This is a genomic window from Erythrobacter sp. S259 (assembly GCF_057364965.1).
In genome coordinates, this window is the sequence record NZ_CP200286.1 from 1 (window position 1) to 54939 (window position 54939).

The 54939-nt window shown below is 56.2% G+C and carries 56 protein-coding genes, 2 tRNA genes and 2 pseudogenes; 22 read left to right on the forward strand and 38 right to left on the reverse strand.

Annotated features, from left to right (window positions below; translation table 11 throughout):
* The 4 genes from AC0V60_RS00005 to AC0V60_RS00020 all read right to left on the reverse strand — a co-directional run.
* The coding region (locus AC0V60_RS00005) for an NrsF family protein (protein ID WP_486176515.1) at positions 1-627 on the reverse strand (627 nt) is incomplete at its 3' end.
* 1 nt (position 628) lies between these two features.
* Complete coding sequence (locus AC0V60_RS00010; protein ID WP_486176516.1) at positions 629-1159, reverse strand: sigma-70 family RNA polymerase sigma factor; 531 nt, start codon at positions 1157-1159, stop codon at positions 629-631.
* A 2-nt stretch (positions 1160-1161) separates the two neighbouring features.
* Entirely contained in the window at positions 1162-1635 is a 474-nt protein-coding gene (locus tag AC0V60_RS00015; RefSeq protein WP_486176517.1) for a DoxX family protein, read from the reverse strand.
* A gap of 200 nt (positions 1636-1835) precedes the next feature.
* On the reverse strand, positions 1836-2117 hold the full coding sequence (locus AC0V60_RS00020) for a BufA1 family periplasmic bufferin-type metallophore (RefSeq protein WP_486176518.1): 282 nt from the start codon (positions 2115-2117) through the stop codon (positions 1836-1838).
* Between the two features lie 207 nt (positions 2118-2324).
* On the opposite strand from AC0V60_RS00020, the gene bufB reads away from it, so the two are divergent.
* From bufB to AC0V60_RS00035, 3 genes are read left to right on the forward strand one after another with little or no spacing between them, the layout of a single operon-like run.
* Positions 2325-3182 carry an MNIO family bufferin maturase gene (bufB, locus tag AC0V60_RS00025; protein ID WP_486176519.1) on the forward strand — a complete coding sequence of 286 codons (858 nt, stop codon included), beginning with the start codon at positions 2325-2327 and terminating at the stop codon, positions 3180-3182.
* Entirely contained in the window at positions 3179-3967 is a 789-nt protein-coding gene (locus tag AC0V60_RS00030) for an HvfC/BufC family peptide modification chaperone (protein WP_486176520.1), read from the forward strand. The genes bufB and AC0V60_RS00030 overlap by 4 nt, the downstream gene beginning before the upstream one ends.
* Before the next feature lie 46 nt (positions 3968-4013).
* Positions 4014-4964: an alpha/beta hydrolase gene (locus AC0V60_RS00035; protein ID WP_486176521.1), complete on the forward strand. Its 951-nt coding sequence runs from the start codon at positions 4014-4016 to the stop codon at positions 4962-4964.
* An 89-nt stretch (positions 4965-5053) separates the two neighbouring features.
* On the opposite strand, the gene AC0V60_RS00040 is transcribed toward AC0V60_RS00035, so the two are convergent.
* Positions 5054-6217: a mechanosensitive ion channel gene (locus tag AC0V60_RS00040; RefSeq protein ID WP_486176522.1), complete on the reverse strand. Its 1164-nt coding sequence runs from the start codon at positions 6215-6217 to the stop codon at positions 5054-5056.
* A 141-nt stretch (positions 6218-6358) separates the two neighbouring features.
* Positions 6359-7318, reverse strand: a complete 960-nt coding sequence (locus AC0V60_RS00045) for an SDR family NAD(P)-dependent oxidoreductase (protein WP_486176523.1) — start codon at positions 7316-7318, stop codon at positions 6359-6361.
* A gap of 56 nt (positions 7319-7374) precedes the next feature.
* On the opposite strand from AC0V60_RS00045, the gene AC0V60_RS00050 reads away from it, so the two are divergent.
* Positions 7375-8532 (forward strand): isoaspartyl peptidase/L-asparaginase family protein, encoded by a 1158-nt coding sequence (locus AC0V60_RS00050; RefSeq protein ID WP_486176524.1) that lies wholly within the window; start codon positions 7375-7377, stop codon positions 8530-8532.
* Positions 8533-8635: 103 nt separating this feature from the next.
* Here the strand turns inward: AC0V60_RS00050 and AC0V60_RS00055 are convergent, their stop codons facing one another.
* The 11 genes and pseudogenes from AC0V60_RS00055 to AC0V60_RS00105 all read right to left on the reverse strand — a co-directional run bounded on the left by AC0V60_RS00055 (position 8636) and on the right by AC0V60_RS00105 (position 18869).
* Positions 8636-9523 carry a fatty acid desaturase gene (locus AC0V60_RS00055; RefSeq protein ID WP_486176525.1) on the reverse strand — a complete coding sequence of 296 codons (888 nt, stop codon included), beginning with the start codon at positions 9521-9523 and terminating at the stop codon, positions 8636-8638.
* Complete coding sequence (locus AC0V60_RS00060; RefSeq protein ID WP_486176526.1) at positions 9520-9720, reverse strand: hypothetical protein; 201 nt, start codon at positions 9718-9720, stop codon at positions 9520-9522. The genes AC0V60_RS00055 and AC0V60_RS00060 overlap by 4 nt, the downstream gene beginning before the upstream one ends.
* Position 9721: 1 nt before the next feature.
* A complete protein-coding gene (locus AC0V60_RS00065) occupies positions 9722-10417 on the reverse strand; it encodes a TetR/AcrR family transcriptional regulator (protein ID WP_486176527.1) in 696 nt (231 codons plus the stop codon).
* Positions 10418-10484: 67 nt separating this feature from the next.
* Positions 10485-11426, reverse strand: coding sequence for a class A beta-lactamase (bla, locus tag AC0V60_RS00070; RefSeq protein WP_486176528.1), 942 nt, complete (start codon positions 11424-11426; stop codon positions 10485-10487).
* A 12-nt stretch (positions 11427-11438) separates the two neighbouring features.
* Positions 11439-12371 (reverse strand): RDD family protein, encoded by a 933-nt coding sequence (locus AC0V60_RS00075; protein WP_486176529.1) that lies wholly within the window; start codon positions 12369-12371, stop codon positions 11439-11441.
* Positions 12368-13432, reverse strand: a complete 1065-nt coding sequence (locus tag AC0V60_RS00080) for a stage II sporulation protein M (protein ID WP_486176530.1) — start codon at positions 13430-13432, stop codon at positions 12368-12370. The genes AC0V60_RS00075 and AC0V60_RS00080 overlap by 4 nt, the downstream gene beginning before the upstream one ends.
* Positions 13429-14769, reverse strand: a complete 1341-nt coding sequence (locus AC0V60_RS00085; RefSeq protein WP_486176531.1) for a DUF58 domain-containing protein — start codon at positions 14767-14769, stop codon at positions 13429-13431. Before AC0V60_RS00085 ends, AC0V60_RS00080 begins: the two co-directional genes overlap by 4 nt.
* Positions 14770-14777: 8 nt before the next feature.
* Positions 14778-15733: pseudogene (locus AC0V60_RS00090) on the reverse strand (AAA family ATPase).
* 19 nt (positions 15734-15752) lie between these two features.
* Positions 15753-17075, reverse strand: coding sequence for a DUF4350 domain-containing protein (locus AC0V60_RS00095; RefSeq protein ID WP_486176532.1), 1323 nt, complete (start codon positions 17073-17075; stop codon positions 15753-15755).
* Positions 17072-17824, reverse strand: coding sequence for a hypothetical protein (locus AC0V60_RS00100; protein ID WP_486176533.1), 753 nt, complete (start codon positions 17822-17824; stop codon positions 17072-17074). Before AC0V60_RS00100 ends, AC0V60_RS00095 begins: the two co-directional genes overlap by 4 nt.
* 106 nt (positions 17825-17930) lie before the next feature.
* Entirely contained in the window at positions 17931-18869 is a 939-nt protein-coding gene (locus AC0V60_RS00105; protein WP_486176534.1) for a prephenate dehydratase, read from the reverse strand.
* Positions 18870-19048: 179 nt separating this feature from the next.
* Here AC0V60_RS00105 and AC0V60_RS00110 point away from each other — a divergent pair, with 179 nt between their 5' ends.
* Positions 19049-19753: a c-type cytochrome gene (locus AC0V60_RS00110; protein WP_486176535.1), complete on the forward strand. Its 705-nt coding sequence runs from the start codon at positions 19049-19051 to the stop codon at positions 19751-19753.
* Between the two features lie 46 nt (positions 19754-19799).
* On the opposite strand, the gene AC0V60_RS00115 is transcribed toward AC0V60_RS00110, so the two are convergent.
* A complete protein-coding gene (locus AC0V60_RS00115) occupies positions 19800-20465 on the reverse strand; it encodes an RlmE family RNA methyltransferase (RefSeq protein ID WP_486176536.1) in 666 nt (221 codons plus the stop codon).
* 3 nt (positions 20466-20468) lie between these two features.
* On the reverse strand, positions 20469-21767 hold the full coding sequence (locus AC0V60_RS00120; protein WP_486176537.1) for a Ppx/GppA phosphatase family protein: 1299 nt from the start codon (positions 21765-21767) through the stop codon (positions 20469-20471).
* On the opposite strand from AC0V60_RS00120, the gene AC0V60_RS00125 reads away from it, so the two are divergent.
* The 4 genes from AC0V60_RS00125 to AC0V60_RS00140 all read left to right on the forward strand — a co-directional run bounded on the left by AC0V60_RS00125 (position 21663) and on the right by AC0V60_RS00140 (position 24525).
* Positions 21663-21932 carry a hypothetical protein gene (locus AC0V60_RS00125; RefSeq protein WP_486179523.1) on the forward strand — a complete coding sequence of 90 codons (270 nt, stop codon included), beginning with the start codon at positions 21663-21665 and terminating at the stop codon, positions 21930-21932. The two genes, AC0V60_RS00120 and AC0V60_RS00125, sit on opposite strands and share 105 nt — an antisense overlap.
* Before the next feature lie 37 nt (positions 21933-21969).
* Positions 21970-22173: a C1orf53 family protein gene (locus tag AC0V60_RS00130; protein WP_486176538.1), complete on the forward strand. Its 204-nt coding sequence runs from the start codon at positions 21970-21972 to the stop codon at positions 22171-22173.
* Between the two features lie 139 nt (positions 22174-22312).
* A complete protein-coding gene (locus AC0V60_RS00135) occupies positions 22313-23581 on the forward strand; it encodes a sensor histidine kinase (RefSeq protein ID WP_486176539.1) in 1269 nt (422 codons plus the stop codon).
* 44 nt (positions 23582-23625) lie between these two features.
* Complete coding sequence (locus tag AC0V60_RS00140; protein WP_486176540.1) at positions 23626-24525, forward strand: LOG family protein; 900 nt, start codon at positions 23626-23628, stop codon at positions 24523-24525.
* A 9-nt stretch (positions 24526-24534) separates the two neighbouring features.
* On the opposite strand, the gene thiD is transcribed toward AC0V60_RS00140, so the two are convergent.
* Both thiD and glmM read right to left on the reverse strand, forming a co-directional pair.
* Positions 24535-25341, reverse strand: coding sequence for a bifunctional hydroxymethylpyrimidine kinase/phosphomethylpyrimidine kinase (gene thiD / locus AC0V60_RS00145; protein ID WP_486176541.1), 807 nt, complete (start codon positions 25339-25341; stop codon positions 24535-24537).
* A 12-nt stretch (positions 25342-25353) separates the two neighbouring features.
* Positions 25354-26691, reverse strand: a complete 1338-nt coding sequence (gene glmM, locus AC0V60_RS00150; RefSeq protein WP_486176542.1) for a phosphoglucosamine mutase — start codon at positions 26689-26691, stop codon at positions 25354-25356.
* Positions 26692-26865: 174 nt separating this feature from the next.
* On the opposite strand from glmM, the gene AC0V60_RS00155 reads away from it, so the two are divergent.
* The gene (locus AC0V60_RS00155) at positions 26866-28146 is read left to right on the forward strand and encodes a dicarboxylate/amino acid:cation symporter (protein ID WP_486176543.1); all 1281 of its coding nucleotides are present in this window, start codon (positions 26866-26868) and stop codon (positions 28144-28146) included.
* Here AC0V60_RS00155 and AC0V60_RS00160 read toward each other — a convergent pair.
* The 5 genes from AC0V60_RS00160 to AC0V60_RS00180 form a co-directional block, all read right to left on the reverse strand.
* Complete coding sequence (locus tag AC0V60_RS00160) at positions 28143-29279, reverse strand: AI-2E family transporter (protein WP_486176544.1); 1137 nt, start codon at positions 29277-29279, stop codon at positions 28143-28145. The two genes, AC0V60_RS00155 and AC0V60_RS00160, sit on opposite strands and share 4 nt — an antisense overlap.
* Positions 29280-29434: 155 nt before the next feature.
* Positions 29435-30067: a sigma-70 family RNA polymerase sigma factor gene (locus AC0V60_RS00165; RefSeq protein WP_486176545.1), complete on the reverse strand. Its 633-nt coding sequence runs from the start codon at positions 30065-30067 to the stop codon at positions 29435-29437.
* Complete coding sequence (locus tag AC0V60_RS00170; protein WP_486176546.1) at positions 30067-30285, reverse strand: NepR family anti-sigma factor; 219 nt, start codon at positions 30283-30285, stop codon at positions 30067-30069. Before AC0V60_RS00170 ends, AC0V60_RS00165 begins: the two co-directional genes overlap by 1 nt.
* A 279-nt stretch (positions 30286-30564) precedes the next feature.
* Positions 30565-31344, reverse strand: coding sequence for a response regulator (locus tag AC0V60_RS00175; RefSeq protein ID WP_486176547.1), 780 nt, complete (start codon positions 31342-31344; stop codon positions 30565-30567).
* A gap of 310 nt (positions 31345-31654) precedes the next feature.
* Entirely contained in the window at positions 31655-32827 is a 1173-nt protein-coding gene (locus tag AC0V60_RS00180) for an N-acetyltransferase (protein WP_486176548.1), read from the reverse strand.
* A 203-nt stretch (positions 32828-33030) separates the two neighbouring features.
* On the opposite strand from AC0V60_RS00180, the gene AC0V60_RS00185 reads away from it, so the two are divergent.
* The gene (locus AC0V60_RS00185) at positions 33031-34125 is read left to right on the forward strand and encodes a fatty acid desaturase family protein (protein ID WP_486176549.1); all 1095 of its coding nucleotides are present in this window, start codon (positions 33031-33033) and stop codon (positions 34123-34125) included.
* A gap of 8 nt (positions 34126-34133) precedes the next feature.
* Here the strand turns inward: AC0V60_RS00185 and AC0V60_RS00190 are convergent, their stop codons facing one another.
* The 8 genes and pseudogenes from AC0V60_RS00190 to AC0V60_RS00225 form a co-directional block, all read right to left on the reverse strand.
* Positions 34134-34493: a hypothetical protein gene (locus tag AC0V60_RS00190; RefSeq protein WP_486176550.1), complete on the reverse strand. Its 360-nt coding sequence runs from the start codon at positions 34491-34493 to the stop codon at positions 34134-34136.
* Between the two features lie 46 nt (positions 34494-34539).
* Positions 34540-35064 carry a GNAT family N-acetyltransferase gene (locus AC0V60_RS00195; protein WP_486176551.1) on the reverse strand — a complete coding sequence of 175 codons (525 nt, stop codon included), beginning with the start codon at positions 35062-35064 and terminating at the stop codon, positions 34540-34542.
* Positions 35061-36158 carry an LPS export ABC transporter permease LptG gene (lptG, locus tag AC0V60_RS00200; protein WP_486176552.1) on the reverse strand — a complete coding sequence of 366 codons (1098 nt, stop codon included), beginning with the start codon at positions 36156-36158 and terminating at the stop codon, positions 35061-35063. The genes AC0V60_RS00195 and lptG overlap by 4 nt, the downstream gene beginning before the upstream one ends.
* A gap of 18 nt (positions 36159-36176) precedes the next feature.
* Positions 36177-37465 (reverse strand): annotated as a pseudogene (locus tag AC0V60_RS00205) (LptF/LptG family permease).
* A gap of 112 nt (positions 37466-37577) precedes the next feature.
* Positions 37578-38078: a DUF427 domain-containing protein gene (locus tag AC0V60_RS00210; protein ID WP_486176553.1), complete on the reverse strand. Its 501-nt coding sequence runs from the start codon at positions 38076-38078 to the stop codon at positions 37578-37580.
* Between the two features lie 17 nt (positions 38079-38095).
* A complete protein-coding gene (gene clpS, locus AC0V60_RS00215) occupies positions 38096-38458 on the reverse strand; it encodes an ATP-dependent Clp protease adapter ClpS (RefSeq protein WP_486179403.1) in 363 nt (120 codons plus the stop codon).
* Positions 38459-38726: 268 nt separating this feature from the next.
* A complete protein-coding gene (locus tag AC0V60_RS00220; protein ID WP_486176554.1) occupies positions 38727-39509 on the reverse strand; it encodes a phasin family protein in 783 nt (260 codons plus the stop codon).
* 138 nt (positions 39510-39647) lie between these two features.
* The gene (locus AC0V60_RS00225; RefSeq protein WP_486176555.1) at positions 39648-41648 is read right to left on the reverse strand and encodes a PHA/PHB synthase family protein; all 2001 of its coding nucleotides are present in this window, start codon (positions 41646-41648) and stop codon (positions 39648-39650) included.
* Between the two features lie 191 nt (positions 41649-41839).
* On the opposite strand from AC0V60_RS00225, the gene AC0V60_RS00230 reads away from it, so the two are divergent.
* The 7 genes from AC0V60_RS00230 (at position 41840) to AC0V60_RS00260 (ending at position 46559) form a co-directional block, all read left to right on the forward strand.
* Positions 41840-43039 carry an LL-diaminopimelate aminotransferase gene (locus AC0V60_RS00230; protein ID WP_486176556.1) on the forward strand — a complete coding sequence of 400 codons (1200 nt, stop codon included), beginning with the start codon at positions 41840-41842 and terminating at the stop codon, positions 43037-43039.
* Positions 43040-43199: 160 nt separating this feature from the next.
* Positions 43200-43799: a hypothetical protein gene (locus tag AC0V60_RS00235; RefSeq protein ID WP_486176557.1), complete on the forward strand. Its 600-nt coding sequence runs from the start codon at positions 43200-43202 to the stop codon at positions 43797-43799.
* Positions 43800-43827: 28 nt separating this feature from the next.
* Complete coding sequence (locus tag AC0V60_RS00240) at positions 43828-44181, forward strand: hypothetical protein (RefSeq protein WP_486176558.1); 354 nt, start codon at positions 43828-43830, stop codon at positions 44179-44181.
* Between the two features lie 5 nt (positions 44182-44186).
* Positions 44187-44756, forward strand: coding sequence for a hypothetical protein (locus tag AC0V60_RS00245; protein ID WP_486176559.1), 570 nt, complete (start codon positions 44187-44189; stop codon positions 44754-44756).
* Entirely contained in the window at positions 44753-45208 is a 456-nt protein-coding gene (locus tag AC0V60_RS00250) for a JAB domain-containing protein (protein WP_486176560.1), read from the forward strand. The genes AC0V60_RS00245 and AC0V60_RS00250 overlap by 4 nt, the downstream gene beginning before the upstream one ends.
* Entirely contained in the window at positions 45171-45560 is a 390-nt protein-coding gene (locus AC0V60_RS00255; RefSeq protein ID WP_486176561.1) for a winged helix-turn-helix domain-containing protein, read from the forward strand. Before AC0V60_RS00250 ends, AC0V60_RS00255 begins: the two co-directional genes overlap by 38 nt.
* Positions 45561-45731: 171 nt before the next feature.
* Positions 45732-46559 carry a crotonase/enoyl-CoA hydratase family protein gene (locus tag AC0V60_RS00260; protein ID WP_486176562.1) on the forward strand — a complete coding sequence of 276 codons (828 nt, stop codon included), beginning with the start codon at positions 45732-45734 and terminating at the stop codon, positions 46557-46559.
* Between the two features lie 26 nt (positions 46560-46585).
* Here the strand turns inward: AC0V60_RS00260 and AC0V60_RS00265 are convergent, their stop codons facing one another.
* Positions 46586-47365: a thioesterase family protein gene (locus AC0V60_RS00265; RefSeq protein ID WP_486176563.1), complete on the reverse strand. Its 780-nt coding sequence runs from the start codon at positions 47363-47365 to the stop codon at positions 46586-46588.
* A 165-nt stretch (positions 47366-47530) separates the two neighbouring features.
* On the opposite strand from AC0V60_RS00265, the gene AC0V60_RS00270 reads away from it, so the two are divergent.
* The 3 genes from AC0V60_RS00270 (at position 47531) to AC0V60_RS00280 (ending at position 48113) form a co-directional block, all read left to right on the forward strand.
* Positions 47531-47604 (forward strand) — tRNA-Cys (locus tag AC0V60_RS00270).
* Between the two features lie 22 nt (positions 47605-47626).
* Positions 47627-47702, forward strand: a tRNA-Thr gene (locus AC0V60_RS00275).
* Positions 47703-47816: 114 nt separating this feature from the next.
* Positions 47817-48113, forward strand: coding sequence for a TrbC/VirB2 family protein (locus AC0V60_RS00280; protein ID WP_486179404.1), 297 nt, complete (start codon positions 47817-47819; stop codon positions 48111-48113).
* Positions 48114-48169: 56 nt separating this feature from the next.
* Here AC0V60_RS00280 and AC0V60_RS00285 read toward each other — a convergent pair whose 3' ends face one another.
* The gene (locus AC0V60_RS00285; RefSeq protein WP_486176564.1) at positions 48170-48796 is read right to left on the reverse strand and encodes a hypothetical protein; all 627 of its coding nucleotides are present in this window, start codon (positions 48794-48796) and stop codon (positions 48170-48172) included.
* Positions 48796-49923, reverse strand: coding sequence for an RHS repeat-associated core domain-containing protein (locus AC0V60_RS00290; RefSeq protein WP_486176565.1), 1128 nt, complete (start codon positions 49921-49923; stop codon positions 48796-48798). The genes AC0V60_RS00285 and AC0V60_RS00290 overlap by 1 nt, the downstream gene beginning before the upstream one ends.
* 51 nt (positions 49924-49974) lie before the next feature.
* Between AC0V60_RS00290 and AC0V60_RS00295 the strand changes: the two genes are divergently transcribed.
* Positions 49975-53904 (forward strand): autotransporter domain-containing protein, encoded by a 3930-nt coding sequence (locus AC0V60_RS00295; RefSeq protein WP_486176566.1) that lies wholly within the window; start codon positions 49975-49977, stop codon positions 53902-53904.
* 525 nt (positions 53905-54429) lie between these two features.
* On the opposite strand, the gene AC0V60_RS00300 is transcribed toward AC0V60_RS00295, so the two are convergent.
* Positions 54430-54870 carry a hypothetical protein gene (locus AC0V60_RS00300; protein ID WP_486176567.1) on the reverse strand — a complete coding sequence of 147 codons (441 nt, stop codon included), beginning with the start codon at positions 54868-54870 and terminating at the stop codon, positions 54430-54432.
* Positions 54871-54939: the final 69 nt, after the last annotated feature.

The window sequence follows — 54939 nt, forward strand, 5'->3', positions numbered from 1 at the left end:
GAACACTGCGCCCAGGAACACCGGTGCGACATGCGCAAAACCAACGTGGGGCAGGGTGTCGAGCGGGCAGGTGAGGTTATAGGCAAGCGCTCCCAAGGAACCGCTGGTCAGGCCAATCAGCCAACCTGCACGGTTCAGCGAAACCGGAGCACCGCGCCGCAGGAAAAGGAGAGAGGCAAGAGCGACCAACGAGCTTGCGCAAACACCGTAAGCGGCACATTTCCAATAAAGGAGACCTGGATCATTCAGGCTCACCCCGTGATCGTGACCTGCTTCAACCGACATCAATCCGATCAACACCGCAGCCGGGAGGATCGCCAAAGCTGCCGTGCTCCATGCAGGCATGGAGTTCTGCGAACCCACACGCGGTGACACGGTCGAAACAAGCGCCGTAGCACTCGATGCACCCACAACCGCCAGCAAGAGATTGCTGATCCAGAAATAGGGCGAGGCGCTGCCGTTGATCGTCCCGCTCCAAAAGCCGAAGATTACGACACATACGAGCCCAGCTGCTATGGCCGAAAAGGCGATCAGACCGAGCCCGTCACGCGGGCGAATGGGTTTCACCGGGGTGATATCTTTTGTCAGAGCTGCGATGAGATCATCGCGATTTTCAAACTTTTCCATATTACTCGACTTTCTCAACCATCGTGGCGAGCTTCTTGAGGCCACGGTGGATATTAACTTTGACCAGGCTTTCACTTTGCCCGGTTTTCTCTGCGGCCTCCCGGATTGAGAGCCCTGAGATTTTGACCATCTCAATGACCTCGGCCTGACGTGTTGGCAACTGCCCGAATAGCCTATCAAGGCTTACTCTTGCCATTACGACTTCTTCGTCGCTTTCCTGTGTACCGTCATCGTCCATGAGCTCTTGCGCTTCATGCTTGTAAACCTTGCGCAGATGATCGACCCAGCGATAACGCGCAATGGCGGCAAGCCATGGCAAAAATGGACGGGACGGATCCCATGTTGCCCTCTTGGTGTAGAAGGCGATCAGCACATCCTGCACCAGATCGTCGATCGAATGCGGAGGAATGCGCCGCCTGAAATATCTCTCGAGCCAAAGCCCGACCTCGGACAGAAGCACATTGGTTGCAGCTCTATCGCCGTCCTGTGCTGCTGTCATGAGCCTAGCAAAGGTGGGCTCGTCAGCGACCATACTTATGCGGCCTTTTCACCGAAGAAGCGGTCTCCAAGGCGGTCTAGAGAGAACATACCGCCACCCCGGCTGATGAGGATGAGAGCCATTGAAATAATACCAAATGCCCAACCCCAGAAGTGTGCAGATGTGGGGTAGATGAAAATCTGAATAGTAACTGCCATCACTGCAAGAGCTGCCGCACCAAAGCGGGTAAAGAGCCCCAGGAAGAGCAGCACTGGGAAAAAGAACTCAGCGTAAATCGTCATCGGAATGGCGATGTCGGTTGAAAGCGGAAGGCCTGCATATTCATCCTGAAACAGGAAAGGTAAAAATTCGTTTGGGGTAAACCAAGTGCCTTCAGCGATCTTTGTTTTGTACGAGCGCCAAAACACACCAGCGAGCGCAATTCGAATGCCTAGCAGGCCAATGCTTTCTGCGACCGGGCTTGAGAGAAGACCGATTACTCGGGCATAAAGAGATGTAATTGCGTTCATGATATCCTCCTTGGTGGCCAAAAGAGTGGGCGCTAATCTTACGTGCCTGAAAGTGGCGCTTTACCCTTTGGCTTGTCCTTATGTGCAGCGGCGCAGTACCCCCCACTTCTCCTCATTTGACTGGATTATGTCATACTTTCTTCCAGATGGAAGAGCCAGTCTCAGAGGGAAGTGAGAGAGCTATAGAGCAGTCGTTGTGATCAACGGCGAACCGGGGTCAGCGAACCATTGCCTTTAGGGGTTTTGATGCTGGTGCAGGTGCCTTTGTTGACATATTTCCAAGCGTTACCCTGGTAGTCGCGGGTCGAGGTGCCAGCGCAGCTTGTGCCGGGGCCTGCTGCACAGTCATTCTTACCTGCAAGGCTGATGCCGTAGCATTTTTCTTTAGCGCCTTGTGCTGCAACCGGGGCGGTGGCCATGCCAGCTGCAATACCAGCGGTAAGAGCGAGGCCTGCGAGTGAAGCGATTGATTTCTTGTTCATGGCGTATTCTCCAAAATAAAGCTTGCGTCCCGTTTGTGCCGGAACTGACATGTGGTTCGCCTCAAGGTTCAAAAGGGTTACAACTTTTTTGCAAAGACGTCTTTTCGCCTCCGGGAAACTGGCTGTAACGGGCGTGTGATGTGATGCGAAAACCGGCATGAAAAAGCGCGCTTTGGGTGCGCTGAAAATCTGCTAGGTAACTGTTCTATGACTTCGCAAACTGATCCTATCGCACCTTACTCGGGCTTCGGCCTTGGTCTTCGGCGCACGCATTATGACGATTTTCTCGCGGGCCAAGTGCCGGTTGATTTCGTTGAAGTCATCAGCGAGAACTATATGATCGAAGGCGGCCGGCAGATGCGTATCCTCGAAGAGGTGCGCAGCCAACTGCCTGTCATCATCCACGGCGTCTCCATGTCCATTGGCTCGGCGCGCGGTCTTGATGAAGACTATCTGGCCAAGCTCAAATTGCTGGAGCAGCGGATCGACCCGCTTTGGGTGTCGGATCACCTGTGCTGGACCCGCACAAGCGCGCACAATAGCCACGATCTGTTGCCGATGCCTTTGACAGAAGAAGCGCTGACGGCGGTGTGCGACAATATCGACCATGCACAAAATACACTTGGCCGCGCGATGCTGTTTGAAAACCCGTCAAGCTATCTCACCTTTCCCGAAGATGAGATGACCGAGTGGGAATTTTTGAGCGAGATGGCGAGCCGCACCGGGTGCTATCTGCTGCTGGATGTGAACAATATCTATGTCTCGTCAAAGAACCACGGGTTTTCCGCTAAGGAATATCTGGCAGGGCTTCCGCTCGACCGCGTGCGGCAAATCCATCTGGCCGGTCATGACCCCGCAACGCCAGAGCGCGATATCATCATCGACACGCACGACCGCGAAGTGATTGAGCCTGTGTGGGAGCTGTATGCCAAAGCGCTGCAAATGCTGCCTCACTTGCCTGCGGTGATGATCGAACGCGATGACCACATTCCGCCGCTGCCTGAATTGCTGAGCGAGTTGGACCGTGCCCGCGAAATTTCTGGCCGCGTTTTGGAGCCGGTATGAGCACTTTGGCAGAACGGCAGGAGGCATTTCTCACATCCATCCTGGACGAAGGCGCGCCTGCGCCGGAGGGTTGGGGCAATTCTCAGGCGGCAGGAATGGCAGTCTACCGCGGGAATTATCGTTCAGCCTTGATGGGCGCGCTTGCAGAGACTTTTGAGAGAACCGCGCTTTTGCTCGGAGACCAAGCTTTTGCGCAAGCCTCAATCAACCATGCAATCGCCCATCCACCAAGCGGCTGGACAATAGATGAAGCTGGTGAGGGATTTGACGAGACTTGCGCCCAGCTCTTCCCTGAGCGCCCGCAAGTCGCTGAACTTGCGTGGCTGGAATGGAGCATGATGGAGCTTGCAACTGCTCCTGATATTGCTCCGCTCACCGCGCAAGACTTCGCCGCTGCTAGCGCTGAGTTTTGCGATGAGGATTGGGGCGAATTGCGCCTACAATTTCAGCCGCGCGCTAACGCCAAGATGGTCACTTGCGATCTTGAGGCGCTCTGGCGTGCGATTGATGCGGGTAAAGAAGCACCCGATGTGCATCTTGAGAGCCCGCGCGCCTGCATCGTATCGCGCCACGGCGAACGGCCAACTTTCACATTGCTTGATGCGGACCACGCCCACGCTTTCACGGCCATGCAGGAAGGCGCGAGCTATGGTGAGCTGATCGCGGTGCTGCTCGATGGCAATGAAGCCCCCACTCAAGAAGACGTCCAGTCCGCCGCCATGCGCGCGGGGGCAATGCTTGGGGCATGGCTGAACGAAGGCCTGATCGCCGCTATCAATTCTTGACTTGAGCGCGGCTTAGGTCACTCTCCGGTAAAAAGGAGAGGGATCCATGTTGACAGACGCTTCCACCGAACTTCGCACTGCAAAGCCGAGCCTGGCTTTGCGGGCTATCAAATGGATCATGTCGAAGCGCCAGAGCGTGTTTCCACTAGACCCCAAGGGACTAGACCCGTTTTTGAATGGCCGTGCGCTCCCGAAAGATGCGCCGATGCCCGAAAGTTTTCGCAGCAAGTTTGCCGTCGAAGAATGGGAAGCGGCTGGTCAGAAGGTCGTCACCCTCCACCCAAAATCTGGGCCCAAAAGCGAACCTGCCGAATGGCACATGCTCTATTTTCACGGCGGCGGGTTTGTCCTGCCGATGTTCAAAGAGCATTGGCCGCTTGCAGAAGCGATGGTGAATAGCCTGGGTGTCAGCGTTACTCTGCCGCTTTACGAAGTTGTGCCGGAAAGCCCGCATACGCGGCAGGATGAACTGGCTGATGCGGCCTTTGCCAAACTTGCACAGACCCATGACCCGTCCAAAATCATCCTCAATGGCGACAGCGCGGGCGGACATATGGCACTGTGTCTTGCGCTTCGCCTTGCAAAAGCAGGCGGGCCGCAGCCGGGGAGACTGGCTCTGTTCGCGCCCTGGCTGGATGTGACAATGGCCGATCCTGCTATGCAGGCGGTGGAGCCCCATGACATCATGCTCAAGATCGGAACCCTGCGCGGCTGCGGTAAAGTCTTCGCCGGGCAAGGCGATCCCGCACATCCCCAGTTTAGCCCCCTCTACACCGCAAAAGAAGACCTTGCGCTTCTCCCCCCAACGCGCATTTGGACCGGCCGCCATGACCTTTTCATCATCGACAGCCGCACTTTCACAGGCAAGCTGCGCGATGCGGGCGTCGATGCCAAGCTCTACGAATATGAAGGTGCACCGCACGTCTTTATGGCTGTGGTGCCCACCAAGGAATCCAAGGATTGCCTCAAACTGCTCGGCGAATTCATCGCGGAATAGCCCACTAAAAAAGGGCGCGCCGGTCTGTGCCAACGCGCCCTTGAAGTTTGCCGCGACCCGACGCCGCAGCTAGCGACCCGAGGTCTCGACTACTCTTTGTCGAGTTGCTCGAGCTTTTTCGCCGCCCATTCGCGTCCGCCAAGGCCAAAGGCGAGGGAACCCGCAACCGCAAGCCCAATGACCAGCGCGCTAAAGGCGGTCTGGACGATTTCTTCGCCCACACCCATGAACTGTAGGCCCATAAAGGCGAACAGCAGGATCGCGGCATAACGCACCACGTTTGCGGCCATGGATGAGCCGCCCGATGCACCGCCGACAAGCTTGGCGATGAGGTTTGCGATCATAAAGCCGATCGCGATAACCACCGCGCCAAACAGCACCTTGCCGCCAAGTCCAAGGACCTGATCAAGGATTAGGGTAAGTTCGGCAAAGCCCAGCATACGCGTCGCAGCGATAGCGAAGAACAAGATGATGCCGATTTGAGCGACACGGGCAACGATCTCCGATGCCTTGGTGCCCTCCGGCAGAAGACCTAGCGCGGTGATTGGGCCATCTACGCCGAGCCCGCCAAGCAGTTCAGTCAGAAGCCCCACAACGAAGCGGCTGATGAAATAGCCAAGGCCGAGCAGAATTCCTGCAGCGATAATGTTCGGAATGGCCGCAAGGATCATCTCAAGCATATTGGTCGCTGGCACAGAGATGGTCGCTATGTTGAGGATGCCCAAGGCGCCAATGGCAACCGGGATTGCAATCAGCGTGTATACCACAGTGCCCAGTGTTTTTGAGATGGTGGTGTTGCCTGTCACCTCATCAACACCGCCTTTATTAGCCCATTTGTCGACATCGACCGCCCGCATCGCGGTGATCGCGATATCGCGGACAATGCCTGCAATCATCAGGCCGATGAAGAGCAGCAAACCTGCACCCACAAGATTGGGAATGAAGCCCATAACCGTGTCGAGCAGCTCTGTGATTGGCCCTGCGACGCCGCCAAGGTCAAGCACGTCGAGGATCGCGAGAAGGCCAAACAGCCAGATCAGAAGCGAGACAATCTTGCCTAGGTTCATGCCGATGCTTTCACCGCTTCCCGTAGGACGGCCTAAGAAACCGATGCGATCAACCAGCTTGGCAAAAGCCCATTTTGCCGCTTTGGCGATAAGCCAAGTGACGACGAGAATACCAACGGCGAAGGCCGCCTTGGTTCCGATTTCGACCGCAAGTGCTGGGTCGAACTGATAGTTCGTGAGTTGCATACTGTCCCCTTGATTTGATGATTTCGCGCTTTTCTTGCGCCCCAATTCAAATGTTCTGCAAGGGTCATAGCGCAATTTGTAAAATCGCGGGGTAAAGGCCTGTAAATTGTAAAATCGAGAGGTCAAAAGCCAGCGGGAAGCCTAGGCGAACACCTCGCCTGTCATCTGCTCAGAAAGTGTCCACAAACGGTCTGCATTTGCCTTATCGAGCGCGTAGCTGCGCACGCCTGCGCTGGTGGAGATATCATCCACTGGGGCCACATGGCAGTCCTCGCAATAGACGCCGCCTGTGCCTTCCAGTTCTTCAGCTGTCGCTGCCCACACTTGGGTCGCAGCGCCTTGCGGGATAGATTTCATCACCACCGGGCTGCCTTTCTCGCCAGCATTCTTCTTCATTCGCTCCATCAGGAACTTAACGTCCTCCTTGCTCAAGTGGCGGCCAAGGTTGGTCTGAATGCCGCCGGGATGAACTGCATAGGCGTGGATGCCTTTGCCCGCGAACCGGTCTTCCAGTCCCTTGGTGAAGAGGACATTTGCCGATTTTGATCGGCCATAGCTGCCCCAAGGCGTGTATTCGCTGGTCGCGAAATTGGGGTCGCCCAAGTCGGCGGGCGTAATGTGGTGGCCGCGGCTGGAGAGGTTCACGATGCGCTTATCGTTGCCCGCTTCGATAAGCGGCATGAGGTGCTTGGTCAGAGCGAAGTGGCCCAGGTGATTGGTGCCAAATTGCATCTCAAACCCGTCAGCGGTCTCCATCTTGGGGCACGCCATAACGCCTGCGTTGTTGATAAGGATGTCGATTTTGTCGAACCGCGCATTCGCTTCTGCGCCCGCCGCCTTGATGCTTGCCAGCGAGGCAAGGTCGCAAGTTAGCGTTTCAAGGTTCGCACCCGGAACCTCGGCCTTAATCGCGGCAACAGCTTCGTCCATTTGCGCTGGATTGCGGGCGGTGATGACGACATGGGCCCCTTTGGCCGCCATGGCGCGCACGGTCTCTTGGCCAAGACCAGAAGAGCCGCCTGTGACGAGCACCGTCTTGCCCGACAGGTCTTTGCCTTCCAGCACGTCCTCACTGGTGGTGGTGTCGCCAAATGTCGTCATGCGCGGTGTCCTCTCGTGAATTGCTGTCTGGTGTGATGCGCTCAGAGGCGTTAGCAATGCAAGCCATGAAAAACGCTCTTCTCACGATTGTCGCCGCAGGGTTTGCCTTGCTTGCTCATTCCACTGCTTACGCCGATGACCACACCGAGGCGGAAAAGCCCAAATGGTCGCTGGCGATCCATGGCGGGGCGGGCACGATCCTGCCGGAGAATATCACGCCAGACCAGAGGATCGCCTACGAGGCGGCTTTGCAAGAGGCGCTCGATGCGGGCACTGAGGTTCTCAAGAGCGGCGGCAGCGCGATGGACGCGGTGAAGGCGGCTATCCTTCCGATGGAGGACAGCCCGCTGTTCAACGCCGGGCGCGGGGCGGTGTTCACTTGGGAGGGCGCAAATGAACTTGACGCCTCGATTATGGATGGCCGCGATCGGAGTGCTGGGGCAGTGACGGGCGTTAAGACGGTGAAGAACCCGATCCTTCTTGCAGACATAGTGCGCACGGAGAGCCCGCATGTGTTCCTGATGGGCGAAGGCGCGGAAGCATTTGCAGGCGAGCAGGGTTTTGACGTGACCCCGCCAGAGTGGTTTGCAACTGAGCGGCGTCGCCAGTCGCTCGAACGGATGAAGGCGCGCGAATTGTCTTCGCTCGATGTGGATTTGAAGTTCGGGACCGTGGGCGCGGTGGCCTTGGACCAAGACGGCAATTTGGCCGCTGGTACGTCGACGGGCGGGATGACCGGCAAGCGCTGGGGCCGGATTGGCGATGCGCCGGTGATTGGTGCGGGGACCTATGCGGATAATCGGTCTTGTGCAGTGTCAGCGACGGGTTGGGGTGAGTATTTTATCCGGGTCGGTGTGGCGCAGGAGATTTGTACTCGGTTGAGGTTCGAGGGTGTCGGTGTAACGGTCGCAGAGCCGATCAAGAATACGGATGCCGTCGAACTAGCCCACGACCTTACGTTAAGCGAGGTCCACCAAATTCTGATGAGCGCTTCATATGATCGGGCAAAATTGATCTCTGACGAGGTCATGGCAGAAGTCAAAGGCCTCGGCGGTGATGGCGGGATCATTCTCGTCACCCCCGAGGGCCACACAATCTACAGCTTCAACACTGCTGGCATGTACCGAGGCCGCTCCAATAGCGATGGACTCAATGAAGTTGCCATCTTTGGCGGGGAAGAGCTTACCGAGCCTTCAAACACGCCAGACCACTAAACCCCATCGTCATCCCGGCGAAAGCCGGGATCCAGCTTCTTCTTTCACCAATACAGCCGAAGTGAGCTGGACCCCGGCCTGCGCCGGGGTGACGGTGTCGCGGCTACAACTCCCCCAAATCACATCCTCGCGCTTTCAAAATCGGCTTCATCTCCCAAAAGGCCGCCGGGGTCCGGGTGAGCGGGATGTAGGGGTGCAAATGGTGGACGATATGAAACTGCATGAACATCGAGCCCCAATTGCCAACCTTCGATTTCCACGCGCGCGAATTGCGGTAGCGGCTCTGCTCATTGCTGGGATGATGCGGCGCCCATGAGAGAAAGAACACGATATAGCTGATCGCAAGCTGAAGAGGCAGCCACCACAGAAACAGCGCTTCAAGCGCATAACCATTCCATGCAAGCGCCCCCAAAACCGCGATAAAGCCCACCAGATACACAAGGCTCAGCAATAAGAGACCGGGCCGGCCAGCGCGCATAATGGACGCAGCGTAATCATCCTTGCGCTTGGCAGCAGGTTGGCGCTCCTGAATGGTGCGCCAAAGAGCGGACCATGGGCCGGGGGCTTTGCAAGTGATATCGACATCAAGTTCGGGGTCATTGGTGTGGCGGTGATGGTCAAGATGCGTAATGCGCAGCACCTCAAACGGATACACCAGCATCCAGCTTGTCCCGTGCCCGATAAGTTCATTAAGCCAGCGCCATTTCGTCCCTGGACGTCCGATAATGTCGTGCTGTGCCTCATGCGTTGGCAGATACACCAGCGCCATATTCACCGTCGCGATCGGGAAGGCGATCCAAAGCGGCAGGATATCCATGAATACAAGCGGCCAAAGCGACAGCCACACGGCCATATTGCCAAAGGCCCAGACAACGGCCTCCCATGGGAACATGCCGGAATGCTTGCGCGCGATTTTCAGCTCAAAGCGCTTAAGCTCCCCATCGGAAAGGCGGCTGAGGTCGTCAGGCAGGATTTCGGAGTGCGCGTTCATATCCACCTCCCGCTGACCTGTGCAAAGAGCCCCCAAGCCCCTGCAACAATCAGGCCGAGGGTCAAGGTGGAAAGCCCAAAGGGAGCCGCCAGCCCAAGGGCCTGCATGCCCTGATCAATCACGGGTGCCAGAAAAGCGAAGGCGAAAATCAGCGGCAAGCACCATACCACCGCCTTGAGGGTTTTTTCCAAGATCATATCACGCGTGCTCCTCTTGTGCCTTTGGCTGTTCGATTGGTGTTGTCAGTTGCGCGATCCGCTCAAGCAGCTCCGCGCGAAATTCATCTGACGCATCCGCTGCAAGTACGGTGTAAAACCCGGTGCGCTGACGCCGCAGCATTTCCTGCGGCTCTATCGTCCGGTGCACCCAATCATCGAGCGGGGCGCGGTATGCGGCGAACATCTGAACCGCGAGCTCGCGCGGATTCAAATTCCCTCGCAACTGGCCAGCGCGCTGCGCCGCTTCGCAAACATATTGCGCCATCTCAATCGAACGCCGGGCGCTGTGTGCGCCTGCATCCTCGCGCGATGGATGGTAGGAAAAGGCGATGCCCATCCGCTCAAGCGCGATAAATGTCGCGCAATTGGCGTCCGGATCAGCCAGAATTTGCGCAAAGGCCTCGTCTAGAATAGCGTCCGCCATCGCTAAGGGGTCGCCGCGCTCATCAAGGTGAAGGCGGCCCCACAATTCCTCAATCGAAGCGGTCGCCATGGCGCTGATGATGGCGGCCTTATCTCCCACCAAATTATAAAGCGTCGGCGCGGTTACACCTGCTGCCTGCGCAATCCCCCGCGTGGTCAGCGCGTCATAACCCTCTCGCGCAATGATGGCGCGCGCAGCATCGAGAATGCGCGCTTTGCGGTCTGCAATGGATTGTTCGCGTTTGCTGGACATGGCATCTGATTATGCCGTTTCCAAACTTTTATCAATGATAAAGTTTTATCAGTGATAAAATTATGACCTAGGCCGCCTTCGCCATATCCTTGGCAAAGCTTTCCAAAACGCTTCCGACCTTCGCAAGCGGAGCTTCGTGGGCGCGGTCGAACGCATTGTCAGAGCCTGGCGGGCGGTAATAGGCGGCAAAGGTAATGGGGCCGCGCCCTTCCGGTTCGACAAAACCGATATCGACGTAAATGCCCGCTGTACCCGCCATTAGCCCAGTCCCGGTTTTATCGCCCGCGAGCCAATCCTCTGGAAGCCCAGCACGCACCCGCCGAAGCCCGGTGGGTGTGTCAACCATCCACTGACGCAGAAGCGCCCGCTGCTCTTCTGGCAGCGCATCGCCAAAGGCAAGCTTGGCCACGGTGCGTGCCATCGCGCTTGGCGTCGTGGTGTCGCGGAGCTCGGACGGGGGCACAGCGTTGAGTGCGGGCTCGTACCGGTCAAGACGGCTGACATCGTCCCCCAAAGAGCGCCAGAACGCGGTAAGCGCCGACGGTCCGCCGATCTCTTTCAGAAGAATGTTCGCTGCCGCATTGTCTGAATATTTCTGGGTTGCCTCTGACAATTCGCGCAAAGTCGCGCCTTCTTCCAGATTGCGCTTGGTGAAGGGGGAGACGAACATCAGCTCGTCCTTGGTCCACATCACGCGCCGATCCGCGCTGTCTTCGCCGGTGGCATCGCGCTGAAGGATCTTGGCGGCCAATGACAGCTTGAACGAGGAGCAATGCCCAAAGCGCATATCGCGGTTGATCCCGGCTGATTGCCCGCTTGCCGCATCGAAAAATTCGGCGCCCAGAGTGCCGCCTGTCTCGCCCTCGATCTGGCGCAGCATTGCCTCAAACCTGTTGCCCGGACCCAGTTCAGGCGCCTCTAATTTCGGCAGGCTGAGCGAGCATGCGCCCAAGGTCAGGCCAGCGCCCGCCAGAGCGCCGCCAACAAACCCGCGTCTGTCTATAGTCATGAGAATTCCGCCTCAGGAGTGTTTATCGGCCTTGCGCTTGCCAAAACGCATGTCGCCTTCAAGCTTGGCGCGAAGCTGCGCATAGAAGGCTTCGAGAAATGCCCGTTCATCACCTGCCCCCGGATCCCAACCGATCTTGCGGCAGATTGCCTCATGAACGGGGCTAAGTGCATCATCTTTGTCTTCGCGCAGAACCCGTTCCAGCACTTGCAGCTCATGCTCGCCGTAAACCGACAGCTCTTCATCGCCAAAGTCATAGCGGGCCCCTGTGATATCGCTTTCCCCGCTCGCCGCGGCCGCGCCGCTGGTGGAGAGGGTTTCGGCAAGCTTTGTGCGCGGTGCTTCGACCACCCAAGTGCCCGCAATAATATCGCCCGCGCGCAGCTTGTCTTTGTTGAAGAAGGGGAAAAGCATGAAGATCGCAAACCAGACCATCCCTGCAATTCCAAAGCTGCCGGTTTGGCCGGTCGGCGCGATGAGCAGGAAGACGAGCGGCATAAACAGCTCAATATCACGCAGCAGATTGCGAGCGATCACCGCTTCCGGGGTGAGCCTTCCCCCGCCGCGCGCAGCCACGCGAATGCCAACAATGCGCTTTCCCCATGTTGCGCCGCGCGGCCCCAGCTCCATTGCGAGGAAATACCCATAGCGCAAAAAGAAGATGAACAGCGTGAGCGAAACAAAGAGGAACTCCATAGCGCCCGACGCACGCTCAATCGTTTCCGGGTCCACGGTGTCTTCAATCCCTCCGGCGAGAAGCCCAAGAACCAGCACGAATACAAATGTACCGACCGCGAACAGCATAAAATCAAGGATCAACGCTCCCAGACGGCTGCCTCGCGAGGCGAGCATGATCGGAATTTCGATCCCCTCAGGCGTCACCAATTGGCGCTCTTGTTTGGGCCGGTTCATCAGGCCGGACCGGGCTTTGGACGCAGCGCTCATGCGCCGCCTTCCGCCCTGCGCGGATTGTAGAGGAAGAAGTATGTCAGCCAGAAGGCGAGGAAACATCCGCCAATCGTAAAGCGGCCCTCGACACTGCCCACCAATTGGCGCGGGAATGCCTCAAGTAGGCCGGCAATGACCATCATGACAATGACGCCTGCCATAACAACGGCGCCGCGCCGGCCGCTTGTCGAGGCGGCTTCAAGAACCGAAAGCTGACCGGGAAACGCCATTGATCTCCCAATATGCAGCCCGGCTGCACCTGCCAGCAGGATTGCGAACAGCTCCGTGGTGCCATGCACGCTCAGCCATGCGGCAAATTCGACCGTGAGCCCAGAGCCTGCAAACAGCCAAAGCATCGCGCCAAGCAGCGCCATATTGTGCACAAGCAGCAGAAGCGAGGGGATGCCAAAGGCAAAGCCCAGCGCGAAGGCAAGGATGGCAACGCCTGCATTGTTGCTGAAAAGACTGGCGGCAAAGGCAGTGAGACCGTCTGCATCGGTCTTTGTACCAAGGGTCTCAAGCAAATCCTCGCGGCTTGCCCCTGGTACACGGCTATCGGCAAAATTGCTGGGTACGAGCCGGTAGAACCAGTCTGCATCTTGCGCGACCAGCACCCATCCCACAACCGTTCCAGCGATCATCACGAACAGCGCGATACAAACATCGAGCCATATCTCGCGCACGGCTCTGCTCCAGCCGCCAAGAATAAACTCGCGAAACCAGCCAAAAAACCCTTTGCGCGGGCCGTAAACCTGAAACCAGGCGCGCTGCACCAGAGCCTCAAGATAGCTGAGTGTCGCGGCATCCAGCGAGGTTTCGCGCGCGACTGAGAGGCTGGAGGCGGCGGTGCGATAGAGCGTGGGGAGAGCAAGCAGGTCTTCGTCATCAATCTTGCGAAGCCCGCCTTTCTCCATTCGTTTGACGATCTCTTCAAGCCTGCGCCAATCGTCCTCCCGCTCCAGCCGAAAACGGTCAGAGCGAAGCGCTGCGCTTTCAATATCGGGCGGTGCGGTGACAGCGGATTTGCCGAACCATGAAGAGAGAACCGGGGCTTTCATCCGATCGCCTCGCTGCTTTTGATCGTGTAGTACCGGTCGATCAGGTCATAACCGATACTGTCATACGGCGCCTCGATCACGTCGATCCCCATGCGGCGCAACCGTTGGAGCACGACGCGGCGCTGTTGCAGGAGCGTGTCCGCAGTTACGCTGCGCGCCAAAGTGGCGACGTCCTGCGGCCCCTCTTCGATGAACGTCTCAAGCTCGCTATCGGCGATTGTAACGAAGAGCAGCAGGTGCTTCTTCACAAGGCGGCCCATGCTTTCCACCATCATTTCAGCAGCGGTCGGGTCGGTGAAATCAGAGAAAAGCACAATCAGCGAGCGGCGCTGAAGCTTTGATGTAAGGGTTGCCAGGGCGAGCGTGAAATTGGGTTCAGCCGCCTCATATTCGAGCGCGGCAGCGGCGCTTTGCAGGCGGTGGAAGGCTCTGCTGTCGGAGACAAATGGGGTCATGACGCGCGGGGCCTGGGCAAAGCCGAACAGCGCCGCCTTATCGCCGCTTTTCAGCGCGACATAGGCGCAGGTAAGAGCGGCTGAGACCGCTCGGTCAATCCGGGGGAGGCCTTGGACAGGTTCGCACATTGCCTGACCGCAATCGAAGGCAAAGACGATCTGATTGTTGCGCTCGCTTTCATTTTCGCGCGCGTAAAGTTGAATGTGGCGCGCGCTTGCCCGCCAGTCGATCCGGCGCCGGTCCATCCCCGGCTCATATTCGGTGAGCGCCTCAAACTGCGTGCCCTCGCCCCGGATGCGCCGCGCGATCAGGCCGTTTTGCGCATCGCGAAGAAAGGTTTGCAGCTCCTTTGAGCGCACCGGTGAAAGGTCAGGCCAAATCCGCACATTTTGATCGTCCAAGACCTTCGCATCCTGCCTTGCGCCGAGCCCTAAGGGGCCTTGCCAGCGCAGCCATGCGCGCGTGATGGCAGCGGTCCCTCTGCGAACTGGTTCGACTGTCTGCGAACCGCTGTATTCGCCTCGCTCTTCGGCAGGAGATAAGGGAAAAGTGGCGCGACCCTCAGGGCCAAGCCGTGGGTCGAATTCAAGTGCTGCTTCGTGGCGGGTGCCGCCGCCTCGAGCAAAACGGGCATGCACATCAAGACCCGCCGATTGCCCCACCTCTGTGTCGGCAGGCGTGATGACATGCCATTCCTCGCAAGACCCTGCGATCAAACCATCGAGCACGATCAAGACCACAAGACCGATTGCAATCATTGGAGCTGCGAGCCAGAGCTGAGGCGAAAAGGCAGCGATTACCACCGCGATAGGCGCAAGGCCCGCTATCACCCAAGCAGCGCGTTCGGTTGGAACCAGTGGAAAGGAGGTAAGGCGGCGCACGCGGATATCTACCGGGGTGCCTCGGTCATCTCGATCAATTCAGCAACGAGCGCCTCGATATCGCGGCCCTCGATCTCGGCTGCCGGGCTCAATGTCAGGCGGTGGCGCAAAACCGGCACGGCAAGCGCCTTGACATCATCAGGAATGACATAATCGCGCCCATCAAGAGCGGCCTTGGCCTTGCTTGCTCCCGCCAGCATAACCGCAGCGCGCGGGGAGGCACCGACGGACAGATCGGCATGTTCGCGCGTCGCTCGCACAAGCCGCACAACGTAGCCGGCAATATCGTCCGCCAATGTCACTTGCGATAGCGCAGCGGTTGCCGCCTCTAGTGTTTGTGCATTGGCGACAGCTTTTACGCCTAGATCCGCTGGATGCTGAGGCCCTTGGCGCGAGCCGAAATTGGCGACAATCTTGGTCTCATCACTCTCGCTTGGATAGGGCACAAGCAGCTTGAACAAAAAGCGGTCCAATTGCGCCTCGGGGAGAGGGTAGACCCCTTGGTTCTCGATCGGGTTTTGGGTTGCGACGACCATGAACCGCGATGGCAATTGGTGGGTTTCGCCATCCAATGTGACCCGCCGCTCCTGCATGGCTTCAAGCAAAGCGGCCTGCGTTTTTGGCGGGGTCCGGTTAATCTCGTCACCCAAAAGAAGCTCGCAAAAGATCGGGCCTCTGGTCATGGTGAACTGGCTTGTTTGGAAATTGAATATGTTGGACCCCAGAATATCTCCGGGAAGGAGGTCCGGGGTGAACTGGATGCGGCCAAAGTCCAAGCCGACTGCGGTTGAAAAGGCCTGCGCCAAAAAGGTCTTGGCGGTTCCAGGGGGCCTTCAAGAAGCACGTGGCCTTGCGCAAGCATAGCGACCAGCAATTGGTCCACCATGTCCTCTTGCCCGACAACTGCCTGCGCGATTTGCGCGCGAATACTCGCGGCCAATTCACGCACACTGGCGAGCGTCATTGTGTCACTGGAGGTATCGCTAGTGGTCATCTTCTGGATTTCCCTGTCGTCTTTGCCGCCCTGTCGTCTTTGCGGCAAGGTCATTGAGGCTTTGGGCTTCGCGTAATAAATCGCCGGGCCGCGCGGCATTTTGCAGTCTCGCGGCGCGGTTCGAAAAGGGTTCTTCGTCAGGCAGCCGCTGTTTTAGCGCTGCATCAATCGCTTCTGCGTCAGGCTTTGATAGCCCTAGCGCCCGTCCAAGCTTGCGAGAGATCAATGCTGTATAAGGCTCTGCAAGCAGGTTTGTGCGGCCCGCGCGCACAATCAGGCCCGCACCGTTTGTGACCAGCTGGGTCTTACCAAAGCTGGTGTCGCGCGAAGTTGCTGCGACCGGGCCAAAGCGCAAAAACGCACGCCAGCCCACAATCAGCATCGCGGCGATCAAGCAAAGCGTGGCAGCCAAGAAAGGTGGGCGAAATGCAAGGGTGAGAAGATTGGTCGACGCGCCAAGACCGGGCAGTGTCATGTCGAAGCTCACCCGGCCGCTGTCATATCCAGCCTGCTCCACCAATGCGAGCGCGAGGGCAGCGCGGGCTGGATCGGCAAGCCCGTAATTGTTCATCAGATCAGGTTCGACAACGAAGGTCACGAAATGCGCCTCGTCATAGAAATATGTGCCCGGCTCGCCGATGATATTAAGCGCCAGCCTGCGCCCGCCCGGATCAATGACAACCGCTTCTTGGCCGGGCGTTTGGTCTGCATAGATCGTCGTACCCGTTGGCAGCTCGCCTCGTATTGTCAGCCCCGCCCAGCGCCCGTTCTCGGCCTTCTCCGCTTCTTCTGTTTGCAGTGTCACGGCGTATGGTTCGGGAAGCTCCTGGGTCCAGCTAGGAAACATCGGCATGCCCAATTGTACCCAATCATCCTGCACGCGGTCTTCATCAATATCAGCGATCTCGCCCTCGGGCTTAAACACAATCCACTTCGGAAAAATCACCAGGGTGGGCCCGTAATATTGCCGGTCCTCCAAGATCTGTGCAAGATCGTCTGCATCGGTGTTGAGGGTCGGTGTCAGGATCAGAAGGTCTGATGTTTCAAGACCGCTTGGCTCACGTGACTTTTCAACTTCATACCCATTGGCCTCGAGCAAAGCCGCAAGACCAGCATAACCGTGCAGCGCATTTGACGAAGCATGCGCGCTGCGATTTGCGCTTTCGCCGCCTGTATCGCCTGAGCCAATGAAGTAGAGCATCGCCATAAAAGCGCCAAAGCCAACGAGCAGGATCGCAAGCACCGAACTGCGGGTAAAAGGGGACGCTTTTCTTGGACCAATCGTGTGCGGGGCGGCGGCAGCGGCGTTCATGCCTTCACCTCGCGGCCGCTTGCGCCGGACATGCTGCCGATAGAGATGCTGGCAAAATCGGCATAGGCAGCGCGCGCCGCCTCCCAATCACTTTGGTCAAGCCTGCGAAGCGCAAACAAGCTTCGCTCAACCCGTTCTGAGATTGTGCGAAAAGCTTTTTGGGCAGGGCCTGACAGCGCGGGAAGTGCTGCGAGTTCGCGCGCGGTGCTGCTTGGGTCCACCCAATTGGGTTTCGCTTTGGCAATTTGGCTGACGCTGCGCTTGAGGAGAAGATGTGTGGCTTCGTCAAATCGCCCTTCGGAGGCCAGCCGGTTAGCGTCTTCGAGAAGCTCAAGGCTCTCTTCAGCAGTCGGCTGCCATTCGGGATCGCTCAGCGCCGCGCCGCCCCCTGCTTTGGCGTTGGCGCGTGCCTTTGCGAGCGGGCCGAAACTGCGCGCGATCCAGTACAACACAAACACCGCAAGCAGGCCCAGCAGCACCCACTGGACCCAGTTCCAGTTAAATGCCAAAAACTCACCGACAGGTCCCAAGATACCGCCCAGAAACTCGATAATGCTGGCCCACGCCTCATCAAGCCAACCAGGCTCGCGCACCTCTGCTGGCGCCATGGCATACTCATCGAATTGAATATCGGGGTCACCGCGAAGGTTGCGCCACCCTTCAGGCTCGGTCACCGAAGAAGGCCCCATAGGCACAGCCTGACCGTCTGCCTCCGGCGGTGCCACATTGATAGGAAGAGGTTGACCCATGCTGATGCAAAGCGTGCCATGGGTTGGCCTGCCAAGCAACAAGCAAAACCACTTCAAATCACACTAAAATTGGGACTGCTCCCAAGTATTAAGAGGAAGCAGATGATTACCCGCGTTTGCGCGCCTGCTCATACGTGCCCAAGATCCGCAGCTCTTTGGAATGGAACGCACACTCTTCCAATGCCCGGTCGACGGCTGGATCACCCGGCACTCCGATAATATCGGCGTAAAAGCGGGTCGCTGAAAAACTGGCGCCCACCTGATAGCTTTCAAGCTTGGTCATATTGACGCCGTTCGTCGCAAACCCGCCCAGCACCTTGTACAGCGCGGCAGGAATGTTCTTCACCTCGAATATAAAGGTGGTCATCGCCGGTTTGTCAGGGTCAACGCCAAGGAATGTTGGGCGATCAGCCAGAATGACAAAGCGCGTCATGTTGTCGGCGGCGTCCTCGACATGGTCTTTCACGATATCAAGGCCATAAAGCTCAGCTGAAATCGCCGGGGAAATGGCCCCAATCGCCGGATCGCCTAGCTGCGCCACATGGGCCGCAGCGCCCGCCGTGTCGATGAAGTTCAAGGGCGCAATATTATGCTTTTTCAAAAAGTGACGCGATTGGCCAAGCGCCTGCGGGTGGCTGTACGCTGCTTTAATCGAATCCAAAGTCGGCTTTGCCCAATCCCCCTGATCTCCCTGTTTCCCGCCAGCGCGCGGTGCCATCAGCGCGTGATGGATCGGCAAAAAGTACTCGCCGACAATCGAAAGGCCGCTTTCGGGCAGGAGAAAGTGGATGTCAGCCACCCTGCCATTGTGAGAATTCTCAATCGGAATAATAGCTTGCCCCGCCTCGCCAGATTTCACAGCATCAAGCGCATTGGCAAAGCCATAGCAGGGAAGCGGTGCCATATCGGGGCGCGCTTCTAAGGCGGCACGGTGCGAATTGGCCCCCGGCGAGCCTTGGAAAGCAATCGCCGTCGCAGGATCGCGTAAGGCCGCCTCGCGCAATTGCTCGACAATCGGAAGGGCAAGGTCCGGGAAACTCATCATATTGGCCGTGTCTGCTATCCTTCGCGCTGCCGAGTGACAAGTCTAAGGTTTTTGGTGTTAGGTTTTTGGCCGTAGGTCGCCATCGGGAAAATCTCGCCGGGAAACTTGTATGGGACGCATCAAATGATGATGCGATTGATCTTGCACACAGACAAAGGCCCGATTATGGGGGCGCCGGGATGACACAGGACAACTTGAATATGTCAGAAAACAACGCAGGCTCAGGCGATCTTTTCAACACTGCCGCTGGCTGGGTGCTCTTTGCAGCTCTGGTCGGGCTGGGTCTTTCGATCCTTTCGGGCAAGTATTTCCATGCTGACAAGCCAGAGCGTCCCGAAACGCTTGGTTATGTGATCGAAGGCGTTGAGGAAGAAGGCGGAGCTGCCGCTGAAATGAGCATGGCTGAAGCGCTCAATATGACAAGCGTTGATGTGTCCGCTGGAGAAAAAGCATTTGCCAAGTGCGCAGCTTGCCACACGGTCGAGCAGGGCGGCGCGAACGGCGTTGGGCCCAACCTTTACGGCATCATGGGCGCCAAGTTCGGCAACAATAGCTCGTTCGGCTATTCAAGCGCGCTGACCTCTGCGGGCGGCACTTGGGGCTGGGAAGAGATGAACGAGTGGCTCGATAACCCGCGCGGCTACATTGATGGCACCACCATGGGCTTTAACGGTCTCTCCAAGGTTGAGGACCGCGCTGCGATCGCACTATACCTCAACACATTCGGTTCAAACCTCGAAGTCCCAAGCTATGTGTCGGATGTGGTGGCAGAATCGGAGGCTGAAGCGGCCGCAGACGAAACCGCCGCGGATGAGGCAGAACAAAACGCTGCTGAGGACACCCCCGCACAAGCCGAAGACACCGCAGAAACGGCCGCTAGCTAAGCAAGTTTTTGGACTTGATCTTTAAGCGGCTGTTGAGGCGGCGCGTCTATTCGCGCCCTTTAAATCCTTGAGCGACAACATACCATTCCGATGAGCCCTTACGGCTCGCGGGGGGCTTTGCGTGTTTGACCGTTTTGAAGTGCGCTTTGAGCAAATTCAGCAGGTCCGCATCCGTCCCCCCTGCCAAAACCTTCGCCACAAACGCTCCGCCTTTATCAAGCGTCTCCACGGCAAACCAAGCGCCCGCCTCGACAAGACCCATAGTGCGCAAATGATCGGTTTGTTTGTGTCCCACCGTATTGGCGGCCATATCCGACAGCACCAGATCGGGCGCGCCGCCCAAAGCCTCTTCCAGCCGGGCGGGCGCTGCATCGTCCATAAAGTCCATCTCAAAGATGGTTACGCCTTCAATCGGTTCTGTCGGCAATAGGTCGATGCCGACAACCTCAGCCTTAGGCGCTTTTGCCCGCACAACCTGGCTCCACCCGCCGGGCGCAATTCCGAGGTCCACCACGCGCTTAGAACCCCTGATAAGGCCGAATTTCTCGTCCAATTCGATCAGCTTATAAGCCGCCCTGCTGCGATAACCGTCCGCCTTTGCCTGCTTCACATATGGGTCATTGAGCTGGCGTTGCAGCCACCGGGTTGAGCTTTCGGTCCGCTTCTTGGCGGTTTTGACCCGGCGCTCGGGATTGCGGCCTGAACGTGTCATCGCTTAACCCGCTGCTCTCTTGTTGGGTCCAGTCTCACTCGCGGCTTCCCCGCGTGCATCCTGGAGTGATTGACGGCTGCGTTCTCCCTGGCGTTCAGCGGCCATCATACTGCGCAAAATGCCTTCGCGGATACCGCGATCGGCGACCCCCAGACGCTCAGAAGGCCAAAGATCAAGGATCGCCTCAAGGATCGCGCAGCCCGCCACCACTAGGTCAGCCCGGTCATTCCCAATGCACGGGAGCTGGCTGCGCTCGTGCGGTGACATGCCCGAAAGCCGCCCGCTAATCTCACGCATCGCGGTCGATGGCACGATCAGACCATCGACGGCCTTGCGGTCATAATGCGGCAATTCCAGATGAAGGCTCGCCAAAGTCGTCACGGTTCCGCTGGTGCCCAGCAAGCGAATATCATCGCTCGCCGCAGCCTGCGCAATACGCTCAGCAAAAGGCGCAAAACTCTCAGACACAACCCGGCGCATTTCGGCATAGCGTGCAAGCCGCGCTTCTTTTGAGGAGAGGTCCTTGGGGCCAAAGGATCGGACCGTATCGGTCAAAGACACCACACCCCAAGGCACGCTTTGCCAGTCGATGATATGCGGAATTTTCTCGCCCGGCTCGAGCAGGACCAACTCGGTCGAACCTCCCCCAATATCAAAGATCACCGCTGGCCCTTCGCCCGATTCCAGCAAAATATGGCAGCCAAGAACAGCCAAACGAGCCTCTTCCTCAGCGCTGATGATATCAAGCGCGATCCCCGTCTCGCGCCTGACGCGTTCAATAAATGCCTCGCCATTAGAGGCTCTTCGGCAGGCCTCGGTCGCAACCGAACGCGCCAGCCGAACATTGCGCCGCCGCAATTTGTCAGCACAGATCGAAAGCGCCGCCATAGTGCGCTCCATCGCATTATCGGAAAGCCGCCCCGTTGCCGTCAGATCCTCGCCAAGTTTCACGACCCGGCTAAAAGCATCAATGACAGTGAAATCGCGGCCTGATGGGCGGGCAATCAAGAGCCTGCAATTGTTGGTTCCCAGATCAAGCGCCGCATAAGCTTCGCCCGGCCGCGGGCCGCCGGTCATGGGTGTTGCCGATTGTTTTGGCTTGCCGTGATCGTTTGGCTGCCCATTGGGGCTCGCCTGTCGGGCACGTGACGCTGAACCTCCCCGCCTATTTTTAGAGCGATTGGAGCCAGATTTGCCATGCTGACTGGAGCGCTTGTAGCGAAAATCGGCTACCTTGCCGGACTTGCCGCTCCGTCTTTTGCCAGCTTTTTTATTCTCGTCCGGCGGAAGCATATCCGCCATAAATCAATCTTTCATATCACCGATGCGTGCATTGCACCGGCACCTGCCAAGCAAGTTAAACCATGCGCCATGCAAGAGCAAGCAAGCTTGGGTCTGACCTGTATGGATGGCTGCATTCTGGCTGCGTCTATTGAGGTTCGCATCCTGACGCCCGATCCGGTATGACGCGGATATTGCCCTTGCAAGTGGAGCATTTGCCATAGTGGAAAAACACGCATTCTGGTCAATACATGAGGCTGCCTGTGAGCGCGGTGAGAGCGCCTATGTTGACCCGGATACCGGTTACACCGTCTTCACCAGACTCGCTCATTTAAAACGAGGCAAATGCTGCGGCTCGGCGTGCAGACACTGCCCGTTTGAGCATATGAATGTGCCGCCGCATAAGAGGCCCGCGGCAAAAGACTAGACGCCGCGCGGACGGCCGGAAACAAATACCGCCCACTTTCGTTATGGTAGTGATCTGCGGCGAAAACTTTTTGCAAAGCTTTCCTGCAAAGTCTTACGCTGGCATTTGCCTCACTCTTGTTTTTAATGGCTAGGACCAAATGACCGAGGACCCGCATCTCGACGAAGACGCGCGTAAAGCCTTTTCTTCAGGCGATGCCGTGGTGCGGCAGGTGAAGACTAAGGATGGCCAAATATTCAGCCGTTCCGTCAAGCCCTACACCTCGGATATTGGCGGTGTGATTGTCACCTATGACCCGGTCATCAGCGATCCGGCTGGCCATCCTTCAAAGATTGAGTACAAGTCTGCAACCGGCGGCAAAAGCGAAGATGCGGCCGACACTGAGAACGGGGAGGAGACTGAGGCTGTGGTCCAAGCTCTGGCTAAAGGCGTTGCTCAGATCGGTGTGTGGACGCTTGAGAATGACGGAGCGCGGGTTGATTGGGATGCGCGTTTCACACAGATCACAAAGCTTCCCTCGCTGGGCATCTCGCTGGGGGAGAGCGGTTTTCTTGACTATATCTTAAATGAGGACCGTGATGCATTTGAGCGCGCAATAGACGCTGTCCTTGAAGGGGGAGAGCCCCTTGATATTGAGCTTCGCTTCACCCCGCCGGGGGCTTCAGTGATCTGGCTCCATGTGCGCTGTGTTCGCATTTACCGTGACGGGTTTGCGATGCTCGTTGGCATAATTGCAGACATCACTGAGCGAAAAGACAATAAACAGCGCAGCGAATTCATGATGCGTGAGCTTGACCACCGCGTTAAGAATATGCTCGCGATCATCTTGTCGATTGCTGAGATTACCGCCCGGTCCAACACCGATATTGGTACGTATAAAAATGACTTTCGAGGCCGGCTTGAATCCATGGCCCGGACCCACAATTTGCTTGCTCAAACGCAGTGGACAGGGTCAGATCTGAGATCGCTCGTCCTCGAAGAGACCCGCAGTCTTGCAGGCCCTGATGCCTTTACCATCAAAGGTCCGGATTTGGACATCTCTCCGTCCGCTGCCCAATCATTAGCGATGTTCTTTCACGAACTCATTGTGAATGCGCAAAAGCACGGCGCGCTCAGTGCAAAAACGGGGCACGTCCGTGTGACCTGGGATATCCAAGAGAGCCCGGAGGCGCATTTGACCCTTTTGTGGGAGGAAAGCGGAGGCCCCTGCGCAGCAGAGCCTGCACGAGAAGGCTTTGGCGGGAAAGTCATCAATCGGATCGTCAAACGCCAACTGGATGCGGCGGTTGATACGCAGTGGCAGACGGGCGGTATGAAATTAACCGTCAAAATTCCGCTAAGCGCCATTTGCACGCCGCCCAATGCGGACCACCCATCTCCTAGGCCGGCGGCAGCCGCCGATTGCTGAACTGTAAGCTTGTCCTTGCCGCAGCGCATGCCTAGGTCAGCGCAATGAGTGATGATAAGAACGACAAGAATCTTGCAGGCGATCATGATTTGGTCAGCCGCAAGTTTTACCCCGCACAAGTGGAAAGCCGCTTTGCCCATGAGGCGCCTGTAAGCACGCCTCAAACAGAGCACCCTGCCTACAGGCTCGCCTTCGACGACACTGATTTTTTGCTGCGCGATGAGCTCCGCCCGGTGCGCTTTCAGCTTGAGCTTTTGAAGCCTGAGATGCTGCTCGATGAAGCGCGCGTGGGCTCAACCATGGTGATGTATGGTTCTGCGCGCATTCCGTCTCCCGAAGAAGCCCAGGCCAAAATTGACGCGGCTAAAGATGGGGATGAGTGGGATCAGAAAGTCGCCGCTAATCTTGCCAAGAAGGCGAAATATTATGCTGAGGCCCACAAGCTCGCGCGCCTCGTGTCCGAAAAAGCCATCATCGAAGAGGGGAAACGCCAATTCGTTGTGTGCTCAGGCGGCGGTCCGTCCATTATGGAGGCGGCCAACCGCGGCGCAAGTGAAGCGGGCAGCGAGAGCATTGGCCTTAACATTGTTTTGCCGCATGAGCAGGCACCCAACCCCTATGTGACGCCGTATTTGTCATTGAACTTCCACTATTTTGCGCTTCGCAAGATGCACTTCTTGCTGCGTGCGCGCGCTGTGGCGGTGTTCCCTGGCGGTTTTGGCACTTTCGATGAATTCTTCGAGCTTTTGACGCTCATCCAAACTGGCAAGATGAAGCCTCTTCCGATCCTGCTGTTTGGCAAAGATTTCTGGACCCGTGTGGTCGATTTTGAAGCGATCGCGGAAGAGGGCACGATTTCGCGCAAAGATCTGGACCTGTTCAAATGGTGCGAGACCGCAGAAGAAGCGTGGGATCACATCTCTGAATTTTACGGCCTTGATTGACCACCCCGATTAAAGGCCAGTGACAGCCTGATGGCCTAGCGGTCCGTTTCCTGAGCCATAGCCGGGGGCATGTTCAATCGCGCGCAGCACAAATTGGCGCGCAATCTTCACCGCATGCTCCAGGCTTTCCCCTCGCCCCAAAAGGACCGCGATGGCGGATGATAGCGTGCAGCCAGTGCCGTGAGTGTGGGCTGTGCCGATCCGGGCATGATCAAACTGCACCTTGCGGCCGCCGCTCTCGCAGAGAACGTCGATAACGCGTGCGCCTGTCAAATGCCCGCCTTTGGCGAGAACGGCGGCGCCTGTTTGGCGCGCCAGGGTCTCAGCGGCCTCGATCATTTGCGCAGGTTTAGTGATATCTCGATCCAGCAAATGTGCAAGTTCCGGAACATTGGGCGTGATCAGGCTGGCGAGAGGAAATATCTTCTCGCGCAGTGCCGAAATCGCATCGGGCGCGATGAGCGCCGCGCCGCTGGTTGAGACCATCACCGGGTCGACCACAATCGGGCACCGGGCTCCTTCAAGCGCACCTGCCACACAGGCGATCACATCGGCGTCGTGGAGCATGCCGATCTTGACCGCGTCCACGCCGATATCGTCAATGCACGAAGCAATTTGAGATGTTACAGCGCTGCCTTCTAGCGGCGTAATGGCCTGAACTCCCACGCTGTTTTGCGCAGTGATACTGGTAACCGCGCTCATGGCGTAACCGCCCAGCATGGTGATTGTCTTGATGTCGGCTTGAACGCCGGCCCCGCCGCTCGAGTCCGAGCCTGCAATCGTCAGGATACGCGGAGGGGAGGGCGCGGCTGCCACTGGCCTCAAACCTCAGGCTGCACTGCGCACAGCATCGCAGACCCTATCTACGACCGCTTCCACTTGGGCGGCATCATCGCCCTCAGCCATAACGCGGATAACAGGTTCGGTCCCCGAGGCGCGGATCACGAGACGGCCATGGCCTTCAAGCTCGTTCTTCGCCTCCGATATGCACTGCTGCACAGCCGCATTGTTCAAAGGCGCACCGCCATCATAGCGCACATTTTTGAGAAGCTGCGGGACCGGGTCAAACTGATGCAATATCTCGCTTGCGGGTTTGCCAGAGCGCACAAGAGAGCTCAGCACCCGCATCGCAGCCACTGTACCGTCGCCGGTCGTCGTATGATCAAGCATGATCATATGGCCGGACTGCTCACCGCCCACATTAAAGCCCCCTTCTTTCATGCGCTCAAGCACATAGCGATCGCCAACTTTGGTCCGCTCAAGCGTAAGGCCGCGCGCTTCCAAATGCCGCTCAAGCCCAAGGTTTGACATGACCGTTGCCACGACGCCGCCGCCTGTCAGTGAGCCTTTTTCGTGCATTCTGGCGGCGATAAGAGCCATGATCTGATCACCGTCAACCTTGCGGCCCTTTTCATCGACCAGAATCAGCCGGTCTGCATCTCCATCCAGCGCGATGCCAATATGCGCGCCTTCTTCGACAACCTTGGCCTGAAGCGCCTCAATCGAAGTTGAACCAACGCCGTCATTGATGTTTGTCCCATTGGGATTGACGCCCAATGTGGTCACATCGGCGCCAAGCTCCCATATGGCGGAAGGGGCGACTTGATAAGCGGCCCCATTGGCGCAATCGACAACCACCTTAAGTCCGTCAAATCGCATGTCGCTGCCAACCGATTGTTTGACCGCATGAATGTAGCGCCCCCGCGCGTCTTCGATCCTGCGCGCGCGTCCGATTTTCTCGGCATCAACGAGCTTGGGATCGGATTCGAGAAGTGCCTCAATCTCGGCTTCTGCCTCGTCTGAGAGTTTGAACCCATCGGGCCCAAACAATTTGATCCCATTGTCGGCATAAGGGTTGTGGCTCGCTGAAATCATCACACCCAGGTCGGCGCGCATTTCGCGGGTGAGAAGCGCAATTGCAGGCGTTGGCAGGGGGCCGGTCATGATCACATCCATACCAACGCTGGTGAAACCTGCGACGAGAGCGCTTTCCATCATATAGCCGGAAAGCCGAGTGTCTTTTCCGATCACCACGCGGTGCCGGTGCGTGCCGCGCACAAAGTAATTCCCAGCCGCCTGTCCCACTCGCATAGCGGTGGCAGCGGTCATGACGCCTGCATTGGTGCGGCCTCTAATGCCGTCAGTGCCAAAGAACTTGCGTGTCATGGCTTTGTTTTGTCCTCAGATTGTTTGCGCCAGCCTATAGCCGCCGAAGGTTGCTTTCGCGTTATTAGCCACAGGCGGATTTGTCACTTTCTTCTGGCGCGGTTATCGCCTGAAGGGAAGGGCACGCGTAGTCCTGAAAAGAAAAGATACATTCAGACATACCTGAGGCCGACCTTGAGCGAACCATCATTCAACCATGCGCAAGATAGCCATACGCAAGATAGCGCATATGAGCTGACCACGATCCGCCTGCCGGTCATTGCAACCTTTGCAGCGCTCATATTGGGCCTGGGGCTCGGCGTTGCATTGTCATCTGCTGCCTTGCCTGAACGGGTGCTACAGCCGCTTTCTCTTGTGGGTTCGCTCTGGCTTCGCGCGCTTCAAATGACAATCATCCCTCTAGTCGCAGCCTTGCTTGTGCTTGGCCTGGCTCAAATGGTTCAGGCGGCGCGCGCGGGTAAAGCGGCCCGCAGGTTCTTGGCGCTGGTCTTTGGCGTCTTGATCCTTGGCGGCGTCTTTACCGCTGTGCTGATGCCTGCGCTTCTTGCGATTTTCCCGGTCCCGCAAAGCGCCAGCGGATTTCTGGCAGAAGTGCCCGGTGACGAGCTTGCGGTGCCGGGTATTCTGGATTTTCTGGGGTCACTGATCGCGCCCAATATTATTGCCGCAGCAGGCGAGACGGCCATGCTGCCGTTGACGATCTTTTTCGCACTCTTCGCTGTGGCCGTATCCAAACTTCCCAAAGAGCAAAATGCTTCGCTCATGGGCTTTTTCCACGCTTTGGCAAACGCCATGTTGCTGATCATAGGCTGGGTGCTTTGGATCGCGCCCGTTGGCGTGTTCGCGCTTGCTTTCGGGGTGGGAATGCGCAGCGGGGGCGGGGCGTTTGCAGCGCTTGCTCACTACATTCTTGTCGTCTCGGCGATGGGCGGGTTTATTCTTATCCTTGCATATGCGCTGGCTTGGGCATTGGGCGGAGTTAATCCTTTGCGCTTTGCCCGCAATGTCCTGCCTGCACAGGCGGTCGCGGTCTCCACGCAAAGCTCGCTCGCCAGCCTTCCTGCGATGCTGGACAGCTCCAGCCGCTTGGGGATCAGGCCGGTTACCAGCGAATTCGTCTTGCCTCTCGCGGTTGCGATTTTTCGCGCGACAAGCCCGGCCATGAATATGGCTGTGGCGCTTTATGTCGCGGCGCTTGCAGGCGTTGAGATTTCCCTCCCGCTTGCGATTGCCGGGGTTTTGGTCGCTCTGATTATTTCAGTCGGGTCGGTCAGCTTGCCGGGATCAATAAGCTTTGTTGTTTCTATCGGTCCGATTGCGATTGCGATGGGTGTGCCGATTGAACCGCTTGCTTTGCTGGTGGCTGTTGAAATGCTCCCTGATATCATGCGCACCCTTGCCAATGTGACGATGAATGTGGCGGTGACGAGCGCGGTCGATAAAGCTGCCGACTAGAGCGGTCCTGCGGGATCCTCTTGGACCGCGCCTTCGGGAATATCGCCTTTGAACAAGGGCTCGCCAAACAAAAATCCGACAAGGTTAGGCCTGCCGATATGATCGAACAGCGCCGTTAATGTAAGCAAGATAGGCACCGATAACAGCGCTCCGGGCACGCCCCATATCCATGTAAAATAGGACAGCGCGATCAAGATCATAACCGGGCTCATAGTGAACCTTGCGCCCAATATCGAAGGGGTGATCACATTGCCTTCAACCGCGTTGAGGCCAAGATATGCAAGTGCAGGGATCATCCCGAGCCACACTGTTTCTGCTGTCCCAACGCCGAACAGCGCGAGCAGTGCGAACATGAACATTGGGCCGATGTAAGGGATAAAATTGAGGATCATGGCGAGGCCGCCCCACATGATCGGCACATCCACACCAAGCGCCCAGGCACCAAGCGCAACGAGCACGCCGACGCCCGCGTTGATACAGCCCACCGTCATAATATAGGCAGCCACGCGGTCTTGAACCTCGCGGATAGCGCGGGCCGCCTTGACGCTTGAGCCGAAACTTTCCCTATCGAACAAAAGATGGCGGCGCAGTCGCACCCGCGCCTCAATCATGAAAAATGCCATCAGAATCATGATCAGCACAGAAACCACTACTGACGGCGTGGCAAAAGCGATCTCTTCAAGCAGGCTGGGCGTTGCCAGCACGACTTGCGAAGTGCCGGTGTCTCCCATGATCTTTGCCAGCTCTGAATTGGCTATCGCGATCCATTCAAATTCGCCGCGCAGGTCTTCGAAACGCTGGCCAACACGGCCTGCGATTTCGGGAATCTGCTCGAACAGGTCGAGCGCAGGTTGAAGGATCAGACCGAGGGCAAGAAACAAAACCCCCATAAAGACCAGCAGCGAACTGAGCGAGGCAATGACATTTGGCAGGCCAAACTTTGCCAGTTGATCCGCCAAGGGAGAAAGCAGGATGGTCAAAAGAATGGCTGTCACAAGCGGTAGGAAAACAACCGAACCAATCGAAAGAACAAAGGGCAGGGCCAAAAACAGGCCAAGCCCGATCAGAACCACCAAAGACGACATCAGCCGCACCTCAGGGCTGCTCACGCTATTGCCGCCGGGGCCAGTCACGCCCGGGGTATTTCCCCCAATTATGTTTCCCCCAACTGGAGGTTTTTGTGATGGCTGATGATCCATTGGCTGTGTGATCTTCCCCTTGCACCTTCACATTATGCCAAGGGCAGTGAGAGGCCAAGCACGGTCTTTTAGCCCCATGCGATTTGCGCTCAGTCTGTTGCGCCTGCGCTACCAAAGTCGTCTGCGTTTGCGACGACGTCATCGAGCTCATCCAGGATGGCGCTGTGCGCGGTGGCATCGCGCGTAGACCTGCCTGGCACATTGTCTTTCGAGAGCATTTCATTGAGCGTTGCACGCGCACGCCCGACCCGGCTCTTGATCGTGCCAAGTGCGCAGCCGCAAATCTGCGCTGCTTCTTCATAGGAAAAGCCGCCCGCACCCACCAACAAAAGCGCCTCGCGCCTTTCGGGGGGCAGCGTCAATAAGGCCCGGTGCATGTCGGACAGATGGATCGGCTCTTCTTGTGCTGCGGGCTGCGTTAAGATGCGCTCCGCCATGCCTTCGTCATAATTGCCCCGGAACCGGTTGCGGCGCATGTCGGTGAGATAGGCATTGCGCAAAATCACAAAGGTCCACGCGCGCATTGAGGTGCCCGGCTCAAAACGGTCTTGCGCAGCCCAAGCTTTGAGCAATGCCTCCTGTACCAGATCATCGGCCATATCTGCCCGGCCGCAAAGCCCGCGAGCAAAGGCGCGAAGATGCGGGATCACTTCGGTCAGCTCCCGCTTAAAATCGGCGCGCTGTTTTGCGTCAGGTTTAGGAGACTTAGTTTCTTGCGTCACTAACTCGGCTTTCCGGTTCCGGCGTCTTCGCCAGGCCCGGTGCTTTCATCGAAAGCGTCGAGCAAGTCCTTAAAACTATCCGGCAGCGGCTCTTCCACTACCTGATCGTAGAGCTGTTTCAGCCCTTGAGCCCATGCCGGCGCATCAACCGAATCATCTCGGCGCGCATCAGCACGCAGATCAGACTTGTCTTTTTCCGGTTCCTTCGCGGAGCTCATTTGTGAACCTGCTTTATCCCATCGCTTACGGAACATACCGCAAGCGATCTGTCATAACCATCGCGCCGTTTGCGCGGTGGGAATGCAAATGAAACTTGCAAGCTACACAAATGTTCCCTCGTTTCCTTTAGGCCGGTTCGCCTTGAGCTGTTTATGGACAATAGGCGTCAAAAACTGACAAATAAACCGATCATCTGGTCTGCTTGTGAGAAATTGCAAAGAGGCAATTTGAAAACCTGGTCCAGAGAGCCTCAGCCGAAGAACCTCAGCCGAAGAACCTCAACCGAAGAACAGGGCCTGACTGATAGCAGCTTTGACGGCCTGCTCTCGGAAGGGCTTCGTCACCAAATAGGTCGGCTCAACCCGGTCGCCTGTCAAAAGGCGTTCAGGGTATGCGGTGATGAAGACAACAGGCACACTGCTCAGCCCCAAGATATCTTCCACTGCATCAAGGCCTGACGATCCATCGGCCAGTTGAATATCGGCCAGCACGAGGCCGGGCTGAGTGGTTGTCGCAGCCTTCAAAGCTTCGGCGTGAGTCGTGGCAGTACCGCACACTTCGTGCCCCAACGATTCCACCAGATCCTCAAGCTGCATCATAATCATCGGCTCGTCTTCGATGATAAGAACACGTGTCTTCTGCTCTGAATCGATCTCTGCGATAGCTTCGTTTGCAAGCGTTTCGACCGCGTCAGGTTCGATCTGAAGCACTTGTGCAGCTTGGCGCAGGGTGAATTCTTCGACGGTTGTTAGCAGCAGCGCATGACGCTTGCTGTCTGTGATCGCGCGAAGTTTGGTCACAGCGCTCGCTTCTTTTGAGCTCGCGGCCTCCGCGCTATCAAGGGCTAGTTGTTCGTCGCCTAAGGTCTCATGGAACAAGCGGTAAAGGGCAACGCGTCCTTGTTGCAATGACTGCTTCTTTTCATCGTTCACAAGCGCGCTCTGAAGCGCTGAGCGAACCATGGCGTCGCCTCTTTCTTGGGAACCACTAAGCGCGCGCGCATAGCGTCGAAGAAATGGAAGATCCTCGGCGAGTTGTTGACTGAGGGACACAATCATCTCCGGAAATATCGTTCTTAAAGGGTGCGAAACGGACTTTCACAAGCCAACTTCGCACCCATCTTGTAAATCTATGTACGCATTAAATGGCGCGCGCAAAACTGAAACCAAAAAAATTTGAAAACTTGGGAACCCCATTCTTAGATGGGCATTTATTTTATGTCGCCGGCCTGAACCCCCTCCCGTCCATATGGTCGGCGACAAGATCCCGAAAGGCCTTCACTCATTTGAGTGGAGGCCTTTTTTATAGCCCAGCAAACTCGTCAAATGCCCGCCCGATTGCATCGTCTCGGCCTCCGCTTGTGTCAGGTCAACCAATGCTCTTCCCATAGATGGCATATTCGCGGTTGATAGAACTGTCGATGGCATCGGCTATCGCCACCATGCCTTGGTTATCCTCAAGGATCCAACCAATTTCGCCTCGCTGTGAGTGAAACTTTGAGGCTGCATTGCTGCGGATATGGCTGATCATCATAAATGCCAACTGGCTTGCAGCGCGAGAATTTTGATACTCCTTCAAAACGCCCATTAACGGCACCCGCATACCGGCCCCTTTCGGATAGCGCAGCCAGCGCAGCATATGAAACCATCCAAAGGGAAAAAGCTTTCCGTTAATTTTGGACAGCACCTGATTCATATCTGGGAACACCAGCATAAAGGCAACGGGCCGGCCATCAATCTCGGCGATCATATTGAGCTCGCTCTTGATGATGGGTTTGAGCTTTTTGCCGGCGTAAGCGACTTCTTCTGGGGTGAAGGGGACAAATCCCCAGTTGTCAGACCACGCGTCATTGAGGATTGAGAGCACGATCGCGGCATCTTCGTCCCAGCGAGACTTATCCACCTGGCGCACGGTCATACGTTTATTGCGTTCACCAGATTTCGTGATGCGTTGAACAAGCGGAGGAAATTCGCGCGAGACATCAAGATCGTAAGTGAAAAGCGTTTTGGCAACCGAATAGCCCGCATCTTCGATCCATGCCTGATAATGCGCAGGGTGATGCCCCATCATGACCATTGGGGAATGGTCGTGCCCTTTTACAAGCAGCCCCGGCTCCTCCCACATCGCCATGGAAATTGGTCCCAGAGCCCGCGTCATCCCTTGAGCCTTCAACCAATCCTCAGCCTGCGCGATAAGGGCTTTTGCCACCGTTTCATCTTCTGCATCGAAATAGCCAAACATGCCTGTGCCAGGTCCAAAGCCTTGCTCTTCAGGCATTTTTAGAGCCAGTTCATCAATCTGAGCGGAGATACGGCCCACCGGTTTACCGCCGCGCATCGCAATAAAGAGCTGCGCTCTGGCGTGGCCGAAAAATGGGTTCTTGCGCGGATCAACCAGCTCCAATTGTTCAGAGCGAAGCTGGGGTACAGCGTTGTTAACCCTGGCGGCAAAGGTGCGGCCCAGATCGACAAACCGCGCACGCCCTTTTTTGCCTTCGACCGGCTCTATAATCAGCGGCTGTGCGGCATCAGTTGAAACCATTGGGTGTTACTCTCACTATCTTACAGGCTTGGGTCATGCATCAACGCGCTCATCTTCTGCCCGAAGTATTTTCTCAAGCCAATCGGACGATTTGACTATATCACCGCGTTTGCGCCTTGGCGTCTTTGTCTTGAACCCTATATCTTGGGCGCCGTATGCGGTAAGAGCTTTGGTAGGAAATATCTATTCACCATCCCAATGACATGACCAAGCATCAGCCAATCCCTTCTCCAACCCAAGCACCATCATCTCGGCCCCGCGCCAAGCGCGAAGATTTCCGTGCGCTTGATGATAAAGATATGCTGCGGGCAGCGCGCGATCTGACTAAGGATTTGGGAGAGGCTAAGGGCTGGATTTACTGGTCTGATATGCTCATTTCGGCAGCGATTGGTTATGGCGCGATTGCTCTGGCGATCCTTACCACCAATGTGTTTGTGGCAATTGCGGCTGGGGCTGTGGCCTCGCTTGCGCTGTATCGCGCGCTCATGTTCATTCATGAGCTCACGCATATCCACAAGAACGCGCTTCCCGGCTTTCGATTGGGCTGGAACCTGCTCGTGGGTATCCCAATGATGGCGCCCAGCTTCATGTATGAAGGCGTTCACGTCATTCACCACAAGCGCACCCAATATGGCACCATTGAGGACCCGGAATATCTACCCCTCGCTTTGATGAAACCATGGAGCTTGCCGCTGTTCGTGATCGTCGCATTGTTTGCGCCTGTTGCGGTCATCATTCGTTCGGCGATTTTGGTGCCTTTGGGCCTTGTAATCCCGCCTCTACGCCGCCTTGTGTGGGAGCGTGCGTCTTCGCTCTCAATCAATCCGGACTTTCGCCGCAAGCCTGCCGATGGCGATTTTGCAAAGCAGGTTCGCTGGCAGCAATTGGGCGCCAGCATTTGGGCGATTGCGCTGCTCGCAAGCCCGCTTGTGATCGGGTGGAAGCCGTTGCTGGTCGCGCTTGGTATCCTTTCCTTGACCACTCTTCTCAACCAACTGCGCACATTGGTCGCGCATCTTTGGGAGAATGAGGGGGAACCCATGACGGTGACAGCGCAGTTTCTCGATAGCGTGAATGTCCCGCCTCCGGGGGTTATGGCTGAAATCTGGGCGCCTGTTGGTTTGCGCTATCACGCGCTGCATCATCTGATGCCATCAATGCCCTACCACGACCTGCCTGAGGCGCATCGCAGGCTGGCGCACGAACTGGGCGATGGAACGACCTATGAGGGTGCGAACCATCCGGGGATGTTCAATTTGGTTGGGCGAATTGCGCGCAGCACAATGCTGCCGCGCTGAGGCGTCTCTCAGTTCATCCGCTGAACTTTTGAGCCCTTGGGCGGCTTGAAACCGGGCGGGTTGCTGCCTGCTTCCATCGTGTCTGGAAGGGCTTTTTGACCTCTTGTACCCTTAGCGCCTGCGCCATTGTCCGAGCCACCGGGAAGGGCAGGGGCACCGCCAGACGCTGCCTCGCCGGATGCCTTCGTACCCTTCTCCTGCGCACCATCCTCCAGCACACGGTCGCTGCCAGCTGCATTGGCCTCGCCCTCTGGATCGGCATCGAGAGGGATCGCCTCGGTGAGGTCAGGCGTGTCCTCGGGTTCGCTGCTGCATGCAGCTAAAGCCAATCCGAGACCGATAAGACTTGCAGTCGTAAAGCGTTGCATGGTCGAGATCCTTCTTACTTCGCCTCGCTCTAGTACACCCATGATGCTATTCAAGGAAATGGATCATCGCGCATCGTCTTGAAACGGGAAGGCCGCTGTCCGCCTCAAGAGCCAGCTCGCCGGCAAGCCGGGGATGGGCATCGAGGGCAATCACCTCCTCAAACCCGCGGGCTTGATAGAACGGCCCGTTCCAGGGCACGTCGCGGAAAGTGGTGAGGGTGATCGCGGCAAAGCCCGAATTGCGTGCATCAATCATGCAGGCGCGCAGCAAGCCAGCCCCCACACCTTGCCCTTGAAAGTCAGGATGCACATCAAGCTCCCAGATGTGCAGTTCGCGCCGGAAGGGCTCGCACACAAGAAACCCAATCATCCGCTCGCCTGCATGCGCGGCAAGACAATGCCCTTTGCGGATGTAGCGCTCAAGACGCTCAACCGGCACGGTCTCATTGTCTGCTATGCCGGAAAGGCCTTCAACAGTCCGAAAGACGGCTCCCGCCGCGCTCTCAATTGCAGGCATAAACTCAGCGTCTGCTTTGCGTGCAAGGCGCAGCGACCAATTGCCCGCGCTCATTCCTCGGTGCGGATGAGGACGGTTTCACCCACCAAAAGGAAGAGAAAAAACGGGGCCCATGCGGCAAGAAACGGCGGGTAGCCCCCAAAACTGCCCATTGCGAGCGCGGCATTGTCGACCACGAAATAGGCAAAACCCAGCGCCATTCCGAGGACAGCGCGGACAAACAATTGCCCCGAACGCGCCAATCCAAATGCGGCGATAGAACCCAAGAGCGGCATCAACAGCGCCGATAAGGGTCCGGAAATCCGGTGCCACCATTTGGCGCGCATTTCTGTGGTGCGCCTGCCGACCGCTTCGAAAGCGTCAATGGTTTCGGAAAGCTCCCAAAAGCTCTGCCCGTCAATGTCCACAGATTGCAGGTCGATTTGGTCAGGGGTGAGCGTCTCTCCGACTGTTAGCGTCTCCAACTCCTGAGTGTCAGCGCTGCCGACATCAAAGCGCGTTGGGCTGTCCAATTGCCAGCCGGGAGCTGCATAGCTGGCGCTGGGTGCGCGCACTTGCTCGCTGATGATGCCGCCGGGCGCTCTTGTGTACCAGGTGACATTGAAGAGCTTTATCTGCTCGCCTTTCCCGGTAAGCGAGACGGCGGTCAAAATGTTGTCGCCGTCTGTCAAATAGACATTGGTTCTGATGCCCGAATCTTCGGGGATCGGCCCATATTCGACCGCCTCCCACGCCTTGATCGTAGAATTGGCGCGGGTAACAATTCGTTCGTTAAAGGCAAAGCTGATCACTGCGACGACGGCGGCGGTAAGAAGCAGCGGCGAGAGCACCTGGTGGGCCGACAATCCCGCCGCTTTCATCGCCACCACCTCGCTGTTCTGATTAAGCGCCACCAGCGTAATGAGCGTCGCAAGCAGTACAGAATAAGGCAGGAACCTCGATATCAGCTGCGGTATGCGCAGGCTCACATATTTGATGATCTCGTTCTGGCCATTGCCTTCGGGCGCCAAAATCGTGCCTGTGTTGCCAAGCAGGTCCAGCGCCATCAGCACCAAGACCAGCATCACAAGCACAGCCAGAATGCGCACCACGAACATTTTGGCGAGGTAGAGCGTCAAAGAACGCGAGGGAAAGAAATCCAACTGCATCGGTTGTCTTGAGCGCCGCTACCGTGCCGAAGCGATAGCGGCATCTTCGCTTTCCGCTTGATGATCGGCGACCAATGAATGTGCCTTGCGCCGGCCAAAAAGCTTGCCGACTTGCTTGGCCGTTTTGTCGAAGCCACGTTCGAGCACTCCCAAAGCTTGCCCCCCGGCACATGCGCGGTCCGGTGGTACATCCAGATGATGAGTGCTGAGAAAATGACAAACGGCCCCCACAAAGCGATGATCGGATCGAACCTGCCGAGGGCTGCGATATCGGCTCCATATTGGTTCACCTTGTGATAGGCGACGACCAGGATGATGGAGGTGAATATCCCTAAGGCGCTCGTCGATCGCTTGGGGGGGATGGCCAAAGCCACGGCCAAAAGCGGCAAGAGCCACATCATCACGATCTCAACCATGCGGTAGTTGAAACTCGCCTGAGTGGCGTCGCGCTGCGCCTCAGTCGCATTTTCGTCTGCCCATCCGATGCTGAGCAGTTCGGGCAATATGTATTCCCGGCTTCCGTCACCTCGGGCGCGGAATTGTTCAATTGCAGGCAGGTCGATGGGCAAATCATGGCGCGAGAAAGAAAGCACCCGCGGCGTATCATCTCCGGTGTCTTGAACGATAGTGCCTTCGGTGAGGCGCAGGATGATCGTGTCGGGATCATCGGTGGTCGCCATGAAACTGCCTTCGCGCGCGCTGATCGAAAGGACCTGGTCCTCGGTGTTGGAGACGCGGGCGAAAATTCCGATCAGGCGCTGACCATCATCCTCGCTCTGCTCAATTCTGAGAGCCATGCGGTCTGCAAGAGTGGTGAATTCGCCGACCTTAATAGACGCACCAAGAGCGCCGGATCGCAGTTCGTACTCCATCTGCTCATAGTAATACCGGCTGAGCGGCTGGATGTAGAATACAAGCGCAATATTGACCGCAACAAGGATCGCGGTGAGGATGTAGGGAACCCGCAAAAGCCGCCAATAGGATAGGCCCACCGCGCGCATGGTATCAAGTTCAGAGGAGGTTGCGAGCTTTCGAAAGGCGAACAGAACGCCCAAAAGCAACCCTAAGGGGATCGCAAGGCTCGCATATTCTGGGATGAGCGCGCCCAGCATCTTGAAGACCACGCCAATCGGCCCGCCTTCGACTGCCACAAAATCGAACAATCGCAGCATTTTGTCGAGCAAAAGCAAGCTCGCCGCGAGCGCGAACACTCCGAGCATCGGCACAATCACCAGCCGAAGAATATACCGGTCAATACTGGGAATAAAATTCAGCAATGCCTGTGCCGTCCCGGTCCTTTCGCGCATCTGTTCGCGCAATTTAGCTCGTGCGAAGCGCTCTAGCGGGAATTCGCCCGCGCGTCATGCCCATATGTGGGTAAGCGCGCCTCAATTGCCAGCCAAATGCACAAGCGCAGCGTCACCAGAACTGACTGCCCGGCATGCCTTTGAAAGGCCCTGCTTCATATTGACTGATCCAGCCGCCATAAAATTGTCCCGGTTGCGGGGTGATCTGCTCACCATCTACCAGGCATTGATCAAGCGGGTCGGGATAAAAGGCAATAAAGTCACGGATGCCTGCAAAGCCGGGGGTGGGGGCGGCGTAGCTCCAGGCACCAGCCGGGATCGCATCGTCTCCCACCACAATATCGAAATAGCGCGCCTGCCCTTTCCATTCGCACATGGTCCGGCGCGAATTGGTGCGAAGGTATTCTATCGAGATATCGGCTTGAGGAATGTAATAGGTCGGGGGGTGACTGGTCTCAAGCGTGCGCCATGCGCCGGCGCTGTCGGCCAGCTGCACGCCATTGTGAATAATCTGAATGCGGCGCGCTGCCGGTTCGCAAATGGCGGGGCGCGGGTAGTCCCAAACGCTTTCCTGCCCGGGGCCTACAGGATCCGGTTTGGGACGGCCTAACATGAAACCACGAGCCTATTTCATGCCTTTTCGAGCGTACATTGCAGCGGATGCTGGTTCTGGCGCGCGAAATCCATGACCTGATTGACCTTGGTTTCGGCCACTTCATATGGAAAAATGCCGCACACTCCGACACCCTTTTGGTGAACATGCAGCATCACGCGGGTCGCTTGCTCCAAGTCCATGCCGAAAAAACGCTTCAAGACCATGACCACAAATTCCATCGGAGTGTAGTCGTCATTGAGCAGCAGCACTTTATATTGGCTCGGTTTCTTGGGGCTCGTGCGAGTTTTTGTAGCGACCCCGACCTGCGCATCGCCGTCATCGGTGTCCCCAGTGTCTGGCTTATCCGTATCCGAACCTCCTGCAAAAACATGCAGCATCAGCGTGCGAGGTGTTGGTTCGGCAAGGCAGGGATCAGACGTCGTCATTGCCCTCCATTATGGGAAACCTGTGCCCGCACGCAAGACAAGACCGCGCCGATCCAGCAGTTTGTGGGTTTTAGCCGAGATTTCCGGCGCCAAAACAAAAAAGGACCAGAAAGACCGGGGGTGGTCTTTCTGGTCCATGCGCTTTCGCGCGCTTTCACGAACCGGGCTAAAAAGAGAGAGGAGAGAGGCCCAGCTCTGAAATTCAGTTGAAGGTCAGCGCTTAGGCAGCCTTCGAAACTTTTTCAGCTGCAACGCTAACGCGGTTCGAAATCGGAGCGAATGCGTCGTTATAAAGCTTCACAATGGCTTCGGTGCGCTTGGAGCTGAATGAGACGGCCGCATCAAAATTGCGGCGAGCGATTTCGCCCTGAAGTTCGAAAAGCTCGGTAGGTGACTTGATTGTGGTCACTTTTTTCACGTCCCCGGTGACGGTTTCGATCACAGCTTTGCCGGTCTCAACGTCTGATTTCACCATTTCCTGTGCACCAGCGATGAGGATTTTGCCGCTTTCGACAACTGCCTCAACATTGGCTTTGTTAAAGTCGCCAGCTTCAGAGGCAAACTCTGTGGCTTTGCCGTAAGCGCCTTTAGCGCGGGTCTGCGCGTCAGCTGCGAATTCTTTCGCCTTGGCTGCGATGTCGGCAGTGATGTCGGTCTTTTGTGCAGTTGCCATGATGGTGTCCTTAAGTTTTGAAACTGGGTTGGTGGTGGCGGCGGTCTTGGCTGCTACCTTTGTTGGAGCCTTTTTCGCCGCGGCTTTCTTGGCCGCTGGCTTTTTGGCAGGTGTCTTTTTCGCTGCGGTCTTGCGGGCAGCGGGTGCGCGCTTCTGTGCATGAGCAGCGACAGCCTTCTTGACCGCTCTGGTGCTCACTTCAGGCTTAGGGCCGTCCGCTTTTACCGCTTCGGCGACCTTAGCTGCGCTTGCAGTTTTGCTTGCAGCAGCGTCGGATTTGACCTTTGCCGCCGCAGCGTCGATTTTCGATGTTGTCTTGGCTTCAGCCATGAGTAGCTCCGTCTTGTTGCACTGCACAAAATAGGCATTGCAGCTGCGAAGTCAAGGATTTTTTGTGCAGTGCACAAAACAGGCCAAAGGCCTTATTTATCTGATGCTTGGTCTCGTTCGGTCAGCGCGATGGAGTGCCTAGCGTGATTTAACATAGGTGCCAGGAGCGTCCTCAATCACTTTATCGCCGCGGCCACCGGGCTTGCGTTTGCCGGTCGCAGGTGTCTTCTTATTGTCCTGCGAGCAAAGCCATTCAAGCCAATGCGGCCACCAGCTGCCGGGGTATTCGTCCGCGCTCTCGATAAACTCTGAAAGTGAGCTCGCGCCCTTGTCCCCCAGCCAATATTGGTACTTGCCAGCATCGGGGTGATTTACAACGCCTGCAATATGGCCAGAGCCTGCAAGCACAAACTCAAGCGGTCCTTTGAAGTGGTTGGTTAGCTGCCAAACACTTTCCGCAGGGGCAATGTGATCCTCCCGGCCAGCCTGCACATAAGAAGGTGTCTCAACCTGTGTGAGGTCAATCGCCGTGCCGTCCGCCTCAAGCGCGCCGGGGACCACGAGTTTGTTGTCGCGGTAAAGGTCGCGCAAATAATCATTGTGCCACTTGGCAGGCAGATTGGTGACGTCCCCGTTCCAGTGGAGGAGGTCAAATGCGGGATAATCTTCGCCCAGCAGGTAATTGTTGATCACATAATTCCAAATGAGATCCTTACCCCGCAGCGCATTAAAGGTCGCCGCCAAGTACCGCCCATCAAGATAGCCATCAGGAGACAGCTGCCCGATCATCTCAAGCTGTCCCTCACCGATGAAGTGCTTTAAATCGCCACTGCGGGCAAAATCGACCTGCGCTGTGAAGAACGTCGCGCTCTTGACCTTGTCCGCCTCGCCTCTCGAAGTGAGCAGCGCGAGCGTTGCCGCTAAGGTTGTGCCGGCCACGCAATAACCGATTGCATGGACGCTTGGCACATTCAGCCGCTCGCGAATCGTATCAATCGCCTCAAGCTGGGCGCGGATGTAATCGTCCCACACCACATCGCCCATCGTTTCGTCAGCGGACTTCCAGCTCACCACAAAAACGGTGATACCCTGATCGACCGCCCATTTGATGAAGCTTTTCTCGGCAGTGAGGTCGAGGATGTAATACCGGTTGATCCACGGCGGAAAGATCACCAGCGGCACTTCATAAACGTCCTTGGTGGACGGCGAATATTGGATCAATTGGTAGAGATCGCTCTGCGCAACCACTTTGCCCGGTGTCGCCGCCAAATTCTCACCGAGCGTGAAGGCATTGGGGTCAGTATGCGTCAACTGACCGCGCTCAAGGTCCGCGATGAGGTGGCGCATTCCGCTCACGAGATTTTGGCCGCGTGTTTCAATCGTCCGTTTGAGCACCACCGGATTGGTGGCGAGGAAATTGCCCGGGCTCATCGCGTCCGATAAAGCGCTAATGGCAAATTTGAGCTGAGTTTTCTTCTCGCTTTCAAGGCCGTCTATATTCGCAGCCGCATGCTTGAAATATTCAGTCAGCATCAGATAGGTCTGATGAAGCAGAACAAATGCAGGGTTCTCGCTCCATGCCGGATCGACAAAGCGGCGGTCCTGACGAGGCAGTGCCGGGGACGCGTTGTCCCCTGACGTGCCCCCTGACATTCCTCCTGTGACCGCGCCCGCCAGCTCTCCCACTCCGCTGAGCATTTGTTTGGCGAAGTCCTGCCAAAGTTGCACCGTATCGCCTGCAAGCTTCGCCTGCGTCTGGACCAGATCACCTGGAAGTGTTTTCACCATGCTTTGCGACACGAGCAGCCACTGTGCAGGATCAAGCAGGTTTTTGCCTATCCCTGAGCCTTGCGCCGCCCCTTTAGCTGCCTTGCCAGCCTGCGCGGTCACAAATTGGAGCCACATAGCCTGCATCTCGCTCGCCGATTTGGCCCAGTCGCCAAGATCACCCATGTTTTGCATGTCGGCCCCATTGGGGAGAGCGGGCATGGCTGGGAAGGTCTCTGATCCGCCCTGGGACGGGTTTTGCGAGAAAAGTGCGCGCAATGCTTCGCCTTGCATATTCATGAGCGAGTTCAATGGACCCATAGCATCATGGGGAAAGCCGCTGGTTGTTTGATCGTTCTTGTTATCAGCCATTATTGCGCCCTTTTGTGCATGGTGTCTTTGCCTTATTGACTGAAACGCTGGCTTGCTACCCTGATAGCGCTATCTTCTGGCAGCGTAGCCAAAGCGGCGTATACAGAAACCAATTGCTGACCTACATATACGTTTAACGAATGGAGCCAAAGCCAATTGGTTCCTGAAATAGCGCGCTCGGGCAGAAACGAATGGACGACCAATTTTACCGGATGAAGCGGCTTCCGCCGTATGTGATTGCTGAGGTTAATGCGCTGCGTCATGCCGCGCGCCAAGAGGGGCAGGACATCATTGACCTTGGTATGGGCAATCCCGACCAGCCCCCGCCGCAGCATGTTATCGAGAAATTGTGCGAGGTCGCATCAAAACCCGATGCGCATGGTTATTCCCAGTCCAAGGGCATCCCTGGTCTCAGGCGGGCGCAATCAAACTATTACGAGCGGCGTTTTGGGGTTGATCTTGATCCTGAGACCGAAGTTGTCGTGACGATGGGGTCAAAGGAGGGGCTAGGCAGCCTCGCAACAGCTATCACCGCGCCTGGTGATGTTGTGCTTGCACCAAACCCGTCCTATCCCATCCACACCTTCGGCTTTATTATAGCAGGCGCAACGATCCGCGCCGTGCCTACGACGCCTGACGAAGAATATTGGCGCTCCCTCGAAAGTGCGATGAATTTTACGGTGCCGCGGCCCAGCGTATTGGTTGTGAGCTATCCATCGAACCCCACCTCCGAAGTTGTCGACCTCGCTTTTTATGAGCGACTGGTCGCATGGGCGCGCGAGAATAAGGTCTGGGTCTTGTCGGACCTTGCTTATTCAGAGCTTTATTTTGATGGCAATCCAACCCCGTCAATCATGCAGGTGCCCGGTGCAAAGGACGTGGCGGTTGAATTCACCAGCATGAGCAAGACCTATTCGATGGCCGGTTGGCGCATGGGCTTTGCGGTTGGCAATAAGCAGCTTATCGCAGCGCTTACGCGGGTGAAATCCTATCTCGATTATGGAGCGTTTACGCCTATTCAAGCAGCAGCCTGTGCAGCGCTGAATGGACCGCAGGATATTGTCGCATCGAATCGTGAGCTTTATCAAAAGCGCCGTGACGTCATGGTCGAAGCATTTGGGCGCGCGGGATGGGATGTTCCGCCGCCACCAGCGTCAATGTTCGCATGGGCCCCGCTTCCGCCTGCGTTAAAAGAAATGGGAAGCCTTGAGTTTTCAAAGCAATTGCTGACCGAGGCGCAAGTGGCTGTGGCACCTGGGGTGGGTTACGGCGAAGAGGGTGAGGGGTTTGTCAGAATAGCGATGGTGGAAAATGAGCAAAGATTAAGGCAGGCAGCGCGCAATATAAAGCGTTACTTTTCGGAAATGGGTTTGAATTCTTCCGCGGCCTGATGGCGAAAGTTGATGCGCTTGTTTCATTGTTTTGTGGGGCTGGCACAATTGGGCGCGTTGTGCGTTCATAAAATAGGTTAGTCCGATCAACTTATATTGTCATTTTGCTCTGTCGGACTACCTTGTCAGTTTACATAGTCTTTTTACATAGGAGGTTGTGATGTCATGGGACGCACTGCGGCCCCTAACCAAGAGGCAGCAAGCCGTAGTCGAGCGGATTGATCGGCGCACTCCAATCAAAGTCATTGCTCAAGAGCTGGGTGTTTCAGAGACTCGGATCAATCAGCACATCCGGGCGCTGAAAAATATCTACGAGGCTGAGAACCTTGCCGACCTTGTTGAGGCTTATCGAGCCGACAAAAATGCGCAGAGAGAAACCGAGCCCGGCAAAGAAGGCTCTTGGAAACAAGATCTTACACCGCGAGACGCGGGCTTAAGCGAATCTGTATACAGCAAAAATCAGGTCCCCATCAGTGCGCTAATGAGTGAGCCAATGGCGCAGGACGACCCGGGAGAGCTCGTTATTCGCGATGTCTCTTCCATGGTTGAAGAGGCGCCGTGGTTACGGGCCGCTGAACCGCAGGTTGTCCCCCGGGCGCTCGATGGTGAAAACGCTGTTTGGCTTCGCCTGGTTGCGATTTTTGGGATTGCTTTCGGCTTTTTGGCCGCTGTGGTCCTTACCGTAACTGCCGCTGTTACACTCAGCGAGGCGTTGGACGAACGTGTGACTGTCCCGGTTGACCAACAAGGCTTCTCTTGACGAGCAAAGGGGAGCATGGAGACTTACCATGACAGATCGTATGCTCGCCGATGCCCGGAACCTTAAGAAACTGGTTCGCGAAGCCGAAGCGCTGGCAGATGAATCCATGATTGCTTTCGCGCGTTTGAAGCAAGCTATGCTCGCCGCTCGGCAAAACCCACATGTTGAGGTGGATACCGGACAACGTGCATTGATGCGCTTGAATCAAGCCGAAGCTCAGGCGATGAGCATGTCCACCAGCCTCCTTCGCGTTCACGATGAGCTCAGTAAGGTGGCCCGCGAACGTATGGCTGGCGACGAAAATATTCCTACCGAACTTCTCGAAGTGGCCCCTGACACCCGTGAGACGGCCTCGCGGCCTTTGGTGACAGAAGAAGCCTGACCTGAATGTGGGATTCGCTCTTCTTAGATTACCGGGCTCACGTCCAGGATATCTTTGCAATAGCGGTGTGTGTGGCAGCGATAATCTGGGGCGGTCGTCCGGAGCGGATTGTCGCTGCCACTTGGTTGATTGTTTTCGAACTGGCTGGCCACGTGCAAAACTGGCTTTTTGGAGCGAGCATTCAACTTAACGCTGTCGATTGGTTTGTCGCCAGCACCGACGTGATTGCTGGCACTATTTTCATCTGGCTGGCTCTTTATGCGAACCGCAATTACACATTGTGGATTGCAGGAATGCAGGTTCTGGCGGTTACGGCACACCTCGCCCGAAGCTTGGCCGATCTGATTTCACCTATTGCTTATGCTGTGATGTTTATTGCGCCCGGCTGGGTCCAACTTATCGTATTAGCCATCGGAGTGGTGCGGCACGTTCAACGCAGGCGAAGGCACGGTGAATACCGCGATTGGCGGGTTACCAAACCGTCTATGGGTATCAGCGCCAATGCGGCTGTCCCTCAGGGGGAATCAGCGTGGCAGCATGGTATTCAACCCTCGTGGCGGGATGATGTGAAGTGAAGCCATTGCTCACTTCGGCACCGGCTCCGATGGCCGATAGCGATACAGCGCACAACAGCGCGATGATCGACTTTCTAAAGGCTATGGTGATCGCAGAACCATTTGCGGTTGAGCGATTCCATGTCCTGTTTGTCGATCGCAATCGTGTCTTTCTGGGCGATGCCGCGATGGGCTTAGGCAGTTCAGGCGCTTTGTCTTTGAGGATGCGCAATCTTTTCGAGAAGGCGCTGGCACTCCGGGCACAAGGCATCCTTCTCGCTCACAATCACCCGTCTGGGCATTGCCGCCCAAGCCGCGCTGATGTTTTGTCAACGCGGCGCCTGGAATCCATAGCAACAGCGCTCGATATCGAGCTTCTCGACCATCTCATTTTTACACAAGACGCGGTCTATTCGATGCGCGCGGGGGCAGCACATGAGTTCAAAAGTCGCAAATCAATTTTTTCCCGATAACGGAAACCTCATTCCGCGCTTTCGTCAGTTGGGAGAGGTCACATTAGACTTGTTCCACCGCGATGCGCGGGTCGATGACAACTGGCTCGCCTTCCATCCCAGAGAATTCGAAGTGCTTTGGCGGCTGGCCGAGGAGGCCGGTAGGCGGGTGACCAAACGCCAGCTTTTGTGCGATGTTTGGCGCATTGATTACGAGCCCGAAACCAATAGCGTCGCTGTCCACGTCGCCCGTATCCGCCGCAAGTTGGAGCCGCTGGGTCTTGCGGGAATTCTCGCAACGCACCCGGACGGAGGGTATTTCATCAACGTCCCGCAAAAAGACATCGACCTCGCATTCACCAATAACGGCTGAGGCCGCATCCGAGACCGAGGCGCTTAGAGCCTTGGGCCCTCCATGAGAGGCCAGGCTTTGGTTTTGCAGGAAGCAGAGCATCCGGTTTCGCTGTGCAACTCATCTCTGGACACTCAGCGATGCTTGGGCCACACCCTCCACCATACGAGGCAACGCCGATGGAGAGACCAGATGTCCCAAGCCCAAACCCTGTCTGCAAACCAGCGCGTCAGCGTTGAGCTGAATGAAGATGGCGTTGCGCATGTGCGTTTTGTGCGCGCGGACAAGATGAACGCGCTCGATCCGGATATGTTTGATGCCATGATCGAGGCTGCGCAAACCCTTGCGGCGACCAAAGGCGTGCGTGCCGTCGTTCTGTCTGGTGAGGGACGCGCCTTTTGCGCTGGGATTGATTTGAGCAACTTCACCAATTCCTCCCAAAGCGAGGAGCGGCGTCTCGAAACGCGCACGCACGGCAACACCAATAAATTTCAGGAAGTCGCCTTCCAATGGCGCCGGTTGGCTGTTCCCGTGATCGCTGCGGTTCACGGCGTATGTTTTGGCGGCGGTTTGCAGATTGCGAGCGGGGCCGACATTCGCATCGTTCACCCGGAAACCCGCATGTCGGTTATGGAGATGAAATGGGGCCTTGTCCCGGATATGGCAGGCTATGCCTTATGGCGCGGCTTGGTTCGCGATGATGTGCTGCGCGAGCTTGTTTACACCAACCGTGAGTTTTCAGGGGCTGAGGCGCAGTCTCTTGGCTTTGCCACACATGTCGACGAAGAACCTCTGGCGCGGGCGATGGAGATCGCTGGTGTTATCGCAGGCAAGAACCCGGACGCGGTCCGTGCTTCCAAACGCTTGCACGATGCGATGTATGATGGACAGACCGACGATATCCTGATCCAAGAGAGCGCCGAGCAGGACAAAATTATGCGCACCAAGAACCAGATCGAGGCGGTTATGTCTTCGATGCAAAAACGCCCCGGTGTTTTTGAAGACGTCGACGCTGCCTAGGGATTGAAGGCACCCAAGCTAGGCGATCAGCCAAAAACTGCGACACATTGGAGGCCGTCAAGAACTTGGCGGCCTTGAGTGTCGTACATGCGCAGTCGTTCAGAAGAATAGCCGTCATCCAGATGCTGGCTGGAATTTTCTGCCAGATACCAACCGTCTTTCGATTGTGTCTCGGGATCGAGCACATTGAATGACCAGTTGATCGAACTGATCGGGCCGGGCCGCTCCATGATGCGCATTGCGCCCGGCGGCATGACATCGCCCATCAGAACAAGCTTGCTAACCGGATCAAGCGTGTGATCTTCCGTCAGCCGCGCCCAGCGCCGAATAGTCGCCCCCTTATCGGTGCCGATGGTCTGTCCGTGGCGCAGCTCAAAGTTCTTCTGAATGAAGGGAGGCCCTTTGCCTTCCATTGCGGGCTGATTGTCCTGCGGCGGCCCCGGCCACTTTTCGGCAGGCTGAGAGGGCGCAGTGCCATTGGGATCTCGTCCTTGCGCAAACAGCCAGAATGCGGTGAGCGCAACGCCCTTCTCATTGCGGATTTCGCTTCGAACCTGCGTTACATTTCGGCCCTGACGCACGATCTCAGCTGACAGCTCAACCTCCTCACCCACTGGCGCAACGAACCCGATCTGCGCTGCCCGCAATGGCGGCAAACCGGCAAACGCCTTTTTCGCCATAGTGAACGCGACAAGCGCAGATGCCCCGCCATAAAGGGTACGGCCCTGCATCCAGTCTCCCGCGTGCGAGAGTGTGACAGAACCGGCTTTACCGGTGATGGGCTCCAGAAGGCTTGCGATTGTCATGCAAGCTGCTTTGCCGATTGTCTTTCATTTGGTCCAGATTGACGTTGCGTCACGATCGCAATTTGCCAGCCAATAAGGGGGCGCCCTTGCAAAGAGGGAATGAGTGCATTGCCTTTAGCCCAACGAATCGCTAGTGCGCCGCTTCCGCCTTTATATTGGCGGCTCGGCCCGATGGCGGAGTGGTGACGCAGCGGATTGCAAATCCGTGTACGCCGGTTCGATTCCGGCTCGGGCCTCCACCTTCTCGACAATGCGAGAAGCGCCGCTTTAGCTCAGTTGGTAGAGCACATCATTCGTAATGATGGGGTCACAGGTTCGAATCCTGTAAGCGGCACCAGCACTTTCAGCTTAATGACCAAATCTATATGCGCGAACGTAAGCTCGGCCTTATCCCAAATTCAGCTTGTTTGAGCCGAGCGGTGCTTCGCCATTGTAGGGCGCTACGGGGTGGATCGCTGAGCTTTTGCAAGGGCCGCTGGTGGTGACGCTTTGTGTGATAGCCGTTGCGCTGGTGGGGTTTGCGGCGCTTAGTGGGCGCTTGCCTGTGCGGATGGGCGCAAGAGCGGTGCTAGGGTGCTTTGTGGTGCTGGGCGCGCCGGTAATTGCTTCTACTCTGATGTGGCAGGGGGAGGAGCCTTTTCCGCAAGTGGTTTATCAAGCCGAGAGTGTGGCGGCAGAGCCCGCAAGGCCCGAGCTGCCGCCTGCGGACTATGATCCTTATTCCGGGGCTTCGCTGAGGAGGGAGTGAATTTTCGTGCTCAGCGTTTGAAGATAATAGGCGCACTAGCGACTGCGAAAATCTAATCAATTTCGTGTCAGGTCTATCCGCGTGTAGAACTCTCGAGAATACAAACCCGACATTCCAATAAGATTGTAAGTGCAAATTTCAGAACCACAGAAATCTTGATACCAAGTGATGCCTCTAACAGAGTCGATTTCATACCTCAATTCGTTGTTGTCCAGCTTACATGAAACTATATGAGATTGATCTTTGTTCGCTAACGATCCTTCCAGTATCTGACACTCAAACGACCTCTTGTAGATATCGATGGTCCACTCAGTGCCACTCTCCGATTGAGGGTCAACCATATAAAAATTGCTCGCTCGGAGACGCTGTTGGGACTGCACGAACACTCCAGAGTCACCAGCAAATTCGGAGCCCAATTGTCGAGCTAGTTCGCGCCGACTTGTAGTGTCGTAATACACTCTCAAATATGAACTCGGGTCCTTGAGAATTGGATAGAAAAAATATGCAACAAACTCAAAGTCGTTTTGATTTCCTTTTGCTTTGTATTCCACAAATGGGAACTCAATCCCGTCTTCATTAGAAAGGACTTGAAACGAGCGAGCTTCAATAGCTGCTGAGGCATCAGTACCCTCAGCACATCCTGTTAATGCCGCAAGAGATAACAAGATAATTAGATTTTTCATTATGGCACAGTACGATTGAATAAATGTCTTGCAACACGTTTGTGTGATGTTTGATGGGCACTATTAAAGTGCGTATTCGAGCCTTGACCACGGCTTCTTCTCCGCTGGCCCACTGTTCCACCCCGTGTTCTATATCGCGCTCTCAGATTAGCATCTTCACGAGTTCCGTGGATTCCCTCATGAATTATGGTTCGCTCTACCGCACCAGATCCCGCTTGTTCGATGCCCGGCTTGTACAACGTAATTCTGACCCCAACACCTCTTCCAATTGTCCCTCTGGTAGAGGCATTTGCCTTGCCTCCCCCTAGGCCAGGAAAAGGAGGCGAGTCGCCCGCGTAGCCGACGTGGGCAGAAATAAGTGATTCGGCAATGGCACCGGCTGTGACTGTCTCGGATATCTTTTTCCCGTCCGAGTCAGTGGCTGATATCTCGACTTCTTCTTCGGGATCAAGCAGCAGTCGGTTGACCGCTCTGGTGTATTTTTCATTTGCGTCGTCTAGCTCGTCACCGGTCAAGTCACCCGGATCGTCAATCTCACAAGTAACGCCTACGCCATCCTTGTTGGATACACAACTTAGACCCGTTGGATCGACGTTATTAATCGGATCATTTCCAACATAAGCGTAGAGGTTGAATTGATCTTCATATCCGATGGGGTCGGTTTGGAGGAACCTTCCGAGCGTTGGCGAGTAGATGCGGGCTTTGTAGTAATACATGCCCAGCTCTGGCAGCCACATCTGTCCCGTATACCGGAACCGCCCTTTCTCTGCGATAGTGTCGCCAGACGGCATTTGAGTGTCCTCGTCAGGAATGCCGTACTCATCATAGGAATTTTTGGCGATCACAGTCGTGCTATAACTGCTCAGCGCAATGATACTGCCGCGTGGGTCTTTATGTGAAAAGCGGCCCAGACGGCTCCCTACTGTAAAGTCGTAGGTCCAGACCGGATCATTGCTTTGGCTAAGGCCATGAACATGTTTTCGCTCGGCCGTGAAGATAAAGTTTTGCGATCCACCGAATAAGTATCCACAAAAAACTCGAATTTCTTGGTGGACTAGCTTGAACCTCTTCGCATGAAATTTGATTATATCCCAATAATGAGTGACGTTCTTGTTGCTTGGCTGCAACGTTAACACCCTCAATAAAAAATACTCATAGGTCGCATAAAAGGGTTTTTCATGACTATCTCTGCTTCGGCGAAGCTCCGCGTGTTTTGCGGTGCGTCGGTTTTCGCAATCACCACCAGCCTCACGCTACCCGCATTGGCGCAACAGTCCCCGCCTCCACCTTTGGATGCACCCCCGCCCGCGACCCCGCCAATGGTGCCGGGCAATATCGAGGAGTGTAGTGTGTCGATGGGTACACTCACCTGCGCTCCCGGTCTCGACCCGGACGGAATTACTGACCTTACAGACGGTCTCGTTCTCGATGTGCAGGACGGCGCGCTTGTACAAGGCACGATTACAACGGGAAACAATACGACCGGTTCGGTCGATGGCTCAATAATTACCAATGGCAACAACAATAACGCGCTCAATATTGGGGCTTTATCCGATGTAACGGTGAATGGCCTAATTCAAACCAACCTCCTCTCCGCATCTGGCGTTGCGAGCAACGGCGACGGTGCTTCCGTTATAAATTCGATCACCGGCTCGATAATTACAAGTGGCAACTTTTCACGTGCCATCTTTCTTAACTTCGACGATAGTCGGATCGAAAATAACGGTCTGGTTCAAACGTTTGGACAATCAGCGGACGGCCTGACTGTTGCTGATAACTCTGTTGTAATCAATAACGGGATCATAAGCACAGGCGGGTTTGTTGCGGATGGCATTGATATTGCCAATCAATCATCGGCGACCAACAATGGTCAAATATTCACTTCAAACGACTCTTCGCGAGGTGTCATCGCAGACAGCGAAGCCACGATCGTCAATAACGGCCTGATTGATACGTCTGGAGCGAGCGCTCCCGGAGTTCTCATATTGTTTGGAGAGCAAGGTGTCAGCACCATCACCAATGGTGAAAATGGTGAAATTACGACGAGCGGCATCGAGAGCGAGGGGATCCTGGCGGCCGGCGAAGTCGTGATCAACAATATAGGGCTCATCGAAACGACTGGCGCTGATAGTGCAGCAGTCAGACTGGCAGATGTCGCCTCGCCCGGTATCGTGAGCACAGGCACGGTAACCAATTCAGGCATGATCTCTGCCTCTGGCAGTTTTTCGAGTGCAATTGAATCAACCGGCGTTCTGACTCTCGCAAATTCCGGCACGATCACTACGTCCGGAAATGTGCCAGTGATCGTCGCTGTGGACGATGCCAACATCGACAACAGTGGCAGCATTTTCGCATCGGGGTCCGGAAGCAGCGTGATCAGTCTTGGGGACAATGGGGTAGTTGTAAATTCATCATCAATCGCTGCGAGCAATCTCGCTTTCGCAGATCCATTTTCTGGTGCTTCTCTTCGCCGGAGCGATGGTGGTGCCATCTTTGCTGGTGACGGCCTGGATCTCACTAATAGCGAAGGCGCAACGATCACCGCTAGCGCCACGAATGGTTTCACCGACAGCGCCACAGTGCGTGCGGGGAACAATGCCACCATCTCCAATGCAGGTCGAATTGCGGCAGAGACTGACTTCATCGAAGCCGTTTCTGTCGGAAATGGTCTATCGCTCAGCAACTCCGGGACGATTGAATCAACTGACCGTGCAGTCTTGGCAGGCGACGACGCGACAATCTCCAACTCTGGTACCATCACCGCTGCAGATCGCGCCATCGATCTTGGCGATGGAGGTATGATCACCAACGAAGAAGGCGGCTTAATCACCACAACCGGAGATGCAGACACGATTCAATCAGGTGAAAACCTGACAATCATCAATGCCGGAACGATCAGCAATGAGGGCGAGGACCAGAAGATCGTTGATGCGGGCGATGGCCTGACGGTGACGAATGATGGGCTTATTACTTCTGACTGGAAAGGCATAGAGGGTGAAGCGAACTTCACCCTCACCAACAATGAAGGCGGCCGCATCATCAGCAATCTTGACGAAGCGGTTGAAGCAGATGGCCCAGGCCTTGTGGTCGTTAACGATGGCGAAATCATCGCGCCGATGGACGATGCAATTGATGGCGGCGACAATGTCACCATCACCAATACCGGCTTGATCCGGGGCGGTGAAAATGATGGATTGGAGCTAAACTCCGGCACGATAACCAACTCAGGCACTATCGAGAGCCTGTCGAGTGATCCTGATGGTGATTTCATTCTCGATGCGGATGGCAACCCAACGATGAACCGCGAAATTGATGCCGCGATTGACTTCGACGGCGGCACCGATGGCAATGAAGATGGCATGGTCACCAATCTCGCGGGTGGTGTGATTGTTGGCGATATCGGCATTAAAGCCAGCTCAGGCGCGACGGGCTCTGACGCCAACGAAGGGGCACAGACTGTCGCCAATTTCGGTACGATCACTGGCCGCGCTACCAATCCTGAAACGGGCCGGATCGATGCGGTTCTCCTGGGCGCTGGAGACGATGAATTCCGGCAAAGTGCCGGCGGCATCGTTAACGGCACAATCGATTTACAAACCGGCAATGACACCTTCATCCTCGAAGGCGCCAACTCGTCAATCGTCGGCATGGTTTTGGGCGGCGATGGCAACGACACCGCTATCCTTGGCGGCACGCTCGATACTGACAATCTCATGGGTTTTGAAACGACTAGTCTTGGAAGCATGGCCGACTTGACCGTCGTTGGCGATCGCACGCTCGGCGGGAATCTTGTGATTGACGGAAATGTCAATCTTGATCTCGGCGTTGATACGCTGACCACCGATGGCGGCATTGCGATCACCGAAACAGGAACCATTACGATCGGCACGCCTCTCAACGATGATTTGGTCGGCCAGACGGTGCTGGTCCTCGATAGCGGTACCGGTATCGAGAACAACGGTACGGTCACGATTATTGATGACGATCTGCTTCTGGACTACGTCCTGATTTTCGGCGACACCCTAAGCGTTGAGGTCCAATCCAACCTCATCTTGCCAGACTCTACTGATCAGAATGTCCTCAACCTCGGTGCAGCATTGCAAGGGAGCATCCTTGCAGGAACTCTAAGCGATGCCAATTTCACTCTTTTGCGCGGATTGCCTGATGCTGCTGCGCTGGAAAGGGCGGCTCTTGATGCGATCCCTTCATTGAGCAATGGCGTAGCGCGCGAGATTTTTGAAACAGGTAACTTGGCAAGCCAAGGCTTGGATCGTCACCTGAGGGCCGAGGGGTCGGGTATCTGGGGCCAGTTTGCAGTTCGCGGTGCGCGGCAGGATGCACTCTCGCTCAGTGCGGATGGCTATGACAGCGATCAAATCGTATTCACTGCGGGCGGTGACATTGCCGCAGGCGATAACGCCCGCGTCGGTTTGCTTGCCAGCTATGCTGATATCGACGTGCGGGATGAAACCGCGTCCGGCATTGTCAATTCCGATGCCGACGTTGAGAGCATCCGTCTGGGAGCATATGCGGCGCTTAACATCGCAGACCGAGGCTTTATCAATGCCGAGTTTTCCTACCTTACTGGCGATGTTGACACATCACGTGGTGGAGCGTTCGGCACAATTTCATCGTCTTTTGACTTCGATGGTTACGCTGGTCGGGCGACTGCCGGTTACGATCTGCATCCGGATGAGAACGTTTGGATCACTCCGACAATCGGTGTGAACGCCGCCAGGATCAGCTTTGATGATGCCGTCGAAACAGGCGGGTTCAGCTTTGTAGTTGACCGTGACAGCGCGTCCTTTCTCGAAGGACGCATCGGTGCCGAAATTGGCGCGCAGCTTTCCGAAAAGGTCAATGGCTTCATAGCGGGGACAGTCATCCGTGATTTCCTTGAAAACAACCGCTCCTTCGGGCTCAGTTCCGCTGAGATCCCAGCGTTTCTGGTGGCTTTGCCCGAAAGAGAGCGCAATCGCTTTGAGCTGTCAGCTGGTGCGACGGTGGATGTGAGCGACAATGTCCTGATCGAATTTGGCTATCTGGGTGATTTCAATGAGGGCTACGATGGGCACTCAGGGCGCGCCAGCGTCCGCATAGCCTTCTAAGCCGTGTTGATGGGAACTCCAAGGCGCATCCCCGCCGGTGCCAGGCGGTTCCCCGCCATCGCCTAGGAAAATATAAGCTACTGATGCTTAGGGGAGTTTTGGTTCTCATCGTAGTAACAAAAGCACGAGGATGAGAACCAATACATCCAAGGCGAAGCGGCCGACTGAGCAGGTGGAGAAAGACAAGCACCGCCTGATGCGGCGGCACTTTTTCCCGACGACGGTCAGGTTCGTGTTGGAAGGCCTGCGCTGCGAAGTCTTTGCGTGGTGCCTTCCTGCTAGCCACCTGCGGAGAAGGCGCTGGGAAGGCCGGTGTTCAGATCGCCTAGCGGGGTCGCAATGCCCCCGCTGTTTGAGCGCGCTTTATCGTCCGTATTGGAGGTCTGAAGAATTAATTGATAGCGAGTAGTACTGCATGCGCCTCAATTCCCAGTCAGCCACGAGTGCTTCTTTCTGGACAGCTTCTGATTCTGTTTCGATATGATTGCCAACGGACCCAACAAAATGCTATTTTTGGCACAATGGTTAAATGATTGGGGAAACCAGTCCTTTATCAACCAGAGCCTGATACTCGACCAAGGCTTCCGCCACTACATCGGGTGTGGACTCCTGTACAGGATCGGACATTTCATTTGAGTTTCCCTGTCCCTCAAAAGCATATCTACTAATCGCACCGGTAGCATAACAAACGATCTCAATAGCTGAAATAGCCGACTTCCGCCCATCGACATTGTAGACCTGCATGCCCAAATCTTGATCCAAATCCTCGTGGTTCAGGTACTGTCCGATCTGTGAGGCAGGTAAGGCCTCTCCATCCATATATCGCGCAAGCAAATTGTAGGATTCTGCGGCAATTCCCTGGACTTTAGGAAAATCAGATAAAACAGCTATTACGTTGGAAGCAATCCTAAGAAGCTGGCGATTTTGAGCCTCACGATCCAAACGCAAAAAATCATCCTTATTCATTATTGTCACTCAACAATTACGCCACCACGAACAACCAATTCTGTAATACCGGGCCTCGCGACACCATTT

What these genes read in the sequence shown, in the direction of transcription:
- AC0V60_RS00170 (WP_486176546.1), bottom strand. Translation starts at nt 30,285, where the DNA reads ATGAGCTCCGCGAAGGAACCGGAAAAAGACAAGTCTGATCTGCGTGCT.
- AC0V60_RS00065 (WP_486176527.1), bottom strand. Translation starts at nt 10,417, where the DNA reads ATGTCCAGCAAACGCGAACAATCCATTGCAGACCGCAAAGCGCGCATT.
- AC0V60_RS00220 (WP_486176554.1), bottom strand. Translation starts at nt 39,509, where the DNA reads ATGGCTGAAGCCAAGACAACATCGAAAATCGACGCTGCGGCGGCAAAG.
- AC0V60_RS00035 (WP_486176521.1), top strand. Translation starts at nt 4,014, where the DNA reads ATGTTGACAGACGCTTCCACCGAACTTCGCACTGCAAAGCCGAGCCTG.
- bufB (WP_486176519.1), top strand. Translation starts at nt 2,325, where the DNA reads ATGACTTCGCAAACTGATCCTATCGCACCTTACTCGGGCTTCGGCCTT.
- AC0V60_RS00020 (WP_486176518.1), bottom strand. Translation starts at nt 2,117, where the DNA reads ATGAACAAGAAATCAATCGCTTCACTCGCAGGCCTCGCTCTTACCGCT.
- AC0V60_RS00175 (WP_486176547.1), bottom strand. Translation starts at nt 31,344, where the DNA reads ATGATTGTGTCCCTCAGTCAACAACTCGCCGAGGATCTTCCATTTCTT.
- AC0V60_RS00195 (WP_486176551.1), bottom strand. Translation starts at nt 35,064, where the DNA reads ATGAGCGCGGGCAATTGGTCGCTGCGCCTTGCACGCAAAGCAGACGCT.
- bla (WP_486176528.1), bottom strand. Translation starts at nt 11,426, where the DNA reads ATGACTATAGACAGACGCGGGTTTGTTGGCGGCGCTCTGGCGGGCGCT.
- AC0V60_RS00055 (WP_486176525.1), bottom strand. Translation starts at nt 9,523, where the DNA reads ATGAACGCGCACTCCGAAATCCTGCCTGACGACCTCAGCCGCCTTTCC.
- AC0V60_RS00075 (WP_486176529.1), bottom strand. Translation starts at nt 12,371, where the DNA reads ATGAGCGCTGCGTCCAAAGCCCGGTCCGGCCTGATGAACCGGCCCAAA.
- AC0V60_RS00265 (WP_486176563.1), bottom strand. Translation starts at nt 47,365, where the DNA reads ATGACAATCGCAAGCCTTCTGGAGCCCATCACCGGTAAAGCCGGTTCT.
- AC0V60_RS00235 (WP_486176557.1), top strand. Translation starts at nt 43,200, where the DNA reads ATGTCATGGGACGCACTGCGGCCCCTAACCAAGAGGCAGCAAGCCGTA.
- AC0V60_RS00120 (WP_486176537.1), bottom strand. Translation starts at nt 21,767, where the DNA reads ATGGCGGATATGCTTCCGCCGGACGAGAATAAAAAAGCTGGCAAAAGA.
- AC0V60_RS00255 (WP_486176561.1), top strand. Translation starts at nt 45,171, where the DNA reads ATGAGTTCAAAAGTCGCAAATCAATTTTTTCCCGATAACGGAAACCTC.
- AC0V60_RS00245 (WP_486176559.1), top strand. Translation starts at nt 44,187, where the DNA reads ATGTGGGATTCGCTCTTCTTAGATTACCGGGCTCACGTCCAGGATATC.
- clpS (WP_486179403.1), bottom strand. Translation starts at nt 38,458, where the DNA reads ATGCTGCATGTTTTTGCAGGAGGTTCGGATACGGATAAGCCAGACACT.
- AC0V60_RS00300 (WP_486176567.1), bottom strand. Translation starts at nt 54,870, where the DNA reads ATGAATAAGGATGATTTTTTGCGTTTGGATCGTGAGGCTCAAAATCGC.
- AC0V60_RS00285 (WP_486176564.1), bottom strand. Translation starts at nt 48,796, where the DNA reads ATGAAAAATCTAATTATCTTGTTATCTCTTGCGGCATTAACAGGATGT.
- AC0V60_RS00225 (WP_486176555.1), bottom strand. Translation starts at nt 41,648, where the DNA reads ATGGCTGATAACAAGAACGATCAAACAACCAGCGGCTTTCCCCATGAT.
- AC0V60_RS00180 (WP_486176548.1), bottom strand. Translation starts at nt 32,827, where the DNA reads ATGGTTTCAACTGATGCCGCACAGCCGCTGATTATAGAGCCGGTCGAA.
- AC0V60_RS00015 (WP_486176517.1), bottom strand. Translation starts at nt 1,635, where the DNA reads ATGAACGCAATTACATCTCTTTATGCCCGAGTAATCGGTCTTCTCTCA.
- AC0V60_RS00080 (WP_486176530.1), bottom strand. Translation starts at nt 13,432, where the DNA reads ATGAAAGCCCCGGTTCTCTCTTCATGGTTCGGCAAATCCGCTGTCACC.
- lptG (WP_486176552.1), bottom strand. Translation starts at nt 36,158, where the DNA reads ATGCAGTTGGATTTCTTTCCCTCGCGTTCTTTGACGCTCTACCTCGCC.
- AC0V60_RS00295 (WP_486176566.1), top strand. Translation starts at nt 49,975, where the DNA reads ATGACTATCTCTGCTTCGGCGAAGCTCCGCGTGTTTTGCGGTGCGTCG.
- AC0V60_RS00135 (WP_486176539.1), top strand. Translation starts at nt 22,313, where the DNA reads ATGACCGAGGACCCGCATCTCGACGAAGACGCGCGTAAAGCCTTTTCT.
- AC0V60_RS00045 (WP_486176523.1), bottom strand. Translation starts at nt 7,318, where the DNA reads ATGACGACATTTGGCGACACCACCACCAGTGAGGACGTGCTGGAAGGC.
- AC0V60_RS00260 (WP_486176562.1), top strand. Translation starts at nt 45,732, where the DNA reads ATGTCCCAAGCCCAAACCCTGTCTGCAAACCAGCGCGTCAGCGTTGAG.
- AC0V60_RS00010 (WP_486176516.1), bottom strand. Translation starts at nt 1,159, where the DNA reads ATGGTCGCTGACGAGCCCACCTTTGCTAGGCTCATGACAGCAGCACAG.
- AC0V60_RS00240 (WP_486176558.1), top strand. Translation starts at nt 43,828, where the DNA reads ATGACAGATCGTATGCTCGCCGATGCCCGGAACCTTAAGAAACTGGTT.
- AC0V60_RS00140 (WP_486176540.1), top strand. Translation starts at nt 23,626, where the DNA reads ATGAGTGATGATAAGAACGACAAGAATCTTGCAGGCGATCATGATTTG.
- glmM (WP_486176542.1), bottom strand. Translation starts at nt 26,691, where the DNA reads ATGACACGCAAGTTCTTTGGCACTGACGGCATTAGAGGCCGCACCAAT.
- AC0V60_RS00095 (WP_486176532.1), bottom strand. Translation starts at nt 17,075, where the DNA reads ATGAACGCCGCTGCCGCCGCCCCGCACACGATTGGTCCAAGAAAAGCG.
- AC0V60_RS00105 (WP_486176534.1), bottom strand. Translation starts at nt 18,869, where the DNA reads ATGATGAGTTTCCCGGACCTTGCCCTTCCGATTGTCGAGCAATTGCGC.
- AC0V60_RS00185 (WP_486176549.1), top strand. Translation starts at nt 33,031, where the DNA reads ATGACCAAGCATCAGCCAATCCCTTCTCCAACCCAAGCACCATCATCT.
- AC0V60_RS00210 (WP_486176553.1), bottom strand. Translation starts at nt 38,078, where the DNA reads ATGTTAGGCCGTCCCAAACCGGATCCTGTAGGCCCCGGGCAGGAAAGC.
- AC0V60_RS00190 (WP_486176550.1), bottom strand. Translation starts at nt 34,493, where the DNA reads ATGCAACGCTTTACGACTGCAAGTCTTATCGGTCTCGGATTGGCTTTA.
- AC0V60_RS00230 (WP_486176556.1), top strand. Translation starts at nt 41,840, where the DNA reads ATGGACGACCAATTTTACCGGATGAAGCGGCTTCCGCCGTATGTGATT.
- AC0V60_RS00040 (WP_486176522.1), bottom strand. Translation starts at nt 6,217, where the DNA reads ATGCAACTCACGAACTATCAGTTCGACCCAGCACTTGCGGTCGAAATC.
- AC0V60_RS00030 (WP_486176520.1), top strand. Translation starts at nt 3,179, where the DNA reads ATGAGCACTTTGGCAGAACGGCAGGAGGCATTTCTCACATCCATCCTG.
- AC0V60_RS00060 (WP_486176526.1), bottom strand. Translation starts at nt 9,720, where the DNA reads ATGATCTTGGAAAAAACCCTCAAGGCGGTGGTATGGTGCTTGCCGCTG.
- AC0V60_RS00125 (WP_486179523.1), top strand. Translation starts at nt 21,663, where the DNA reads ATGCTGACTGGAGCGCTTGTAGCGAAAATCGGCTACCTTGCCGGACTT.
- AC0V60_RS00100 (WP_486176533.1), bottom strand. Translation starts at nt 17,824, where the DNA reads ATGGGTCAACCTCTTCCTATCAATGTGGCACCGCCGGAGGCAGACGGT.
- AC0V60_RS00115 (WP_486176536.1), bottom strand. Translation starts at nt 20,465, where the DNA reads ATGACACGTTCAGGCCGCAATCCCGAGCGCCGGGTCAAAACCGCCAAG.
- AC0V60_RS00110 (WP_486176535.1), top strand. Translation starts at nt 19,049, where the DNA reads ATGACACAGGACAACTTGAATATGTCAGAAAACAACGCAGGCTCAGGC.
- AC0V60_RS00050 (WP_486176524.1), top strand. Translation starts at nt 7,375, where the DNA reads ATGCAAGCCATGAAAAACGCTCTTCTCACGATTGTCGCCGCAGGGTTT.